A 57,671-nucleotide genomic window follows, 5' to 3' on the forward strand; every position below is an offset into this window, starting at 1 on the left:
GTGTTTCTTCTGCACCAGGTATTGGGTTTCCGTTTGGATCCGTCGGTATGATATTACCTGTTACTTTGCTACTGTACCAGACTGTTATAGTACCTTCATTCTGAGATATTGTATCTGATATAACATTATTGACAGAGCGTTCATTATAAGTCATTTCAGACTTGGGTTTTCCATTCAACGTATTAGGAGCCGCAGCAAATGAATATAACCATTTATCTCCTAAAGTCATATCCTTTCCGATATATTGATTTTGTTTTAATATTTCTAATGAATCTTTGTCTTTATATTCAACAGTAACTGGTTTTCCAGTTATTGATACGCGGGACACACCAGAACCAATTCTTTTTTCAGCAGGCATGGAAGGTGGAAATGTGCTTGAATCTACATTGTCGCTATTGTAATCATTGTCCTTCGGAAAATCAAAAGTAGCTTTAAGATAATCTTGATCAGAGAGTTTAATTGTTGATAATAGTTCTCCATCAATACTAATTTTATCTGTCATCACAACTAATTCCTGAGACGGAATTCCACCAAAGTACGAATCTAAATTAACGTAAAACTGATCTTTATTTAATGAAATTTTGCCAATCTTATCTCCAATTTTATAGTCAAGATTCGCACTAACTTGTGAACTATCCAAAACGGGACCCTTACCATCCCTATCTTTAAAATATGAAAGAGCAATATATTTGTCTACCAGTAAATAAGATCCCTTTACAGCTCCCTCGTTCTTTCCAACTAACACTTCAACAAAACTTCCGTCTTTTCCTGTCTCCACATAACCAATAGTTTTTTCTTCTGTAGGTTTTTCATCCGATAAGGTACTAGGAGCTAAATCACCAGTTGAATCATCTGATACTTGTTCTGTTGCTACAGGTTCTTTATCAGAGGCCGCAACAGGCTGTCCACTTATTATGATTGCCCCACTAATTCCTAGAAATAGTAATGACCCATAAACCCATTCTTTTTTCGATTTAACATGCTGTTTAGGTTCACTCTTTACTAAATCATGTTGTTGTTTTTTCATTATGATCCTCCTCTTAGAATGGTAACAATTTTATAAGATGTTTAAATCTTTGTTACACTAGTTAAACTTTACTGGATTTTTATGTTCGATTTGTTTAAATTTTACTTATTTCCAAACAAACCATCAATTTCAAAAACATATATCACATGATGAAAATACCGTCTAAAACGATCATTGTTCTTTCGGTGTATTCTATTTACAGTAAAGGTATAACATAACAAAAACAAAGTTAATCAAGTCTTTTATCTATAAATAAAAGATTGCATGTAGTAAGGATACGAGGTTATTTTTACTAACCTATCATTGGTCTAGCTTGAAGTTTTATGTTTATCGCTTTTAATTACAGCTTATCCTACTACATTCTAACTACCACTCTTTTTGAATTTAAAACCTTCTTATTCATTCGTACCTCTATTTTTTATAACTAGCTCAAAATCAGCTATAATTACTAAACGGATCATCATTTTCTTTTTCCCGTAAAAAGAAACAAACAAATTTATTTCTACTTGTCGTTGTTAAAAAATCCGTTGGCAGCAAAGTTAGGACAAAGAATAGCAAGCCGATAGCATAGCCTAGAAATGCAATTAACACGCTTCCTGATTGTGCTTGCTGTGTGTAGACTTGATTATCAAGATTCGATAGCATTGAAATACTCTGGACACCTTGATTTAAGTTCGTATAACTCGATGCCGTTGCTATAATCCAAAATACTAAAAAGCCTCTCCCTCTTAACCCTGCATCTCGATATCTGCGAACTGCTAAAGCAGCACTAGGAATCAGTAATGCTAAGAACAGTAATAAGGTAACAATCAAATATATCAGCAGCCCTCCAATTACTTGCTCTTGATTCGCTCCTGATCTTACAACGGAAAAATAATTATAGGCAGAAGGACAATAAAGCAAATGACCGTTAAAATTGTTAAAATAAGCGTTACCCACCAATATCCCGCTCTAGTTGTTCGCCCTTTAAAGTCAAAATACCCTTTAAAAAAATCTCCTATTGCTTTTCCAAAAGTTACCTGGCCTTGAATTTGATGTATTTTTTTCATCTGCTCACTCCTGTCAAACTAGTTATGGTTGTTATTGTGATTATACTAACAAAATAACAGAATCTTCTTCTGCCCATCAAATCCTTCATACTTCTCATATCGTTAAAATGTGAAACACTCACTCCACCAATTCCGTTGAAAATAATGTACACTTAGGAAGCTCAACATACATAAGAATTATTCTAAATAATACTACATTTCGAAAAACAGAAATTTTGAAATGTTGTGCTTTTTCCCCAGTTTTCTATAATAAACACCACCTTTTTATTTTCAAAAAATAAATTACTATTTGTATACAAAAATATTAACATGATTATGCTAACTGTAACTGTCACTTTTAGTTAAATATTTTCGCCTTTTTTGATAAATAAATAGTCTCCACATCCTCAGGCACGCTTAAGGACGCAGAGACTATTTTGATAAAAGCTAAGAGTTGTTTTAATAATAATTTGCTGAATTCATTCTACTCGATATTAACCATTGTTTGCATCAAAAATCAATGTCCCATTGACGTAAACTTGGCTATCCGTCGTTTGAACAGATTCTGCTTTGCTTGCATCAAAAGATGCCACTTCTTTTCCATTATAGATCACTTTACCATTGCTGACAGCTAAAGAAGTAGTTATACCGTTTGATGTTGACGATGATGAAGAATAATTCTCACTATCACTAGAATAATTATAGTTGATCGTTGTCTGAGTATTTCCCTCTTCATTCTCAACTTCTTTTTCATCCTTCCCATTATCATCTGAGTAAGAACCTGAGTATGAACCTGTGTTAAAGTTATCAAACTTATACTCAGTATAAGTTGGCGTTTCTGATCCTGCTATGGTTGTTTCATAGCCTTGTGTTGGGGCATCCATTGTTGGCTGTTCCGTTGTTTGTACCCCTCCTAAGAAAAATGGTGTTAGTGATGCAAATAGTAAATTGTTCATCATGATAAATACGCTCCTTAATAAAATTTTTTATTGCCTTTCAGCAACAGAAGCTAGTGTATCACTTTTTTTAATAACAAAAAAAACATATAAATAACAAAATATAGTGAAATATTACAAGTGAACCCTTCACTTTTTAGTCATTTAATCATAAAAAAATTATTTATTTCCATTCCTCCATTCTCACTAAATCACTCTTATCCCTTATAAATTCCCTGAATTTATCAATCAAAAATAACTACTAATATATGTACTAGTTTTATATTTCATATAATACAATATCATTTCGCTTCAAGTCAGATCAACTATTTTTTAAACATCAATAACACTATTGTGTGTATTTTTAATACAAAAGATGATCAGTGAGTCGAACTTACAAAAAGAAAAATTCCATTTAGATAATATAAAACGTATTAAATAGTAGAACAGAGTACTTTTTAACGTCTAAACTTGTCGCTTATCTCCATTCTCATATCTTACTATTAATTTGCGTTATGTTTACCAAAAATAACTAACTTCCAGAGACTTTTCAGTTTTGAATATAGAAAAAAGTACCTTCTTTCGAAGATACTTTCGTATACTTTAATCATAACAACTATTCAGTAACTGTGCTCATTATTTGTTATAACATCATTTACTACAACAACCGTTATAGAACAGACACTCCACTTATTATAAAGCAATTAAGCCTGTTCATACATTAAGCATTCATTTCTTAAATTGCTACTTCTTCGGTTCGTCCTCATCCATTTTCAGAACAGCCATGAAGGCTTCTTGCGGAACTTCAACAGAACCAACTTGTTTCATCCGTTTTTTACCATCTTTTTGCTTTTCTAATAACTTACGTTTACGTGAGATATCCCCACCATAACACTTAGCCAAAACATTTTTGCGCAATGCTTTGATGGTTGAACGTGCTGTAATCTTTTGGCCAATCGCAGCTTGGACTGGTACTTCAAATTGTTGTCGAGGAATTAATTTTTTCAACTTCTCAACAATCACTTTTCCACGTTCAAAAGCAAAATCTTTATGCACGATAAAGCTCAATGCATCGACTTTTTCTGAATTTAACAGAATATCCATCTTAGACAGATTGCTCTTACGATAGCCGATCATTTCATAGTCCAATGACGCATAGCCTTTAGTACCAGACTTCAAACGGTCAAAGAAATCATAAACAATCTCTGATAACGGCATATCATAAATAACATTTACTCGGTATTCATCCAAATAATCCATCGTGACAAATTCACCACGTTTACGTTGTGAGATTTCCATAACAGCTCCAACATATTCATTTGGCACCATAATCGTTGCTTTAACGTATGGTTCTTCCACAAAGTCAACAGAGCTTTGGTCTGGGAATTCAGCTGGATTATCAACCACAATTTTCGTACCATCGGTCTTTGTTACATGATAAATTACGGAAGGAGCCGTCGTGATCAAGTCAAGATTAAATTCTCGTTCTAAACGTTCTTGGATAACATCCATATGCAACAAACCTAAAAATCCACAACGATAACCAAAACCTAATGCTTGAGATGATTCCGCTTCAAACTGTAATGCCGCATCATTCAGCTGTAATTTTTCCAATGCTTCACGCAACTCAACATAACGTGAATTGTCGATTGGATACAGTCCACAGTATACCATTGGATTCATTTTACGATAGCCAGCTAATGCTTCTTTAGCAGGATTATTCGCTAATGTGACAGTATCCCCTACTTGCGTATCACGAACTGTCTTGATAGCAGCTGTAATGTAGCCCACATCGCCGACCATTAAAAAGTCACGACTGATCGGCTTTGGTGAGAAGATCCCAACATCTGTCACTTCAAAGGTTTTATTATTATTCATCATCATGATCTTATCACCAGGCTTGACAACACCATCCATGATCCGTACATTCAAAATAACCCCACGATAACTGTCATAAACAGAATCAAAAATCAACGCTTTCAAAGGTGCTTCAAGATCACCTGTCGGCGCTGGAACCAAATCAACGATTTGTTCTAAAATGTCTTCGATTCCGATCCCCGCTTTAGCACTTGCTAAAACAGCATCACTAGCATCAATCCCGATTACATCCTCGATTTCTGTGCGGACACGCTCTGGATCTGCTGCAGGTAAATCGATTTTATTGATCACTGGAATAATTTCCAAATCATTATCTAACGCTAAATAAACATTCGCCAAGGTTTGTGCTTCGATCCCTTGAGCCGCATCAACAACTAAAATAGCCCCTTCACAAGCCGCTAAGCTTCTTGATACTTCATAAGTAAAATCGACATGTCCAGGCGTATCGATCAAATGAAAAATATAATCTTCGCCATCTTTTGCTGTATACGTTAATTCAACAGCATTCAGTTTGATTGTAATCCCACGTTCACGCTCTAAATCCATGGCATCAAGTAACTGGTCTTGCATTTCACGGTCAGAAACGGTTTCAGTCTTTTGTAAAATACGGTCAGCTAATGTAGATTTTCCGTGGTCAATATGAGCAATAATGGAAAAATTGCGAATTTTCTCTTGTCTTTGCTTCATTTCATTTATATTCATTAATAGTCCTCATTTCTTTTATGAAACGCTGAATGAGCTTGTGATTTCATCAAATCAACTAGTGTTGGCTCATCGCTCAGATCATTTTCAATCAGCACTTTCCATTATAGCAATTTTTTCGCCAGAATTAAAGAACTTTCCCATGTTTCATTCCCTATTAGCAGAATCGCTCTCCCGTTTAGATCAACTCATAGTCATTTGTAATATACTCAAGTCCGCTTTCTTGAACAATAAAAAAACCAGTTTGTGGAACATCAAGTTGAATTGTTTTTTCATAGGGTAATTTTAGTATACTACCTCGTAACACTCGCCCTAATAAACCATGGGACATAACGATAATATGTTGCTGCTTGACCGTTTTAATTTCTTCTAACCACTTGGTGCAGCGCAGCTGGACATCTTTATAGGTTTCGCCATTTGGTGATTTAAAATACCAGTTGAATTCGTTATACCCTTTGTCTTTCGTTTCTGCTATGATAGCTTGCCTATTTTTGCCGTTCCACGAGCCAATATTCACCTCTTTTAACTGCTCGTCTTTGATGAGGTTAATCACTTGTCGATCTAATGTTTCATAAATTATTTGAGCACTTTGCTTGGTTCGTCCGAGTGGGCTGTAGAAAAAGGCAATTTCTTGATCGTCAAACGTCCTTAATTTTTGCTTTAAAAGTAGTCCGTTTTCTTTTACCTGCCTTTTCCCAAGAGGAGTTAATGGTGAATCCAGAGTTCCCTGATAAATCCCCTGTCGATTATATTCTGTTTCTCCATGCCTAAGTAAATAAATTTTTTTCTTCAAAAAAACACCTCCAAAAAAAGCATACCATAAGCTTGTCTCAGCAAATATGCCTCTTTACCTTTTCTTAGAGAGATTTATTCCGTTTATTCCTATTTTTTTGATATACTGAGTATAGAAAAAATAATTGGAGATGGAAAAATGGACCAAAAAGAGTTCAGAGAAAGTTTAGAACTGAAAGCCGTTGATGAACAATACGTTGATCAGTTCAATGAATTATTGAGTTATGTGTTTCAATTTACAGAAGCTGATTTAGAAGAAAGCGGCTATGAAAGCAAAAAGGAATTAATCAAATCCAAACAGCCTATTTTAGAACAATCTAAAGTGTTCGGCTGGTTTCATGAAGATAAACTAATTTCACAAATTGCGATTTATCCATGTGAAGTGAATATTCACGGGACATTATTTAAAATGGGTGGCGTGACCGGTGTCGGTACCTATCCTGAATATGCCAATCATGGCTTAATGCAAGACTTGATTCATCTGGCCTTAAAAAATATGCGTCAAGATCGACAATGGATTTCTTATCTATATCCATACAGTATTCCCTACTATCGCAGAAAAGGCTGGGAGATCATGTCCGACAAGCTTTCTTTCAAAATCAGAGATACTCAACTGCCTAAACAAGTTGATGTCCCTGGTATGGTGGAACGAGTAAGTGTAGATCACGAAGATGTCTTTACAGTCTATGCAAAATTTGCTCGCCAAAATCATGGGGCTTTGATTCGCAGTGAATTTAACTGGGAAGAATATTGGCGCTTTGAAAATGAAGAGGAACGAACTGCTGCGGTTTATTATGGAGCAAATCAAGAACCTTTAGGTGTCCTTTTTTATTGGGTAGCGGAAGAAGTTTTTCATATCAAAGAAATGTTTTATATCAATCAGGAAGCTAGAAATGGCTTATGGAATTTCATTTCCGCACATTTTTCAATGGTTTATTGGGTTAAAGGGGACATTTACAAGAACGAACCATTAGCCTTTTTATTGGATGACAGCCAAATCAAAGAAACCATCGAACCTTACTTTATGGCGCGAATCGTGGATGTAAAAGAGTTGTTGCTGACGTATCCGTATGCCAGTACAGCCAAACCATTTCACTTTGTCGTAACGGATCCTGTCGCCGAATGGAACAATGGTGTGTTTAGTTTATTATGGGATGAAGATGATCAAGTATCTGTAACGGACGAACCGCTAGGACAGCCTGTGCATATTGATATTCAGACCTTAACTTGTTTGTTGATGAATTATCGTCGGCCAACTTATCTGCACCGAATCGAGCGTTTAGATACGGATAAGGAAACGTTGAATTCATTGGAACGAATTTTCCCTGATCAAGAAGCATACTTTAGCGATTACTTTTAATTAAATTACAAATGAATTACCTGTAATCGGCTTTTTTGTAAAAAATAAACATTATGATACTAACTTAGAGGTGAAAACATGAAACTATACTTTGCAGGACCAATGTTTGCAAAATCAGACTTACTTTACAATGAATTCTTAGTGAAAAAAATTCGTGAATTAGATCGTTCTCTTGAGGTTTATTTACCACAAGAAAATGGTGCAATCAATGATAAGGCCGCTTATGCGGATAGCAAGATGATTGCATTAGCAGATACCGAAAAAGTGCTTGAAAGTGATTTATTAGTGGCTGTTCTAGACGGTATTACGATTGATGCCGGTGTAGCCTCTGAAATTGGGGTTGCTTATGCTAAAAATATTCCAATAATCGGCTTATATACTGACACTCGCCAACAAGGTGCAGATAATCAAAAAAAATTAGCTGCTTTAGGTGATACGGCTGAAAATCAATTCCATTATCTTAACTTATATACAGTTGGTTTAGTAAAATTAAATGGATCAGTTGTAACAAATGAACAAGATTTCTTAGCCTTAATTAAGGAACAATTGAACAAATAAGTAAATTGCTCTTTATAATATATAAACATTGGAGGCTTTTATATGAAGTTAGAATTTGAGGATAAACAGGAAAAAGGTGCTTTTTACTTTTTACTCGTATTTGGTTTCATTACACTACTCGTAAATATCGTTAAAACCTTTGTCGTTCAACCAACAGAACAATATGTATTATTGACGTTTGAAATGATTGCAGGAATTGCTGTGATCTTCGTCCCATTTGTCTTTACTAAATTTACAGGATTAGTTTTTCCAAAAATGGTCCGACTGTATTATTGGTTTTTCATTTGGATTGCCGTGTTTCTTGGAACTGGTCTGCGCTTGATTATCGTGATACCATTCTGGGATAAAATTCTTCATGCTGTTAGCCCGATTTTATTGGTAGCTGTTGGCTATGCAATCATTGGGTATTGTTTGCGAGAATCGGATTTTTCTAAAATCAGTCCTTGGTTATTTATTATTATGGGCTTTGCGTTTGCAGGACTTTGCGGCGTTTTTTGGGAGTTCTGGGAATTCATTTGTGATTCTCTCGGTGATATGAATCTACAACGTTATATGACAGAAGCTGGACAGCCTTATGTTGGTCGTGAAGCATTGATGGATACGATGGGTGATTTATTTACAAATACGATTGGTGCACTAATTTTGACCGTTTATAGCTTTACTCAACGACATAAACCTGAGTATTTTAAGGCGTATGCATTTAGAAAAATAAATAAATAAAATAGAAAAACGACAACTTTTGACTCACTAAAGTTGCCGTTTTTCTATTTTTTATTCTACTTCTAACTCAACTGAAATATTCCCTCTTGTCGCTTTTGAATAAGGACATACTTCATGGGCTGCCTTTACTAATTCTTCTGCTGTTTTGCGATCAACGTCATCAATTTTTACAGACAAAACAACGCCCACTTGAAAACCAGACTGTTCACCACTGAATAATGACACCGTTGCTTTTACCGTGCTTTTTGATGTGATTTTTTGTTTCGCCATCACAAGTTCTAAAGCACTATTGAAACAAGAGCTGTAAGCTGCCGCAAATAATTGTTCTGGATTTGTTTTATTTTCTTGATGAGGACCAGGAGAGGTTACTTGATAACTAAATGATTTATCTGGTGAAAAAACTTCCCCTTCTCTTCCGCCTGTATTAATGATTGTTGTTGAATAGATTTTTTTCATGATTCATTCCTCCATTTCTTATTTTCACACTATATCGTACAATTAAATTGTACACAATATTTATTCGAATGTACAATACTATGCTTCATAAACTTTACTATGCTTCATAAACTTTATAAAAAAGACTTTGAAAATCGAATCATTTTCAAAGTCTAGTTTCTATATATTAATTGTTGATTTCACTAATTTGTTTGCTTAATGAGTTAATTTGTTCGATTAAAGAAAAATAATCTTTTTCATTAAAATCCAGTTGAGTTAAGCAGCCTTCTACTTGATCATAAATTTCAGTTTCCAACTGAATTGCTTTTTCTGAAAGTGAAATGATCACGATTCGTTCATCTTCTGGCAATCGATTGCGATGAATATAGCCATTTTTTTCCATTCTTTTCAGCATAGGCGTTAATGTTCCCGTATCCAATGCAAGCTTTTCTCCAATATCTGAAATCCTCTGATTTGAGTATTCCCATAAAACCAGCAATACTAAATATTGAGGATAGGTTAAATGAAATGGTTTTAACGCCTTAGTGTACATTCTACTAAACTGTTTTGAGGCCGTTTGTAAAGAAAAACAAAGCTGTTCTTCTAATCTTCTGCTTTTTTTATCCACTAAATCCCTCTTTTAACTTGTTGATATACTAGTTAGATTCTACACAAAATCGTTTTTAAAATCAATTTTTTATACTTACAAAAAATTGAGACAGCTTCGTAAAAAGCCATCTCAATCAATTTCGTTCTTATTCTTTTATTGGTTTATTTTCAAACACTAGCTGCCCATCTAACAAACTAATCGTCACTTTTGTTTTTGGCAATACTTTACCTGATACGATTTCTTTTGCCAAAGGTGTTTCCACTTCTTTTGTAATGAAGCGTTTCAATGGACGTGCACCATATGCCGGATCATATCCACTTTCTGCGATCCACGTTTTTGCTTCGTCAGAAATCACTAATTCGATTTCTTGATGCTCTAAACGTTTTGCTAATTGAGCAGTCATTTTTTCAATAATCCCTTTGACGTTTTCCAAGCTCAATGGAGTGAAAAGAATGGTGTCGTCGATTCTATTTAAGAACTCTGGTTTGAAATTGCCTCGTAAAATCGTCATCACTTGTTCTTCTATTTCGTCTGGAATCGTTCCTTCTGAGGTTACACCTTCAAGTAATAATTGAGAACCAATATTACTTGTCATGATCAACACAGTATTTTTGAAATCGACTACGCGTCCTTTAGAATCGGTCAATCGACCATCATCCAAGACTTGGAGTAAAATGTTGAATACGTCTGGATGTGCTTTTTCAATTTCATCTAATAAAACGATTGTATATGGATTACGGCGCACAGCCTCAGTTAATTGACCACCTTCTTCATAACCGATATAGCCTGGAGGTGCTCCAACTAAACGAGAGACGCTGTGTTTTTCCATATACTCACTCATATCGATCCGCACCATTTGATCTTCTGAATCGAATAAATCTTCTGCTAAGGCTTTAGCAAGTTCTGTCTTACCAACACCAGTTGGTCCTAAGAATAAGAATGACCCTAATGGACGATTTGGATCTTGTAAACCAGCACGTGAACGAATCACAGCGTCACTAACAGCATCCACGGCTTCATCTTGCCCAATAACACGTTTGTGAAGGGTTTCGTTTAATTTCATGAGTTTTTCACGTTCGCCTTCAACTAGTTTCGTTACAGGAATCCCTGTTAGACGACCAACCACTTGCGCGATTTCGTTTTCTGTCACTGCTTCTTGAACCATTCTTACATTATCCTTGGCGTTTTTAGCTTCAAGTTGTTTCAATTCTTCTTCTAATTGTGGAATCGTACCATGACGGAGAACAGCTGCTCTTTCTAGATCATAATTATTTTCAGCATCTTCTAGCTCATGTTTGGCCTTGTCGATTTCGCCACGTTTATTGCTAACTGCATTAACTTCCTCTTTTTCTGTTTCCCATTGCATTTTCATAGCATTGGCTTCTTCACGTAGATCTGCTAATTCTTCTTGCAATGCATTTAGACGTTTTTTGCTGGCATCATCTGATTCCTTTTTCAAGGCTGCTTCTTCGATTTCTAATTGCATCAAACGACGTGTTACTTGATCAAGTTCTGTCGGCATTGAATTCATTTCAACACGAATCGTTGCACTCGCTTCGTCGACTAAATCGATGGCTTTATCCGGTAAGAAACGATCTGTGATGTATCGATCGGATAAAGTTGCTGCAGCGACTAATGCATTATCGTGGATATTCACGCTATGATGAATTTCAAAACGTTCTTTTAGTCCACGTAAAATACTGATCGTATCTTCAACAGTTGGTTCTTTGACTAAGACTTTTTGGAAACGACGTTCTAGTGCTTTATCTTTTTCCATGTATTGGCGATATTCATCTAGCGTTGTAGCACCAATCAAATGTAATTCACCACGAGCCAACATTGGTTTTAACAAGTTACCCGCATCCATGCTGCCTTCTGTTTTTCCTGCGCCAACGATATTGTGAATTTCGTCGATGAATAGAATGATACGGCCTTCACTCTTTTTCACTTCTTTTAAAACAGCTTTTAAACGTTCTTCAAATTCACCACGGAATTTAGCACCTGCAATCAATGCACCCATATCCAAAGAAAAAATTGTTTTATCTTTTAAGTTTTCTGGTACATCTTTACGCACGATTCGTTGCGCTAAGCCTTCAACGATTGCCGTTTTACCAACACCTGGTTCACCGATCAAAACAGGATTATTTTTTGTTTTACGAGAAAGAATCCGAATTACATCACGGATTTCTTCATCACGGCCGATAATAGGATCTTGATTGCCGCTTTTCACTTGTTGTACTAAATCTACCCCATATTTTTCTAAAGCTTTGTATTGTTCTTCTTGATTTTGAGAAGTCACACGATCTCCCCCTCTCATGTCTTCGATATTTTTACGTAGTTCTTTTTCGGTGATTCCCTGACTTGTTAAATATTTTGTTAAACGATAATTTTTCAATTTCATCAACGCTAAAATCACGATTTCAGTTGCTAGAAACTCATCTTGAAAGGATTCTCTAAGTTTGTCTGCTTCACCTAGCAAGTTAAACAGATTTTGACTCATACTTTGACCATATTGAATATTGCTACCTTGAATACTTGGGTACTCGTCGATTGCCTTATCAATTTCACGTTCAAAAGCTTCTACATCGACCCCTGCATCTGTATAAAAATTACGGCCAAAATGATTTGGTTGTAAAAAAATCTTCCATAAGTGAGCAATATCAATTTCCTGATGATGACGAGTAACAGCCACCTGTTGCGCCTCTGCAATTGCCTCTTGTAATGTCGTTGTCATTTTCTCAATGTTCATAGAATTACCTCCTAAATTTAAAAGCGGAACAAATCGGTTAATCCTGTAGAAAATTAGGAAATGAACATTGAAGCGCTCTTTGCTTCACTGTTCATTTGTCTATTTTCATAAGGATTGATTTGTGTAGCTAGATAATGTTAAAAACGGAACAAATCGGCTACTCCTGTAGAAAATTAGGAAATGAACATTGAAGCGCTCTTTGCTTCACTGTTCATTTGTCTATTTTCATAAGGATTGATTTGTGTAGCTAGATAATGTTAAAAACGGAACAAATCGGCTACTCCTGTAGAAAATTAGGAAATGAACATTGAAGCGCTCTTTGCTTCACTGTTCATTTGTCTATTTTCATAAGGATTGATTTGTGCAGCTAGATAATATTAAAGCGTAGCAGGCTCGCTCAGCTTCGACTGAAAAATAGGAAATTATGAATGAGGTGCTTTTTGTCTCAATCATAATTTATCTTTTTTCCGAGAAGCTAGCCCATAGCTAGATAATGTTAAAGTGCATTACACAAAGTTCTAGCTCATAAAAAAGCTACTATATAAATAGTATCCTTACTTTATCAAAAAGACATTAGGTCTTTTGTACTATTTTTTCAAGGTCTAAAGTCTGATTAATTCTGACCTTATGAATTAATTATACAGATTTGGTCAGTATTGGTCAAACAAAAAGCATCGATTTTTTTGACCAATTTAACCTACCTGTTTTTATCATACAACTTATTCATTTTTTCGCAAATATTATTGCCATTAAACTAAAAAATAGAGAAGAAACAACGCGCAGAAACGCATTATTTCTTCTCCACAATTTGCTGTAAAGTTTTCTATTTAATGAAAAAACCTTCTAATTTTTCATTATCATTAATCGTAATTGTAAAAACTCTTTTATCCTTTTCATATTTAGCAACTAAGACCACTACATAAAAATCATCCTTCTTTTCAACTGTACTCTTATCAAATTTTTCAAAGGCTCCTGATTTTTTGAGAACCGGCGCAACAGCTTTTTCAAAATCGGTTTTATTTAATTGATTGAGCAATTGATCTGAAAAAGAGTCGCTCGCTTTTTCATAGTTCCCATCATTGATCAGTGTAACAATTTCCTCAGCCTTAGCTGTCATTTTGCTTGATGTTTCTTGATCGACTTTTTCTCCACAAGCAGTCAACATTGTCATTCCAATAACTATAGTGATAATTGATGATATTACTTTTTTCATTTTGTTACACTCCACTCTTTTTTTAATTTCATACTATAAAAACCTAAACAAAGTACACTAATGCCAAAAAGACTTTCCGTTAAAAGAAGTGATTGTTCCCCAAAGAATTGCACGATTGTAATCATTGAATCAACCATTCCGTGTAAAATTATCGCTAACCACAGATATTTAATATTTTTTTCTTTTACACCTTTCATCACAATTATCGATAATTCTACATGAAGGATCATCGCGATGATTCTTTCCAGACTTCCCCATAAAAAATCGCTATTCAAACTATCTGGACTGGTCGTAAAAAAATAGATCATTGCGTTTATCCCTAGAAACAAAAAGGCTTCAATTCCTCCATGACCTAAGCCAAAAAATACCGCAGTTTGAAAAGAATCGTTCTTTTTCAAGCAATACTTCATAATGAGATATCTACCTACTTCCTCAAAAATTCCTGCAGTAATAGCCAAAAATAGCATGTAAAGAAATGGATGCAACGATTGAAAGAGATTAAATCCAATACTATTTTTTGATAAAAGCTGTAATAATGGCATTCTCAACATTAGTTGAAAAATAATGAATGTCAAACAACCTAAAAGAAACGCTTTAACATACCTCTTTTTTACTAAACAATACAAAAAAAGAGCTACTGGAAAAATACCACCCACACTTAACGCTATCAAAGCACTAAACAATTTACTCACCTCGTTTCATCTGTCAACTTCAAGGTAAGTATACATTGTCTCAGCTACTCTGTAACGCTCCTGTTCATAAGTGGTATCGTTTCATTCATAATTGGTTCACACTAACTTTGTTGATTTTGAAAATTTGGGTAAAATAATCTTGTTCCACGATTGTTTCCAACATTAAATTTGCTGAATGATTTACTATTTGCTCCAAAGAGAATAAACCGTAGCCTCTTTGATTTAGCTTATTTTCTTTAGTTGATGCGGACTTTTGAAACATTTTATCAACGGGCATTATCTTTTCAGAGCAACTATTTTTTACGACGAAAAATAGTTCATTATCCACTTCGAAAAAAGCAATCACTAATACTTTTTCTTTGGATGCAGCAGCTTCTTCAATTGCATTATCAATCACGATCGATACACCTCTAATAAAATCCACCAGATCCAGATATATTTGATTTATTTCCCTTGGGATATCGACAGTAACATTTAAATCTTGCTGGCAAGCATCTATAACTTTTACACTCAGAACACTTTTGATTTCAAGAATTTTTATCTTAGTTAATTTAGTCAGTTCAAGCTCTTTATTTGAGATGATTTTTGACGTTGGTTTAATGATCTCATTATATACTTGCTGAATCTGTTTTAAATCTTTAGATCGAATACTTTCATCCAAAGAAAGAAGCACGTTTAGATAGTCATGCCTAAAAGTCGCCAACTCTTCATGCAATATTTCTAACTTCTCTGTATAACGTTGCATTTCATAATATTCGGATTCTTTTTGTTTGACTAATCGTTTCTTATTTGACAGTTTAAAGCTATAGTAAAAGAAAAAAAGAGCTAATCCAAAAGCCAGAAATAACAATGGATATGCAATGAATTCAAACTGCCAAAAATAATGCTGATAAGAAAATGATTCTGGATTAAAGGCCATAAAAAGAAAGAAGTTGCAAACTAAAATAAATAAGATACTTAAATACAACAGCGGACTTTCAACCAAATAAGCAAAGACTTGGCCAACTTTTTTTCGTAACATTATTAATAAACCTAATAAAATCAGCGCCACAGCCAAAGGTAACACAATGAACGTTGAAAAATAAACTGGAAATGCTGAATGAATCAACAACCAATTAAGAATTTTATTCAATTCACTTTGCAAAAATGTTATTAAAAAAACGGTTAACCCAGAAAAATAAATATTTTCCACTAGTGATAATTTCTGCTGTTTTTGACTTAAACCTAAATAAAACAACAGCAGAAAAATAGTAACTACAGAATAAATGTTGTACCCATTACTATTAAAAAATCCTGTAACGATTGTCAAAACAGCATTCATTATAAAAAGCCTAATCCAGGTTACTTTACTATTTATCAGCTCCAAATAAAAAATGAAGTAAACGAATCCAATGACTAAACTTGTACTTATAGTAATTATTCCCGTGTTCACTGACCAACCATCCCTTTTTTTAAAATACTTTTTTTATCTTTCTCTCCAACAGTCAGTCACTGATTTCAATAGTCGTCTTGATACTGGAATTTTCATTCCATTTAATAAAATCAACTCGCGGTTATGGTGATCGATTTCACAAATTTTATCCAAATTAACAACATATGATTGGTGACAACGTATGAATTGGTTCTTTGTACGTTCAACTTCTTTTAATTCACCATAGAAACGTAGCGATCGATTTTGAGTAAACAGTGCTAAGCGATGTGCCTCTGTTGTCATTGCATAATAAAAATCTGAAATAGGGACTTTAATTGTTGAATGACTATTATTAATAAATAAATAGTCATTCATCTCTTGTTTTTGATTCAACTGTCGATATTTAACCAGACACTTTTCAATTTCTAGCTTTAATTTTTCTGGCTCCGTCATTTTATCGATAAATGTTAAAGCTGAGACCATATATTGATAGGATATCGGAGCAAACTCGGAATGTGTCGTTATAAAAACAATTAAACCGGTATCGTCAATTGTACGAATCTTTTTAGCAACTTCAAAGCCGTTATATGTTGATTTTTTGATTTCTATATCAAGAAAATACAGATTTTGCGTGAATGATTTTGAAATCTGCTCTATAATCTGCTTCCCTTTATTTGTAACATGGATCTCTTCATAGTTGATACTATTTTCCTGGCAAATTTCTTCTACTAATCTTTTTAAGGCTTGCGCTTGAATAATATCGTCTTCTAAAATAAAAATACTCATCCAGTCTCAGTCCTCGATTAATTTTATATTTTTTTAAACTAACTCAATTATACAAGCTTTTTTATAAAAAAACACATCAAGTTCAATAAAATAAAAGCAAAGTCAGAACACACAATCAAGAATGTTCAACTCTGCTTTTATTGGGGTAAAATCCTCATACATAAATTCTAGTTATTTTACAATAGTTCACCAAAACGATTTACATAGAATTTTTTGACGATCATCACTAGCACCAAGTAACTGACTATCGTTACAGCTAACCATGCAAAATAGTTTAGTGGTAATTCAGCTAAGCCCAAAGTTTGACCAAATCCTGTAAATGGTAAAATCGTTCCTACCGCAATTCCTAATGAAGTAATTGTTGTTAGAATAAACGATGCTCGACTTTGTAAAAATGGTATTTTGGGTGTCCGCAATGTGTGGATCACCAATGTTTGCGACCAAAGTGATTCAACAAACCAACCCGCATGGAAAATTGCAATAAAAGTCGCTTGTTGTGCTGGAGCTAGGTCATGATAATTGCCACCAACTAATTGCGGGCAAATAACAAAGTACATTAACAAATACGTCGTAATATCAAAAACTGAGCTAGTGGGTCCTAACCATGTCATGAAGGAACCGATTTTTGACGCATCCCATTTTTTAGGTTGTTCCAAGTACTGATCATCAACATGATCCCACGGTATCGACATGCAAGAAATATCATAAATCAAATTCAAAAACAGCAATTGTAGTGGTAGCATTGGTAAAAATGGTAAGAAGATACTTGCAACAACGACTGAAAACATATTGCCAAAATTAGAACTCGCTGTCATTTTGACATATTTCATGATATTTCCAAAAGTCGTTCTACCTGCTAATAAGCCACGTTCAAGAATCATCAAGTCTTTTTCCAGCAAGATGACATCTGCCGATTCTTTTGCAATATCTACTGCAGTATCAACAGAAATTCCTACATCTGCTTCCTTCATTGCAGGGGCATCATTAATTCCGTCACCCATGAAACCAATTGTATGCCCAGCTTCTCTTAATACCTGAACGATTCTTGTTTTTTGCTGCGGTGTTAATTTTACGAAAATGTTATATTTTTCCGCGATCGTTTTTAATTCAAAATCGTTCATTCGTGTGATTTCGTTGCCAGTGATTAATTCTTCATTGGCTAATCCTACTTGCTTACATACCGACTTTGTCACTAATGCATTATCACCAGTTAATACTTTCACACCAACCCCATGATTTTTTAGGGCTTCTAAAGCAGCTTTCGTTGTTTCTTTTGGTGGATCAAGAAAGGCAAGATAGCCGATCAATACCATTTCATTTTCATCAGAAACAGAGAACTCATCAATTGTCGCAGGGTTTGTCTTTTGAGAAACCGCCAATACACGTAAGCCATCTTCATTTAACGCTTCAACTGTTTTTAAAATTTCACTTTTAAGTTCTTCAGTTAATGGAGTGACTGCTCCTTGATAATCAACGAAGCTTGAAATGTCCAACATTTCTTCTACAGCACCTTTCGTGATCATTTGCGTTTTTCCAGCGGCATCTTCGATCACGACGCTCATCCGACGACGTTTAAAATCAAAGGGAATTTCGTCTACTTTTCGATAATCAGAAGGATCGATCGATAATTCTGATTTCGCTGCATCAATGATGGCAACATCCATTAAATTTTTCAATCCTGTTTGATAATAACTATTGAAAAAAGCATGGCGTAATACGCGACTATCTTCTTTTCCATCACAGTCTAAATGATACTCTAAGATAATTTTATCTTGAGTCAGTGTACCTGTTTTGTCTGTGCATAAAATATCGATTGCACCGAAGTTCTGAATTGCATTTAAGTTTTTAATAATAGTTCCCTTTTTCGCCATACTTGACGCACCTTTTACAAGATTGGTCGTGACGATCATCGGCAACATTTCTGGTGTTAAACCAACCGCGACAGACAAACCAAAAAGAAAGGCTTCAAACCAATCACCTTTTGTTAAGCCATTGATCAAAAATACTGCAGGTGCCATCACTAACATAAACCGAATCAATAACCACGATGTTCTGCTAATCCCTACTTCAAAATTTGTTTGAGGATTTTTATCAGAAACATCTCGCGCTACTTTCCCGAAAAGTGTACCTTCTCCCACTGAAACTACAATTCCTTCGGCGCTACCACTGATGACATTACTGCCCATAAATACAATGTTTTCATATTCTGTTTCAACACTGTTCACCTTTAGTTTATAGTCTGCTCTTTTTTCTACTGGATAACTTTCACCTGTCATAGCTGATTGAGAAACAAATAAATCTTTGGTTTTCATTAATCGTATATCTGCCGGAATCATATCTCCTGCTGACAATTTTACGATATCTCCGCAAACAATTTCTTCTATGGGAAGTTCTACTGTTTTTTTTCTGCGAACGACAGTTGCTGTAACTTTTACTAAATTATTCAATTTTTCTGCTGCTTGATTTGATTTAACCGATTGAATCAGGGTCATTGTTCCACTGATCAAGACCATCGCTAAAATAATCAAAACACCAACAAGATCACGATCCTCAGGCGCTGCAATCACATAATCAGTGATGAACGAAATGATTGCTAATGTAAGGAGGACAATCGTAAAAGGGGTAAAATATGCTTTGATTATCTCAACAATCAATGGTGTTTTTTTACCATGTGTAATGATATTTTCTCCGTACTTTTCTCTTGATAGGATGGCTTGCTGATGCGTTAGTCCTCCTTTAGAAGATTTAAAATACGTTATGATATTTTCAATTGAGTTTCTTGCAAAATATTCATACGATTGATTGCTCTTTTTTGATACTAATTCTCTTTTCTCCATTTGTTTCTCCTTCTTTCTAAAACTCTGATTATTGAAATCAAAAACGATTGTCAGAACACAATCATTCATTTGATTTCAATGATATTGTATTTTTTAGGGAACGGACTCATGGAAAAAGAGAGGCTGTTATCGGAGGAAGTTACTTGACTATACTAGAAACAAATAGACAATAGTATTCACATATCTTTAACAACGGTTTCTTTTTACATAAGTCCTTGATCATCTGACTACTGTCATCCATTTGTTTCCATCTCCTTTAGCGTTATATGTTTAATAATTCCAAGCTTGCCTATATTATTTTTAGCGTAAAACCTTTTCTCGAATTTTTTTAAAATCACTTGTCCATCTGAATACGCACACCCGACACTTTGATACCCAAAATGATCATAAAAACCCCAAGCTTGCTTACGTCCAGTTAAAAATACAGATTGAAAGTTCATCAGCTCTGCAATTCTTTCAGCAGATTCAAGCAATTTTTTTCCTAGGCCAAACCCTTGATAGCTTTCATCGATAGCCACTTGTTTGATTTGAGCTGCTGTTTGAGTTTTCATTGAAAGAAGTAATGTTCCCACCACTCTTCCATCAATCATCGCTGCCATATGGATGTCCTTTTTTTCATTTAAGGGTAAGTCATTAATCCAAGCTTTACCTGCACTTGTTTTTAGCAACTGGTTTCTTAACTTTATTCCTGCCCAATATTCTTCACTATTCCAATTTACGATTTTCACCATCGCTGCTTTACCATGTTGATTCCTCCATTCTTTTAGTTATTCATTTGATTAATCTCGATGATTTCTGAAAGCTGAGATAATTCTGAAATGATCGTATTGACAGCAAGTGTGCCATTTCTTGTCGCTTCGATTTCCAAAAATAGTCGGACTTTTTTTCCTGCTAGGTCTGTACAAGAAAACTTAGTAAATGTTAAACAATATTTATCTAACAATTGGATGATTTCTGTTCTAAGCATGACCTCACAAGTATTACTCGCAATCACTGAAAGATAATGGATCGACTCTATTTGTTTGTCTTCTCTTTGAACCGTGTAATCATCTATTTTGAGAGATAAATTTCTTAACAGGATATTGACTAACATTAAAACAACCGCACAAAGGACTCCTTCAATCACAAACCCAGCTCCAATCATGCTACCAACTGCTGCTGAACACCATAAAGTTGCCGCTGTATTGATACCTGTCACACTAAACCCTTCTCTTAAAATCACTCCCCCAGCAAGAAAACCGATCCCACTAACTACTTGTGCTGCTATTCTTGTCGGACTACTATCGTCTTGGATCAATGTAGACAATGAGACAAATTGACACGAACCAAATGTCACTAAAGTCATCGTTCTCATACCAGCTAATTTTTTCCGCCATTGTCTTTCTGCTCCAATAATCATTCCGGCAAAAATACTAGCAATAATACTGATTAAAAATGCATAAGTTTGCTCCTTTCTTAGATTTGCTTGTTGGATGTTAGGCTTTTTGGTCTTATCTTTCGTGGCTTACTAAGGAATGCTCACTATCTGCTTCATCATTTTGGAGAAATTTGTTGTTTCTTTTAATGGATTACTTCTCTCCCTTTGGTCGCCAAATACTGTTCATCATCTACTCTGGTCCTTGTTTAATCATAGTGGGTCTATTCTTAAAGCTTTTAGAATTTGATACAGTCGTAACGAATTATGGTGATTCAGGACTAAGGTTACTTCTCTCCCTTTGGTCGCCAAGTACTGTTCATCATCTACTCTGGCCCTTGTTTAATCATAGTGGGTCTATTCTTAAAGCTTTTAGAATTTGATACAGTCGTAACGAATTATGGTGATTCAGGACTAAGGTTACTTCTCTCCCTTTGGTCGCCAAGTACTGTTCATCATCTACTCTGGCGAAGCCAATCGTAGTGATTCACAGCAAAAACCTTCCGCCAAAACTCAGCGGAAGGTCATAAATAGGCGCACAAAAAAAAGCCTGCATGATCTAGTCGTTGAGTTTTGGCACTATACAACGTAAAAAGCAGAGCTTTTAGCTACCTTATGAAAAGCCTTGTAATCGACAATCCCTGTTCTACCCATTGGCATCTCTCGATGTTTTTGGGCAGTAGCCTGTGTTTGTATAGGAGCCTCACCTAACAAATCTATTTAGTTATCTTACAGGTGAAACTATACCATCATTTTAAAATGACTGTCAACACTTTTATTTAAATTTTATTTTTTAATCATTTCAAATATCAAAAAAACAGACACTAAAAACGTATGTTTTTTTACGTTTTCAGTCATCTGTTTTTTTAAATTTTTTATTAAATTTTTTCTACTTTCACAACTGAATTACCAGCAACTTGTGGTGGGATCGACATCGTCATAGCAGGTAAATCAACCAAAGTAAATTGGACCTTATCCCCTGCTTTCAAATTTTCTTCTGTAACATCATCAGCTAATTGGTTTGTTGAGACATTTAAAATAACTCCCTCATTTTTCATCATACCAAGGATTTTTTCGGGATCTTCAATTGCTTTGACCTCATTTAAAACCAAGCGAATCGATTGATCCACCGTTTCGTTTTTCTTCGCATCTTCAACTAAGACAGCCGTAAAAACTGCTTGCGACCTTTCTTTGTCTAAACTGCTAGATGTAGGTTCAGTTGATTGTTCTTTGTTACTAGTCAATATAGTTTCACTGCTTCCTTTCGATGTATCTTTTTTATTTTCAGCACAGGCTCCTAAAGAAATTAATGTCAAAATCGACAATAATGATACTACGATTTTTTTCATAAACTCGCCCTCCAATAGTGATACTTTATTATAAACGATCGCATTCATATCAGTCCATTCCTAGAATTGTAAGATTATTGGATACAAAAAAACTGTCTAGCGACTAGACAGTTTAACCATTTCTTCGATCATTGCCAGACATCGTGATCTCTTTTGCCAAGTATCGAATACGTTCCATGATTCTACGAGCTTTCAAAGGTTCTTGTTCTCCGCGTTGCGTCACGGATAAATGTTTCTCTAACTCTTTCAAATCAAGATTTGATGAAAAGAACGTCACTAATTGCTCTTGCATTCGATATTGTAAAATAACGCTCAATACATCATCACGAATCCAAGAAGTCATTGATTCCGCACCTAAATCGTCAATCATCAAAACTGGTGATTTCTTGACCGCATCTAGCTTTGGTCCAACCATGTCTTTACCAATTGCTTGCTTCATCTCTACTGTAAATGTTGGAAAATGAACGATCGTCGTAACAAAACCACGCTCAGCTAAACTATTAGCTATTGCACCCAACAAGAACGATTTTCCGACACCAAACGTTCCTTGAAGATAAAGCCCTTTATGAAATTCTTTTGGTTTTGACGTGTATTCATTTAAAAATTTCATTGTCTCAGCCATCGCTTGAGCGCGACCTTGGGATGCTGTATCGAATCTACTTAAACTAGCTTCACGAACATCTTTTGGCATATCCATTGCACGCACTCGCTTACGAATTTCGTCTTCTTTTTGCTTAGCGATAAGCGCTTCTGTCGGTACATAGGTGACATCAATATAATGGAAATTCAAGGTCAATTTAGGCTCGTATCCAGGAGCAATCATGGTTGGATCATTCAGCTGATATTTACGTTTTTCTTGAACAAATTCATAAAGTTTTGAATAGCTTTTGCGAACATCATCGTCCGTCAATCGCTCGCGATTTTCCTGAATAAACTGTTGCACATCTGTATCTTTTAAGACAACTTCAACAAGCTCATTGTACCGTTCGTTCATATCTCTATTTTGAATGATTTTTGACATTTCTTTGCCTACATCTTCCATTATTTGTCGCCTCCTTTACTCAAGAAATCTTGAATTTCTTTATCCAATCTTGCTTGCTCTTCTTTAGATAACTTTTGTTCCTCAACTGGATTTTCTACCCAGTCAGGCAACGTTTCTTGACGAATCGGTCGATTATTTTGACCATATCGTTGTCTTGTTTGCTTTTGTTCCTTGCCTTTTTTAGCAATTTCACGCACATGCTCAATGGCCTTTTCTGGTGAAAAAATACCACTTTGTGCCCACTCATTAGCAATTCGATTGATATAGTCCGCTTTTAGTGTGGGTTGTTTTTGGATATTATAAACATAATTGATCAATACATTAATCACACTATTAGGCAAACCAGATTTACTCACCAAATACTTGACCAACGAACGTTCTTGAGGAGTTGTATACCCACCACGTTCATTTTTTAAAGCTTCCAAATAATTTAGTGGAAAATTCTTTTCACTATCCATGATCATTTGGATATCTTGAGTTGAAAAGCCGTTCATTTTTAATGAGTTATAGCGATACGTTTGTTGATCCTCAGCAGATAAATCCACCGAATCATTCTGTTGAAACTCACTAAGTCTTTGTTTTTTATCAGGATCATAGGTTCTATAAATTGCTCGTTCAAAGTCTTTGACATCAATCTTACTCGTATAATAATCAAATGATTTAGAACAAAAATCGATCATTTCCAATTCTGTAATGCCAAATAAATTATGAAAGACAAACACTTCTTCTTTAAATCCAGTATTATTGTCTGGAAGCTTGATTCCAAGTTTCTCGATTCCTTGAACAAAATAGGACCAATCAAAGCTTTCGTTGACGGCACTTGGTTTTCCGGCAGGCCTTGGATCATCAAAAGCTTGCTCCATTTGACTTAGCTGTTTGCTTTGAGACACGATTTGCTCTTCTTTGAAGACATAGATGTCCTTAAATCCTACTGATACCTCTTCAAAGCCAGTTAAATTAAGATATTTCGGCTTAAAGTGATCAAATAACTTATCTAGCTTTCTTTGCCCTACGCTATTTAACAGTGTTAATGACAATACTTCATCTTTAAAAAAACGCTCAGCAGTTTCAGGATGATTTAAACGATAGATGAAATGGATGCCTAATTCGGAATCCTCTTTGGCAAAGGTCGACAATAAGCCAATACCTTCTAATTTCATTCTAGCTGCTTCAATTTGTTTCATGCTGATATCCATCATCGTGATCAGATCGGCATGAAACAGAGATTCACTCATTCCCGACTCATCAATCTCTGATAAAAGTGTTAAATATAAGCTGAATGCTTGCGCACCAATTATTGGCTGATATAAAAGCGTCAATACCGCTTGTTCTTGATCCGCTAAGGGAGAAGCAATCGCTGTTTTAAATATACTTTTAGGACGGATTTCTTTCCAATTGTCTTTCAAGGAAAGACCTCCTTATTCATTCGTTGTATCTGAATTTGAAGATTTTGCTTTATCAACGATTCCCTGCAGTTCTTTTAAGAACACACTCATATCTTTAAATTGACGGTAGACACTGGCAAATCGGATATAGGCGATTTCATCCAAATTAACTAAATCTTCCATTACATATTCTCCGACCAAAGTAGTCGAAATCTCATTTTCACCTAAGCTACGTACACGGTTTTCGACATTGTCAACGATTTGCTCCATTTGTTCCATGGCAACTGGACGTTTTTCAGCCGAACGGATCAATCCACGCAAAATTTTCTCTCTATTAAACTCTTCCCGGTCGCCATTTTTCTTGATGACTAACAAAGGGGCTGCTTCAATTCGTTCGAATGTTGTAAAACGGTAATTGCAATTTTCACATTCTCTTCGACGACGAATCGCACGACCATCATCAGCTTGGCGACTATCGATTACACGGGAGTTATTATGATGACATCTTGGACAACGCATAGTGTTCACCTCATTTTATCTAATAATATCTATTTTTAAAGTTTCGTTTTAGTTTACTTTCTATATTATAACATGAAATGCCTGAGAAACCAGTCATTAACGATTACTTCTTAAGCATTTTTTTCTTATTGTAGGTCTCTTATTTAATAACAAATTTTGATTGTTTAAAAAAAAATAATCGAGTGAGACAACGTTCCAACCGTTCAATCTGACCCAATTATTATCGTCTTACAGTTCTATTTTGTCTCGCGTGCCCCAACCTGTATTCTTATGAGTAATATATCCCCAAATTCGAACAGGTGACAATACAAAAATTGCCCATAGTACAGTAAATGGAAAAGCTAAAAAAACAATCCATTTATCCCGATTTGCCAAATCATTCCTGGGAATTGAAAGATAGGCTAAGGAATAAACTGCACTAAATGCTAACGGAGCAACTAAAATTAATGGAAAATCGGTCATTACAAAAAATACCCAGTAAATCAATTGATACTTAATAACATTCATAGCCGCAAACATTGCCCAGCCAAATGCCTGTCTAAAAAAAACAAAACTATTAACAGGGAACAGCGCTAACCGCCAAAAACCTCTAATAAAACTGCCTCTGTTCCAACGTAGATGTTGTCGCACATGATGACTCAATTTATTCGGCAAATCTGTATAAGAAACTGCTGTCATTTGAGCAACGGTTCTCCCTAAAAGCATTGCCGCCATTGTTAAGAAACTATCATCTGAAAATTCTACTCTAACACGACCAAACGTTTCATTTTCATATCCTAATTTTTGCGCTAAGTATAACACTTCAGCCCGATAAAAGGCAATGGGGCCGCTATTAACAGCTACACTGCCAAACATAGAGTTCATCGATCGTTCTATCAATACCATGTGTCCGATCACTAATAAATCTGTAATTACAGTCAAAAGATTATCTGTAACATTTCTTGTCACGATCACACCCGCAACGGAATAAACACGCTCATCTTCAAACGGAATAATGCCTTGTTCTATCGCGTGCTCTTCAAAAACAGTATCACTATCGATCGTCAAAATAATCTCATTATGAAAATCAGAAATTTCTAAATGCTTATACGCATTTAGTTGTGCTGCCCGTTTTCCACTATTTTTCTGCTTAATAAATTGAAAGGAGATTCCTTTTTCCGCAAAAATCTCTTGGTATTCTTTTGCAATCTCTGAATAATCAACAAGCGAGCTGCCATCATCAACTGCTACTAATTCAGCCGGCAGAAGTGTTTGATTTAGAATAGATTGAAATGTATTTTTAACGTTTTCAATTGGTTCATTATACATAGGCATCAGTATATATACATTTCGATTACTGACTTTTTCATAGGCATATGGCGTATATAGAGTACTTAAAATAAGGGTGGCTAATGCCATACCACCGCTCATTGTAAAAAAAGGTGCAATCCCACTCAAAGAATGGCGATAACCACTTGGCAACCTAAATTGAAACCATACAATCGCTAAAGAAAGAATCGAAACAATCGTAAATACTAACAAAAAACCATTTTTATTATACAGTGTATGCTTAATATTCTGACTTCGAATATTTGCCCAAAAGCCTATTTTATAGCGCCTAATTTTAGGCTTGATTCCTAACTTACGTAATATTTTTTTCTGTTGAGGTTTAAATGTACAATGAATAATGATTTCTAACATAAAAATGATCAACATGACTAGTAATGGGAGTTTTCCAGATAAAATAAAACTTTCGATTGACGGGTGAAAAAAATGAATCAACTCATAAACTGAGATATACAGTATGGAGACGATGGGGATCATATACAGAAAAATTATACCTAAGAATTCTAATAAAAAGAAAAATCCTTTTTTCATCAAAACATCCTTTCAAAAAAGTTTTGCAGTGAATCTAATCTATTTTGCTTAATAATGATAACTCCTTATCAACGTTACCTCTTTGAATTCAAGCTCCACTCCCTTGGGAAGGTCTAGTTCTACATTGCCCAAATTAATGCTTTGTTGTTCACCACTGACCAAAACTTTTCGACTAAGATTTCGTTTGATTAGACTTACCTTGAGTATTGTTTGTTTTTGCTCTTTTTTTAAGGTATCATCGTAACGAAAAATCTTCTCTTCACGGACTTTTATCAACTGATTTAGCGCCAATTTATTTTGAGATTGAGGAAATTTAATGTCTCTTTTGAGATTAATTTCAGTCAATTCCTTATTTGAAATTGCTGCCACTAACTCTTCCCATGAATAGATATCTACGTATTTCTTTTCCTTAACAATCAGCAAATCCTCTTGTTTTTTGGATGTATCAAATAAAAATTTATCTCTTCCGTAAATTAGGAAAATCACCGCAAGAAGAAGGAACAATGGTAATAGAACTATTTTTAATAGCTGGCATGAGCGATTTTGTTCAACGTGTTGTTTTTCTTTGCGTCTGTTTTTTCTCGAACTATCATTCATTATTTTTTCCACCTCCTACTTGAATAATCTATAATCAACGGGGGCATTAAACGGTCGTTAAATCATAAAACAATTGACTCTTATCCATAATAAGTTTTTTCTTGTCCTCATACACATCATGATCAACAGCATATATTACTAGATCATATTGCATCAGTTGTTGATAATCTTGTTCTAAACCGATTACTGTTTCATCGGTTGATGCACTGTATGGGTGCATCACATCATCATATGCAACAACGCTTATATTTTTCGCTTTTAATTTTTTTATCAGTGAAATAACTGAAGACATTCTGACATCAGCAATATTTTTTTTATATGTTACACCAATAACAGCAATACTCATCTCTGCAAACTCTTTTTTGCTCTGCGCCGAAAGATCTTTGATTTTTTCTAAATAATAATCAAGCATTGAATCGTTGATTTTTCCTGCTATATCGATCAGTGGTGTTTCTACTCCTCGGTCCGCCATCAGCCAAGTAAGATAATAAGGATCTACAGGGATACAGTGACCGCCAATGCCTAAATTTGGTGTAAATTTCATAAATCCAAAAGGTTTTGTTGCCGCTGCTTCTAACACTTCGCCTACTTCGATGTCTAAATTATCCGAAATTTTTTGAAGTTCATCTGCTAAAGCGATATTGACCAAACGGAAAGTATTTTCATATATTTTAGCTAATTCAGCCGTTTTCAAATTGGAAACGGAAGAAACATGGCTTCCAAAAAAATCTTCCACTTTTGATAGGCATTTGTTTGTATGTCCTGCAACGATTCTTGGGATTTTAGCACTGAGAGATTGTGTATTTCCTGGATCAATTCTTTCTGGGGAATAAGCGATGAAAAGATCAATTCCGATATGATAACCAAGTTTAGAAAACTCAGCTACAAGATATTCTTCCGTTGTTCCAGGATACGTTGTACTTTCTAAAATAATCAACGAGCCTATTTTCACTTTATTTTTGATCAAATTGACAGCCGATTTGATATAGCTTAGATCAGGAATTTTATTTTTATCGATTGGTGTAGGTACGTCAATAATATAGACATCTTTACCTTTGATTAATTGCCCATCATAGGTAAATACAGTCCTTTTTTCTTTCAACATTTGAACTGTTTCATCCAATACTGTGTCAAGAGGACTGATTCCTTTATTCAATATATCCACTTTTCGTTTATCAATATCAAATCCAATTACTTTATGACCATTTTTCACATGATTTATTATACTTGGTAGCCCAACATAGCCCAAACCAATTACCACTACTTCTTTTTTCATTTCACATTCCACTACCTTTTATTTTTTTTGCAATCCTTTTGCTCACAAAAGATAACACAGGTTTGACGGAATTGTCTATGTTTTCCGAACGAAAAACGTTATTTTAAAACGTTTATATAAATAACCATATTACGGTTCTATATGTATTAAAAAAACAAGAAAGCCACGTAAAAGCAATGCTCAATACGTGGTTACCCATATTCATTTTCATTATTTTTAAATTATCACAAAAAAATATAAACAACAATCATGTTATGTTATTCAAAAATATTTTTGGATACCCATTTTTGTACTATTTTTTCTGTCTCTTGAATACTTTTTTGATTATCAAATACGATATCTGCCTTTTGTTTTTTCTCCTCTATAGACAATTGACTATTGATCCGTCGTTGCGCCTCGTCTTGGGTTAAATTATCTCGTTTCATCAAACGGACTAGTTGCGTCGCTTCTGGAACGTAAACAACTGCTACTTTATCAACAAACTGATCATATCCGCCTTCAAATAATAAGGGGATGTCAACTACAACTAGTGATGATTCATTCTTTTTCTGATCAATCTGAGATAAAATCTCATCTCTTAAAAAAGGCGATAATACTTCGTTAAGCATCTTTCTTTTTTTCTCATCAGAAAAAACAATACTGCCTAATTTTTTGCGATTTAGTGATCCATCTTGGTTTAAAACCTCTAAACCAAAAACAGCAACGATTTTTTCCAATGCTGGAGTCCCCACTTCAACGATTTCCCGAGCAATTACATCAGCATCGACGATAGGAAAATTCAGACTCTTAAATACAGAAACGACTGTACTTTTCCCAGTCGCAATACCGCCTGTCAGCCCTAATATCATACCCATCGATCAATTCCTCACTTTCAAGGTTTGACATTTAGGACAAAAATGTGTACCACGTTGCGCCACTTTAATTTTTTTGATCGGCGTTGCGCATCTTGGACAAGGTTTCTCAGTCTGACCATAAACATTTAATGAAATTTGAAACGTTCCAGCTTCTCCTAAAGCGTTTAGATAACTACGGATCGTCGTTCCTCCTGCTTCAACCGCACGACCAAGAACATCAATGATTGCATAATATAACTGTTCAACTTCTTTTGGCTTTAATGTGTCTGCTGGTTGTTCAGGATGGATCTTTGCTTCCCATAAAGCTTCATCTACATAAATATTGCCTAAGCCTGTTACTAAACGCTGATCCAATAATAACGGCTTGATTGCTTTGTGATGCTTTTTCAAGCCTGTACGAAATTCCGACAACTTAAATTCAGTGGGAATCGGTTCAGGACCTAGAGCTAAAATCCCTTTGTAATTTTCCCCTTGATTCTTAGGTACTAAAACCATACGACCAAATTTCCGAACATCAAGATAGCGTAATTCAGTTCCATCAGTAAAGGTAAAAACCACATGCGTGTGCTTAGTTCGCTCCTCTTTCGGATCATGGGTTTCATATTTCCCTTCCATTCGTAAATGGGAAATCATATCATAATTCGTTAATTTGAAAATTAAAAACTTGCCCCGACGTTCCATTTTTTCAATTGTTTGACCGATCAACTGCTGTGCAAAAATTTCTGATTCTGGTGATTCGATGATTCTCGGCCATAATATTGTAACTTCTTCAATCGTCTTGCCAACCACTAATTTTTCTAACCCTTTCCTGACTGTTTCAACTTCTGGTAATTCAGGCAATTTCCATCTCTCCTTAGAAGAAAAAGACCGCAACGAACGCATGAAAGTTTCAATAACTTTTTCGTTTGGTCAGTCTTTTCTTAAATTATTTTAGTTCACTATTTTGCTTCGTACCATGTTTTACCCCAACTGCTGTCAGTCAATAACGGTACATGTAAAGCAACAGCGTTTTCCATTACATCTTTCACTAATGCATTTAGTTTTTCTAGTTCAGATTCTGGTGCTTCAAAAACAAGTTCATCATGCACTTGTAGTAACATCGTCGCCTGCATATTTTCTTCTTTTAGTCGTTCTTGCATGTTGATCATTGCAATTTTCAAAATATCCGCAGCACTTCCTTGGATCGGTGTATTGATCGCAGTCCGTTCTGCAAAAGAACGTAAATTGAAATTGCGTGAATTGATGTCTGGTAAATAACGGCGGCGATTATAAAGTGTTTCTACAAAGCCTTTATCTTTCGCATCACGAACGATATCTTCCATGTATTTTTTAACCCCTGGGTATTTTTCAAAATAAGTATCAATATATTCTTGCGCTTGTTTTCTCGTAATACCTAGATTTTGTGACAAACCATAATCACTGATGCCATAGACAATCCCAAAATTTACAGCTTTCGCTTGACGACGCATATTTGACGTAACATCCTCTGGTTTTTCGATACCAAATACTCGCATTGCTGTACTTGAGTGAATATCTTGTCCTTCAATAAATGCTTCTTTCAAATGTTGATCGTCTGAAATATGCGCTAAAACACGTAATTCAATTTGAGAATAATCGGATGAAAAAATCAACCAGTCTTTTTCTCTTGGTATAAAAGCCTCCCGAATTTTCCGTCCTTCTTCTAAGCGGATTGGAATGTTTTGCAAGTTAGGATCAACTGAGCTTAAACGACCAGTTTGGGTTAATGTTTGAACGTAACGTGTATGGATTTTATCATCTGACTGAATCACTTTCAATAGCCCTTCAACATAAGTTGATTGAATTTTAGCAATCTGACGGTAAATTAAAATGTCTTCTACAATTGGCGCTTGTTCTTTCAATTGTTCTAATACATCTACCGCGGTTGAATAGCCAGTCTTTGTTTTTTTAATAACAGGCAAACCCATTTTTTCAAATAAAATCACCCCTAATTGTTTAGGTGAATTCAAGTTGAACTCTTCGCCTGCTTCTGCATATATTTTTTGTTCGATTTCACGTAGTCGATCTGAAAATTCGATCCGCATTTCTTTCAATCGATTAGCATCCACACGAATTCCTGTGATCTCCATATCGCCTAAAATTTTTGAAAGCGGTAATTCCATTTTATAGAATAAATCTGCTTGATTTTTCTCCACTAATTCTGCATCTAGTTTTTCAGAAAGAAAATGGATTGCTTTCACTTTTCTGGCAAGATGACTAAAGAAAGCCTCATCATCTTCTGGTAAGCCTTTTTTTGCACCTTTTCCATAAACTGATTCGTCCGAATGGATATCCGTATAGCCATAATGTTGCGCTACGCCTTCAATATCCGCACTATTATCATTAGTATCTAATAGATATGCTGCTAATAAGACATCAAACGTAATCCCTTGAGGCTTACCAACATAACGGTTAAGCGAAACGTACGTGCGTTTTGCATCATACACTATTTTTTTGTATTTTTCCGATAACAACCAATCAATAAATGGTTTGCTTTCAAATAGTTCCAAGCTATTCGTCGTATACACTTTGTTCTTCGTTCCCCACGCAACTCCTACAATTGGTGAAGTGTGGTAATTATCTTCCAGCATTTCAACATACAAGGCCATATCGTCAGTAAACATCTCTTGCGTGAATGCATCTACAACATCAAAATGAACATCTTCTAACTCGACTATTTCTTCTTCAACATTTAATTTGCTTAGCATTTGCTTGAATTCCATTTCTTTATAGAATGGAATCAATTTTTCTAAGTCTTTTCCTTCATATTTAAGTTCATCGATATTGATTTTGACTGGAGAATCTACATTGATCGTTGCTAAGCGCTTAGACATAAATGCCTGTTCTTTGTCGTTGATCAAATTCTCTTTCATTTTGCTTTGCTTCAAGCTATCGATATTTTCGTAAACACCTTCAACTGAACCAAATTCTTTCAATAATTTAATAGCGGTTTTTTCACCGATTTTTGTTACCCCAGGGATATTATCGGATGTATCTCCTGCTAAACCTTTCATATCAATGATTTGATTTGGTGTTAAACCATCGTATTTTTCAGCTACGTGTTCTGGTGTATAGGATTCTAAATCACTAACCCCTTTGATCGTAATATCAACTTTTACTGAGTCTGTCGCTAGTTGCGTTAAATCTCGATCGCCAGACAATACAACAACATCAAATTCGTCTTTTGGTACTTTAGTCGCTAGTGTTCCAATGATATCATCTGCTTCATAATTATCTAACTCATAATATTTCACACCTAAACCAGTTAGCAATTCTCGAATGTAAGGCATTTGTTCTTTAAATTCTCCTGGTGTTTTTGAACGGCCTGCTTTATATTCTGGATAAAATTCGGTTCTAAAGGTTGTTTTTCCTGCATCAAATGCGACTAGCACATGTGTCGGATTTTCTTTTGCCATCACGTTTTCAAACATATTGTTAAACGCATAAACAGCATTTGTATGTAACCCATTTTTATTTTTAAAACGTTCTAGGGAATTGTGCAAAGCAAAAAATGCTCGAAATGCTACACTGTTTCCATCAACTAATAATAACTTATTTTTTGTCATCTTTTTTCTCCTCATCTTCAGCAAACTGGTTTCCTTCTTATTCTAACAAAAATCTGTCAACTTTGCAGTAGGAAGGAACTAAAGTTCGTAAAGCTTAATCGAAAACAAAATAAGACCCGCTCTGCACACTCAGAGCGGGTCAATTAGGAGTTCACACAAATGAAATGAATTGCTTGTAACTATTGTCTTTCTTCTATGTCTTTATATTACAAGTAATTTGTGAATATTATATGAACGAAACATTTCTAAAATGTAACTTTTTTGGACAGAAAAGTTCTTTGTTTTTCATTAAATTAAGAAACAATCACTCAATCCAATTATTTAGAAAGCAAAATGATTTTATTCACTCTTCTTTATACTATCAAAATAAGGAATGCCGATTTTTAGAATTTTGGCTTATAGAATATTTCTTATTTTTTTAGATATGGCAGATGATCGCAATAACCTTTTAACTTGACCTCTATGATAAGCCTTTGCAAGAGTTCTCTATTTGTTCACTTTGGGAAAGAGTAATAATTTTAATAGATTTTCTACAAATCCAAATAAACAGTGAAAACAGAAACAACGCCTTCGGAAATAAGCTGAAATTGCTGTAAAATACAGCGAGATACGAGCTGATATAAAATAGTACCTACTTGGTCACAAAAATTTAAGGAGCACTTCTCGTGAATTCCAACTTATTACTCAGAGATAGGCAATTCTGTCCAACACCGGCTCTTTTATTCATAAATAATATAAAAACGATTTTTTTACAACTTATGGTAAGATATTTCCAGCTGCACGGTAAATTTCATACCATTCTTCTCTGCTTAATACAATATCCGCTGCTTTAGCGATTTCCTTAATGCGTTCTTTATTCATACTTCCAGCAATAACTTGCATTTTGGCAGGATGTCTTAAGATCCACGCAGTGGCTAGCCCAGTGGCTGTGCAGTTATGATTTTCAGCAATTTTATCTAAAGTTGCATTCAGTTCTGAGAATTTTTCGTTTCCGATAAAAACACCTTCAAAGAAACCATATTGATAAGGTGACCATGCTTGTATCGTCATCTCATTCAAGCGAGAATAATCTAAAATACTACCATCTCTATCAACACTCGCCTCATCAGTCATATTCACATGGATCCCTTGATCGACCATCCCTGTATGTTTGATACCAAACTGTAATTGATTTACAAGTAGGGGTTGTTTCACTGTCTTTTTTAAAAGGTCGATTTGCATCGGTTTTTGGTTACTAACACCGAAATACTTTACTTTCCCTTGAGTTTCTAATTGATCAAAAGCTGCTGCTACTTCTTCTGGCTCAACCAATGTGTCTGGGCGATGAAGTAACAGGGCATCCACATAATCTACACCTAGGCGCTTTAAACTCCCCTCTACAGAGGAAATAATGTGGTCTTTAGAAAAATCGAACATCCCTTTACGAATTCCACATTTTGTTTGAATAATGATATCTTCTCTTTTAATCGACGATTCTTTCAATGCTTGGCCAAAAATCGTTTCACATTCACCACCGCCGTAGATATCTGCATGATCAAAAAAATCAATGCCATGATCATAGGCTGTCTCAATGATCTCCGTCGGGTTTTCAGCCCCATTCATCCTCATACAACCAAGTATAACTGATGCTACTTGTAAATCACTGGTTCCAAATTGAATCTTTTTCACGAAAAAAACCTCCTAATAATTTATTCACTAATCTATTTTAACACATTTAGTTGAAAGGGCTTCATTTTCCAACTTCTTTGATTAATTTTTCAATTTGGATAAATAATTCTTCAGAAAAAATGGGTTCTATGAGTAATACGTGCTGGATATGTTGCTGTTCTAAAGCTTGATAAATAACCGTTGTCAAAATAATATCCGCATATGAAATGGAACTTGACGTTCTCGCATAGATCACCATTAAATTGAATTTATACTCGAAATAGTTAGTGATTCTTTTCCCCAGCTCTTTTTCTTTTTCAAGTGACAAATCAGTCATCAAACAAATCAATACTCTTTTTTCATTGTATAGTGGCGGAATAAGTGAACTTAAAATTATAAAATAACGAGAATATAACGCTTCTTTTGGTATCCTTTGATAACTTCTATTTTCTTCAATCATTTCACCTATTCCTTTTTCCAACTTCCTCATAAAACTGGGATAATTTTTTTCTAAGTCTGCGATTGTTGTATTCCTTTCAAACGGAAAACTAGCAATCAGTTCATAATACAGGTGAAAGCTCAAAAAAGAGACGATACTTCCATTTGACTGATTAAAATTTTTATCCCAAAATACTTGTTTAAATTTTTGTGTAGCTAGGTGCGTTTTTCTATAACAAGTTGTTTTCTTCGAGTAATGTTCTTCAATAATGAATGTCTGCACACTTGGATCAAAATAAGCTAAAAAATTTGCTTGAACGGTCAAATAAAGATAGGATAATTCTTCATGATCCCAGTTATCAACCAGATTTTGACTCCCCATAGCTACTATAAATCGTGTGAAGATATCACTATTTTCAATATACTGCCTCCATTCTTTCTTGATCAAAACTTTCCTTCCATGTCTAGAACGCCAAGCAGCAATTTGGACTATTCGAAAAAGTGATTCTTTTTGCAGACCATTAATTTTCATTTGAAAAAAGTGAACCAGTTGATCGGTTACGCACTGACTTCTGACTTTTTCTTGCAATAAAAAATCATTTTCTGTACCTTGATAAACAAACCAATAAAAACCCAAGATCAAGGCTCGGATCTGTTCTTCTTCTCCGATCAATTCATAAGTTCCCCACTTTAAACGGATAGTCATTTTTTTCAGTACCTGATTGATTTTTTTTACTCGTCTTCTCATGCTAGACTCACTGATCAACAACTTTTTAGCTAGTTGCTTTGTTTGAATCGTCTTCTCTTCAATAATTGCTTTTAAAAAAATAATTTCAGGTAAGTCATTTAAATACCTGACTATAAAAAGTGCCACGTATAAATCATTCGTTCTTTTTAGATAGAAATGATTTTTTGAACGGCAACAAATTTCTAAGTGCTCCTCTAACTGGTAATGCTTAATTAAGTTCTTTATTTTTTTAAGCGACCTTGCTATTGTTTTTGAATGGACTCCAAGTTTAACTGAAAGTTCTTCTAATGAACTGGGCTCATTTCTGACACTAAGCAACTTAAAAATTTTAAGTAATTTGCTGGATTCAAAATCAAGTATTTCTGTATATTCCATCCCAAACCTCCACTCTAAAAATGAACACTGATTCTATTCATCAGATTCACAAAAAAGTAATGAACATGCATAATAAATATACGCATTATCCATTACTTTTCATTTTTTTAATTGTGGATACGCAATGTCATTGCATTTGCTGCAACAATGACCGTACTCAAAGACATTAACACCGCACCTACAGCTGGATTTAATAAGATCCCCCACGGTGCAAGGATTCCAGCAGCAAGTGGAATAGCAACAATATTATAGCCTGCTCCCCACCAAAGGTTTTGAATCATTTTACGTCGCGTTTGTTTTGCCAGATCTAAAAAGCGAAGAATATCTTTTGGATCACTATCTGTTAAAACAATATCTGCAGAGTCAATTGCTACATCTGTGCCAGCACCAATGGCAACGCCAATCGTTGCTCTAACTAAACTTGGTGCATCATTGATACCATCACCAACCATCATGACTTTTTTGCCTTCGTTTGTATAAGTTTGAACTATTTTTTCTTTATCTTCCGGCAATAACTCGCCATGAAATTCATCAATGCCTAAATAGTGGGCAACTGATTCAGCCGCTACTTTATTATCACCTGTCAGCATCACAGGGATGATACTTTGAGCTTTTAAATCTGTTATAAATTGTTTTGCTTCTCGTTTTATGACATCGCCTAATGCAATCATGGCCATCAGTTGATCATCAATGATTAAGTAACTTAATGTATTTCCTTGTTCTTGATAACGTTCTTTTAACGATTGATCAAACGGGAGATTTAAACGTTCAACTTCTTTTTCATTAACAATTTTAATTGCTTGCCCATTGACCGTTCCTGTTAGACCTACACCAGAGATACTTTGAAGATTTTCTACCTTATCGGGGGAAATTTTTTGTTCCTTCAAATAATTCATAATTCCAATCGCTAAAGGATGATTGGCGTTGTTTTCTAAAGCACCAATCACTTCCAAGGCTTCTTTTTGCTTCATCTGATTATTTATTATTTCGACACCAGTTACTGTAAACCGGCCTTCTGTCAGTGTGCCTGTTTTATCCAACATAACATATTGAATATCGTTTGCTTGCTCTAGTGCATTGCGGTTTTTTAATAGCAAACCATGCTTGGCTGCAATCGAAGTAGAACGAGCGATCACTAAAGGAATAGCCAATCCTAAAGCATGTGGACAAGCTATAATGAAAACTGTTACCATACGTTCAAATGCTGTACTCAAATTTCGATCTACAATCAACCATACAATGAAAGCTAAAAGTCCAGCTCCAAGTGCTATATAAAATAGCCATTTTGCTACTCGATCAGAGAGCGATTCCAGTTTTGATTTTTCAGTTTGTGCTTTTTTAACCATGTCCATTACTTTTGAAAGATAACCAGTTTCACCAGTACCTGTAACGACTATTTCGATAGTTCCGGCACCATTTACAGCGCCACCGATCACTTTATCCTGTTCATTTTTTGTGACTGCTTTTGATTCCCCTGTCACCATAGATTCATCCACTGAAGTTGTTCCCTTCGTAATGATTCCATCAGCAGGTATCTTATCCCCAGCTCGAACAACTAAGTGATCATTTTGTTGCACTTTTTGCAAGGATACTTCTTCTTCACTGCCATCTTTATTCACTCTTTTAACTGTGTCTGGCAAAAGCTCCGCCATTTTTTGTAAGGCATCGCTTGCATTTGAAATTGCATTCATTTCAATCCAATGACCCAAGAGCATAATAACGATCAATGTCGCTAACTCCCAGAAAAAATCCATCACATGATTCTGCGGCATCATTTTGTTCATAATAAACGCATAAACACTGTAAAAATAGGATACTGAAATCCCCATTGCGATAAGCGTCATCATCGCTGGACTTTTCTGTTTCAGCTCCATTTTAGCGCCGCTTAAGAAAGGTTCTCCTCCATAAAAAAATAGAATTGAAGCTAAAATCAAGACCAACCAGTCTGAACCTGGAAAGGTGAACTGAAAAGGCAAATCGACGCCCATCATGGGTGAAAGAAAAATAATCGGTATTGCGAGTATGAGAGAAAGCCAAAATTTTTTCTTGAAATTTCCCATGTGCATGGAATGATCCATGCCAGCCATTTCGTTATGCTCATGTGTAGTCATTGCCTCATGATTCATAGTTTCCATAGAATGAGCCTTATGATCCATATGCTTGTCTTCTTTGTTATTCACTTAAATGCCTTCTTTCTCTATTAAAGTTTTTATCTGGATAACATGCTTACTTACCAGTATCGTATTTAAAGATCAGTAAGCTCTCATATCAAGCATAGCACAACATGTCTTTTTCAAAAAATAAAGTCTCTTTCTCACATAAATGCCTATTTTTTGCGTATATTAACTGTAAGAAATGACTTAATGCCAAGTATAGCTTTTTAATAACCAAAGTGCGTATGCCCTTTTCTCTTTAATCTTGCTTCGCTTTCTACTAAATGAATCTTTGATGTACCTAGACACACTTTTTTCTGACTCTAATTTGATTACTTCATACATCTGTTTGATCGCATTTCGATTCGCCTTGTATTTTTTACGGTTTCCTCCTGTAAATCCATAAAATATATCGATCCCTTCTGACTCTTTTGTCATCGGAGAATGTAAAAGTAATTCATTTTGAGCTTTTTTCATTTTTTTTAATAGCTCTTCTTTTATTACTTTATCAAAATCTTGTTTTATGATCATTTTACATAACCGAGTGTATTCAATTTTCACTACATGATTGTATAGATGCCTTGCATAATCTAACCCTTTATGTAAGATATTCGCACTAAAAGACATGTTCACCAACAGTTTGTATTGATGGACACAGTATGCTTCGATTTTTTGCTTATTTTCTTGATAGGGAATCTCCTTGTTGAGTTTTTCTAAGAATTGATAGAGCTGCTGATTTTTTAGTTCCTCGATCCTTGCTATTTTTTTCATTTTAGCTTCCTCCTTTTAATGAACGTTTTTCGGTATTTCCATTTCAAATAACTAGTAAATAAAATTAAAAGCTGTCTGAGCATCATCCCACAAATAAAGCGACGCTTAAAAAACATAAACTTCGGCTTCAATCTATTCATCCATACTGAAAAATAAACAAAATGAATAATTTTCGGTACAAACACTATATCATTTCAAACAAGCAATTTCAAGTACAAAATGAAAAAAAAACGGTACACCTATTATTGAAATAGTGATATAGTAGGAGAAAGAGTATTCTAGGAGGTAATTCATTTGGAAATCGATTTAAAAGCAGCTGGTAAAAGAATCAAGGAGATCAGAGAACAACATAAATATTCAATGGCTCGTTTTTCAAAATTAGTTGGAAATTCTAGTGCCAGTACAGTAAATAATTGGGAAAAAGGAAATAATTTGCCCAACCAAGAACGCTTGGAAAAACTAGCACTCTTCGGTAATACAACAGTTGATTGGATTCGTTATGGGGATTTTGAAACGTATGTCAAGCAATTATTATCTGAAGCAGAATTGAAGCAAGAGTTAGATAAACAACAGCTAAAACAACTTACTGAAGTATTGAAAAAGCAAAAGATCACTTATTCTCAAGATTTGAAGATCTTACTTGCAGCCAATGATTTGTTTCCAGATTTATTTGAGATGAGTTATCAGCTAGAACTTTCAGAACAAAATGTTTCCCTTATTTCAGAAGATTTTACAACGTATCGAATTGAACAAAATGATCGCTACAGAACTGATTTTCTGCCGATGATTGAAGAATTATTACATGATTCCAATAAAAAGGAAATCAATGCGACAGTCTTATATATTGTATTCGATTTATTAAATCGTACTGAAACAACCCAAAATTATCTATCAATCACTCAAATTTTTACTATCTTATCAGAAATCATCACCAATGATGTCACTTACAGAAAAAAGCCTACATCAAAAGTGATTGATTACACTAAGCTCCTCAAAAAGCACAATAAAGGAAAACCTTTGGCTAAGAAAAATGCATTGAATAAATACGACCAAACAAAAGAAGAGTTAATCCGCTTATTAGATGAATTCTATTCTGAGTACAATGCCTAATCATTTCCCACTATTACAAAAATACTTTCTTATTAATTGTAAGTGTCAGATATTACATTTAGATGATACCTTTATTGCAAGATTTTAAATTTCGCCATATTTTATTAATTCGCTCGTTAATTCTGATTATTTTTTAATCATTATGGTATACTTTAGCTTGTGTTATTAAAGACTCCTAACGGTTACTTTGAAAAAAGTGATACGATTAAAAATGATAAATACAAAGCGAGGAACGTCACTTGAAGAAAAAACTACTGATTACACTTTCATTTATTTTATTAGTAAATACGGCACCAATGAGCGTATTAGCGGATGATATCGACCAAAAAATCGAAAATCAAACAAAGAAAATCGAAGATATCGTAAAAAATGAACAAGATGCTAAGGACTACTTAGCAACGTTAGAAAATGAAATCACAACGATTGAAACTGAATACCAAACGGTCCTTTCTGAAAAGCAAAAACATGAAACAGAAATGAATAAACTAAATGCTGATATTTCTAATTTAGAAACGAAGATTGAAAAGAGAAATGATCAATTAAAAGCCCAAGCAAGAGTTACCCAAACAAATCATGAACAAGAATCAATGCTTTCAGTTATACTAAGTGCTGAATCACTTTCTGATGCAATTTCAAAAGCCTTGGCTGTCAACACATTGATCACTGCAAATAACGATATTTTGACTGCTCAAAAAGACGATAAAAAAGAACTTGAGACATTGAAAGTATCTTTAACAGAAACAATAACAGCTCTTGAGAAAAAAACGGAAGAGCTTGAAGAAAAAGAAGCAGCATTAGCTGAAGCAAAACTAGAGCAAAATGTGAAAATCAACGAAATAGCCGCTAATCTTGCAACTGAAAAAGCTGAAAAAGATAAGTTCGTTAAGCAAAAAGAAGAAGCTGTAAAACTAAAAGAAGCTCAATTGAAGGCAATTGCTGAGGAAAAGAAAAAAGAAGCACAAGCGAAAGCCGCTGCTGAAAAGCAAGCGAAAGAACAAGCGAAGGCCAAACAAGTAGCAACACCAGCCCCTGCTCAAGCCGCAGAACAAGAGCAGCCTCAAAAAGCTGCTCCTGATTTAACTAACAATTCTACTGCAAGTGATAGCTCTAACACTGAACAACAAGCACCTACGCCACCAGCATCTTCTGGTGGGTGGTCTGCTCCTGTTGCGAGCCTAACGATTACTAGTGGATTTGGTGGTCGTGAAGATCCTACTGGTATTTCTGGATCGTTCCACGATGGAATTGATTTTGGTGGAGCAAGCGGAACCCCTATTATGGCCGCGCGTTCTGGTGAAGTTGTTAGCGCAAATTATAGCGGAATGGCAGGAAATCACGTTGTAATCAAACATGATAACGGGTATTATTCCTATTATCTGCACATGAGCAGCTTAAGTGTATCAGCAGGACAAAATGTTACCGCAGGACAAATGTTAGGCGGTATGGGAACAACTGGTAATTCTACAGGTGTTCATTTGCACTTTAGCATCTCAACTAGCTTATGGGGTGGGTTTGTTAACCCAGCACCATTCCTTGGCTTGTAAGTACTTAAACAACATGTTTAAGTTGAAATAGCTACTTTCGTTTCGGCTGTTATATCATTACATGTAATGGAGGCATGACTCTTCGAGTTATTCCTCCATCACTTTTTTATTATCAGCTCTTCTATCAATTCATTTAACCTACTGTGATGAACATGCTATAATGAAGATAGATAAAGGAAGGTGCTGATTAAAATGATCAATAACTACTCAAATATCTTAGTTGCACTTGATGGATCAAAAAATGCTGAGTTAGCTCTACAGCATGGTGTCGCTATTGCAAAAGAAAAAAATGCCACTTTATATTTATTATCTGTTGTTGACGAAAATGCAATCAGACACAGCTCTTACGCCTATTCAAAAGTACTTGCTGAAGAAAAAGAAGCAATTGAAAAAGAGTTATTAAAAAATATTTATTATGCTACTGAGCAGGGATTGAATGATGTGATACCTTTAGTAGAAATCGGTAATCCCAAAGAAATGATCTCAGCAGTTATTCCTACAAATCAAGCAATTGATTTGATTATTGTCGGAGCAACTGGTAAAGGGATGATTCAATCAAATCAGCTTGGTACTACAACGAGTTATGTTGTACAGTATGCACCTTGTAATGTTCTTGTCGTCAAATAATAGTATAGAGAAAAGCGTATAGTCAAACTTAAAGTAGTTAACTATACGCTTTTTTCTATACTATTTGCTTAACTTTCCAACTAATACGAAGCGATGCTGTTGGTTATGAACAACCCCTTTAGCCAAAAGTTCATTTTGCAACATCAGCAATTGCTCAAAATGAGTTTCCACACAAAAATCAGGATATTCCCAAGGAATTCTTCTCATATAATAAATCAATCCTTCCATATCATAAAAGTCTTGATAGGGAAAATATTCTTCAGCAAAAAGAATTTCGAATTTTTCTTTTAACAAGTTTTTTTTCGCAGCTTTCAGCGACCACTCAGCTTTTTCGGGAAGCGGCGTCATAAGCAGTTTCTCTGCAAGAACACGTCCATTTCGATCCCCCACTTGTTGGGTAATAAAGACCCCACCCGGCTTTAATACTCTACATACTTCACTTGGATCATAGGACTCATGACTATTTAAAACCAAGTCAAAAGAATCATCTTGAAAGCTTAATCGGTCACTCTCATCAACAAAAGCGACCGTCACACCTAATGATTGAAGCGTTTGTTTTAGCAAAAGATAATTAGGCGCCCATCCTTCTGTTACAGCTGTTTTAGTATATGGATGTCCAAACGTCAGGAGCAATTCTCCCCCACCAGTGCCCATATCTAAGAGGCTCATTTCCTTAGATAAATAATCGCGTACAAGCTTTGAATAACTCCAAGGTAAATTCTCTTGCCGCCATCTATTGTCCATATATGAAAAATCCCAGCCCTGACATTCAATTTGTTCAATCATTTGCCAAGATTTTTTTAACTCTTTCTTTTTCATAACGAAAACTCCCTTACATTAAATTGTTTCTTCGTGTAAGTTCGATACAGTTATGCTCAATTCTGATAGAAATTCTTAACTCAATACAGCCTCTATCAGAGCTATAACTGTATCAAGTCGTTACTTCGTTTCCTCACCAATATTTCCATGTTCATTTTCTCCTATATTTTTTAGCAAGTTTTAGCCCTATAAAAACCCATAAATAGCTCATGATCACACAAAAAAGTAATACATACACTAAAAATGCTGTACTATCATAAAATGCGGATGATACAATTTTTTCTCCTAGAAGAACAACTAAACAAAATAATCCAATCCCAAATAAAAACCCAGTAACATAGATAACCCCCGTTAAAAAATAATAGTTGGAAATTCTCGATTCTTCTCGATCAGTCGGAAGGACCTCTTTTCCTTGACCACTAGAATAACGAGTTTGGTTTGTATTTAGCACATCAAATGTACTATTATTGATAGTAGATTGTTCAGCAAATTTTTTTTGTTGTTCCCTATTATTCATCCCTATTTCTCCATTTCACTTACAAAGGTATGCTTCTTTTCATAAGTATAGCATCAAAAAGAGCATAGCAAAAGCGGTTTTAGGAGAACGCTTTATTTTTGTCAATTATCCATATTTAAAACACAGACCAACGTTCATCCTTCGTTTTGGTCTGCACTTTTTAGTTTAAACAATTTCCTCACTACTTCGATTCTGACTTTATAACAAGCCATTACGATCGATCAGTTCTTTAAACCAGATACCACTTTTCTTTAATGTTCGTTGATCGTTTTCTAAATCCAGGCGATAAAAGCCATAGCGATTGTTATATCCATTTAACCAAGACCAGCAATCAACAAATGTCCATGTATGATAGCCAAAACAATTACTCCCAGCTTCAATTCCTTTATGCAGTTGTTGTAAATGTTCAATCATGAATTCGATACGGTAATCATCTTGAATCATGCCAGTTTGATCCATAAATCGTTCTTCATCCGCTACCCCCATTCCGTTTTCAGAAACGAACCAAGGAATATTGTTGTATTGATCTTTAATCATCATCGCAACATCATACAAAGCTTCTGGATAAATTTCCCATCCCCGATAAGGATTGATCTTCTTGTCCGGCCAATCGTAATGCTCATAAAAATCTGCTGGAGAAACCGCTGGATGATTGACAGTAGCTGGCGCCTGAACACGACGAGGTTGATAATAATTCATACCAATAAAATCGACCGGATTCATTTGGATCAAATGTAGATCTTGTACTTCTACTTTAGGTAACAATTGATTATCGGCTAAACATTCGATTAGTTTTTGAGGGAATATTCCTAAAACAGCTGGGTCTAAAAAACTCTTTGTATTTAATAAATCAGCAAGTTCTGCCGCACGCAAATCTTCTGTGGAATGACTTTTTGGATAACATGGAGAGACATTTAAAATAATTCCAATTTTTCCAGAGTATTTTCCAGCTTTAAATGCTTTAACGGCCATAGTATGTGCCATTATGGTGTGAAAAGCGACCTGAACGGCCTTTTTCAAATCATGAATAGCCGGATAATGATAACCATACAAATAACCACATTCTACGTGAACCATCGGCTCATTAAAAGTAGTCCAATACTCAACCAAGTCGCCAAACAATTCAAAACAGGTCTCAGCATAAAAGGCAAATGCATCGACTGATTCCCGTGATTCCCAACCACCTTTTTCCATCAACCACCAAGGCATATCAAAGTGAAACAGATTAATGATTGGTTTTACACCATTTGAATGTAGCTCATGAAAATAATTGCGATAAAAAGTGACAGCTTCCGGATTGATTGTTTTGCCATCCGGTAATAACCGTGTCCACGCAATAGATGTTCTAAAAGAATTCATATGGATATCGTTCATTCTTTTGGCATCTTCAATGTAGTTTTCATACATATTTGAGGTGTGCTCGGGACCTTGATTTTTTTGGAATTTCTCTGGATTTATTTCATACCATTTATCCCATGTAGAAGGCGATTTTCCATTCAACGAACCATGCCCTTCTGATTGCGGAGCTGATGTAGCAGCCCCCCATAAAAAATGCTCTGGAAATTTTTTCATTTGCTTTTTCTCCTATTTGTTAATTTTTAAGTAATCTAAAAGTAATTCGCAAAACATCATATTCGCCCATGAAAACCATTCACGAGTATACTGCATCGGATCATTGACATTGATCCCTTCATGCATATGGTTAGTGCCTGCGTCTGTTTGAACCAGTGTATTTAAAAGCTCTGCTTTTTCTGACTGATCTTTTGTTGTTAGTCCTTGAATACATAAGGCAATCGGCCAAACATAGTTTTTAGGCGTATGCTCACTACCAATTCCTTTTAACTTGGTTCCTTCATAGTAATAAGGATTGTCGGCAGATAAAATCAGCGCCCGCGTGTTTTGATAGACAGTATCATCAACTGAACAATAACCTAAGTAAGGAGCCGCAAGTAAACTAGGTACATTCGCATCATCCATTAAAAGATAATTACCTAGACCATCAACTTCATAAGCATAAACTTTTTTGCCAAGATGTTCAACAATTCCCCATTTGGAAATGCCCTGATCGATTGTATTTTTCAGCTGTTTTGCTTTTTTAGCCAACACATTATCTTCATAAATCACTTCAGCTATCTCTTCCAGATACCTTAATATAACGACAGCAAACATATTAGCTGGAATTAAATAATTATATGTACAACTATCGTCACTTGGCCGAAAACCGGACCAGATCATCCCAGTGTAACTACACGGCTCACCTAGTCCACCATTAGAAAGCGTGTCTTCAGGCCGTTCGCCAACACGTTCAAAACGATAGGGAGAATTTTCATGATGCTGTTCTGTTTCAAAAACTTCGACGATCACTTGTGCTGCTTGTTTGAACGCTTCCGTAAACTGTTTTGTCTCACCAGTTTTTTTCCATAATAAATAAGCTAATTCAATTGGATAGCACAACGAATCGACCTCATATTTTCGTTCCCAGATCCAACCGTTCATCTCTGTGATGTCTTGGTGGTAACAATGTCCGTTCTCAGTTTCATTAAAAGCATTTGCATAGGGATCGATCAATATACATTTAATTTGACGGGCGACTAAGCCGCAAATAAGTTGCTTGATTGTCTTATCTTCATTTGCAACGGCTAAATAAGGTTTTATTTGAGCAGATGAGTCCCGCAACCACATTGCTGGAATATCACCAGTGATTACAAATGTATCTCCATATTCTGTAGATTTAACGGTTGTTTCCAGTGTATTATCGAAACAATTAGAAAATACTTCACTCCATCTAGGATTACTGGAGCGCTCTGCGACTTGTTTTTTTAAATTGTCAATTACTGATTTTGAATAGTTTACGGTCATTAAATACTCCCCTTTTATTTTCCTTTTAAAATTACTTCTGATTTTATCCATGATCTTATTGTATCCTCGTGATACATTGCCAAAATTTCTGTATACAGTATATCGATTACTGTTAGCACAGGAATTTGAGGCGATATTCCCCCCATATCTTTTTTACCCATCGAACTTGTCAGACAGAAGGCCTCAGAAAACTCTTTATACGGGCTTTTTTCATTTGCAGTAATCACAATCACTTTAGCATTTTTCTCAGAGACAATTCTTACTGCTTCCTGAACGGCTTCATTATCACCAGAAATCGAAGACAAAACAACAAGATCTCCTTGTTGAACCCCATGAGCCATCATCACAATTGAATGCTCATCCTTGATTACATTCACAATTTTTCCAAGTCGTGAAAATTTAAACTGAAAGTCTTCGCCACAAAATGCATTGTACCCCGTTCCCCAATAGTGAATAAGACGGCCCCCATCAATCATCAGAGCTGCTTTTTTGACTTCATCTTTATCCAATTTTTCAATAATATCATTGAGTAATAAAGAGTAGTTCAAATTCACATAGCCAATACTGGAATCCGCTTGTTTCTTGCTTCCTTTACTTGAGTATTTATAGAGGTAGATTAGTTCTTTATAATTAGCCAACCCAATTTTTTTACAAAAACGAGTAATCGAAGAATTAGAAACACTTAGCTCCTTAGCTAGTTCCTGAATCCCTAGCTCTTTATTTCCAGCCAGAAAGTACTGCGCAATAACTCTTTCTACATCAGTAAATTTCTTTTCATTTGCTTGGATAATCAACTCTATATAACTTTCCATTTTACGACCCCTTTCTCTATAGTGAAGAAAACAAGAGACAAGGTTATTTTAAACGACGCTTGTCTCTTGTTATTTTTGACATACTAGTTTTGTGCGTTAAGTAATTGGCTTTCATCAAATTTCATATTCATACGTACGAATGGTGCATAAATGAAAATATCTAAAACAACTAAAACAGCTGTCAAGATTACTGGACTTAGATGAAAAGCTCCTAAAATCCAAGTACTTATAAATATCGGTTCATTTCCTGAATTTAACACGACCAACGGAACGACCCAACCGATTTTAGTCACAATATATGCAACAATCGCATTAAAGACCGGTACAAAGACAAACGGGATAAACATCAATGGATTTAATACAATCGGAAAGCCAAAAATGATTGGTTCATTGATCCCAAATAATCCTGGAATAAATGAAAGTTTCGCAACTTCACGACCACTATAGGTTTTAGGGGTAAAAATCAAGATTGCAAGAATTAAGCCAAATGTTGCACCAGATCCTCCGATCATTGCATACACATTTGTCATTGTATTTGGTGCCACTGAAATATCAGCAAAGCTTTTAGTTTCAGCAAATTTAGCCACGTTTTCTAAGAAAATCGGCAGCCATAGAGCAGAAACAACCCCCCAAACAATATTAAAGCCATGCAGACCTAAGAACCACAAAATTTGTTCTAATAAAATAACGACGATAATTGCAGGTAACCCTGTTCCAACAGAAGTCAGCGGTTGCACAAATAATTGACTGACCAGATCCATAAACGAATTAAAATCAAAAGCTTCGATCACGACTTTCATTATAGAACAAGCCAGCAACACAATTGAAATTGGAATTAATGCAAAGAATGAATCAAATACATTTGGCGGCACATTACCTGGCAATTTGATTGCAATTTTATGCTTCGCCAAAATTGAATAGAAGAATACTGCAAGTAAACCCACAATCAAGGCTGTAAACATTCCTTCATAACTAAAGAAATTATTCGCATAACCTTGAATAGCTTCAGCAGAATTATCAGCAAAATTCACATTATTAGGCACCATAACAAAGTATGCCGCAAAAGCTAACAAGGTTGCTAACAATGGATTGATATTCGCCTCAGGATGTTTTTTCATCAACTCTTTAGCATAATTATAAGCAGTAGAAAATACGATCAATAACGCTACGATACCCAAAGTTCCTAAATAGACATTGCCAAAAATTGCTGATGCCGTTTGGCCGATGGCCGTCTCTCCAAAAAATGCATCGATCTGCATTTTGATTAAATTGGAAAATGACCCCACAACCGTAAAGGGAATACTGCTAATAAAAGCATTTTTAATTGCTTGTAAAACACTGTTGTTATCAACTTTATTGGCGATCTTTAGTAATGGATCTTGAATTTTTTCGATATTTATTTTCATTTTAACTCACCCTTCCTATGTTATCTTTCTATTGAGATTGATTTAATTTGTCCTGGCTTAAACTCACCTAATAAAATTTCTTTTACCTTAGCCAAAGATTCAAGTATATTACCATTTAAATCGACAAAACGAACAGTGCTTTCAGTTGGTAAAGTGATTTTTTCATCCAGAACCGCCTCAGTTAAAGATGGATTGTATAAACGAAGATTAATCCATTGCTCATCACGGCTTAATTCTAATGCACTAAAGACCAGTTTTGAGTCATTTAAATTTATGAATTTTTTTAAATCATGTAAATGGTCTACTTTATTACTTTGAAAATATTGAATAGGGTTAGTAAAACGATTCAAGGTTTGCATTTGATAATACGGGCATGTCACTGAATAGACTTGATACTCTTTTTGACTGATTACTGGATCAAAAACATCAGCAATTAATAATGACAATTCCATCTCTAGAGTACCTAATACTTGGCTATCAGGTGTTGGGATATAACGATATTGGTTGCCAGAAGCATCTCCAGGTCTTCTCAACAATTCGGGTCTACCTAAAAATCCTACTCCTCTAAACAATGTAATAAACAGGTTGTTGTCGACCACTTGATACTCCTTGATTCCTTTACTCATCACAGTCCAGCTTGTTGCCGAATCATGAATATTTGAATAATGAATCATCGGATAGATTTCTGTAGGTTCTTCTTTCCAGCCTAATTTTTTCCAATCGTGAATATGAGGATCTTGATTCTCTCTTTCCACAATTCCGAACAAAGTATCTGCGTAGCTGACTTTAGTCTCAACGGGTGTTTTTACAACTAAGCGCATACGATGATCCAGCGCTTGATTATTGATTTTTAATTTCATATCAATTCGCTTAGAATCATTCTTTAATGACAAGGTAAAGGTATAGTCGATGACAGCATTCGTCTGTTGTGCTTTTCTGGCCTCTAAATCTTTTGGAACTTGCCACTTGCCTGTTACTATCATTTCAGAAAGTAGCGGTCCATTTTCAACGGAAACATCAGGTGTATCAAATAATAACTGATGGACTTGATCATGATAAGCAGGAGAATAATCATATGTGTCACCTTCATCACCTGACTCTTCAATAAATAGACAGTTTTCGTAAGTCTTTCCCTGCTCTTTTGCCGTAATCGAGAAATTTCCCTTTGAAAAAATAATTTTATAATTTGCATTTTCAATCATAGTCTCTTTAAAATCGACTGTTTCTACATTTTCATTGACTTCAATTTGCTCTTTTACAGTAACGATCAAATAAGAAAGTGCTGGGATTTCCTTGACTAAACTTATCTTGTGAATATAGTAGTACTTCGATTCATCATAATCACTTTCTGATCTTCTGACTTCACCAGCATATACTTTTTCTGTTGATAAAATTTGTACCTCTAATTCTTTGTCCCTTTCATCAAACAGCTTGATTTTTTCAAGTTTGGTACTGACTTCTACTATCTGGGTATCTGTTCTAGTATATGGTAGAGTATTAAATAGCACTAAGTCATTCTCTTGAATTCCTTTTATTGATTCCGAAATTTTTCTTACAAGATAATCAATCGTGGAGTATGATAATTGATCTGCTTCTTTATACCTCGCTAAGATCATCTCATTCGTCTTGTCTGTATTACAACCACCGATGCTATCGTGAGCATGATTTTTCAACAGTAATTTCCAAATATAATCCAAAAGCTCTCGTTTAAATGGAATCCCTAAATCATCAGCTAGTAGCATTAAAGGTTCTAATTGAAAAATCAAACGATTTTCAATCGTATCGTTCAATTTTTTTAGATCGTATCTTGATGAATAAATCGAACGATGAATTTTTGAAACGCTACCACTCATAAATTCACCCTGAACAGTTGGCAACTCTGTTGTTTTTTCTCTTAATAAAGTAAAAATATGTGGATAATTGCTCTCTTCAATCTGATATTCAGCGCCAAATTGTTCATTGATTTCTTGAATAATTTCTTTCAAATTTCGATCAACTGCTCGCTGATCGCCACCCACTGGTAAAGTAACGATATCTGTAGCATTATCCTGAGACACAAGATCTAACATAGCTTTTTTCTGATAAACTTCACCTTCAACTAGAGCCACTCCAGCATAATAGCCATTACGGATATTGATCGTTAAAACTTTTGACCCATCTTCGGCCGTCCAATAAAATTCCCGGCTCTTTGTGACTTCATTTGGCATCCCCCGCCAAAACACAGCGTCTTCGATCCCAAAGCCATTATAAATTTTCGGCATATCTTTACCTTGACCAAACGAATCAGGTAAATAGCCTAATGATGTATGACCACCTAGACGTTTTGACATATCAATTCCAATTTGTAAGTTTTTAACAACTGATTCTCCCGCAACCACAAATTCGTCCATCTGTGTATACCAAGGTCCAATAAATAGTTTATTTCCTTCAACAAGTTCTCTGATCTTCGTTTCTTTTTCTGGATATACTTTCAAATAATCATCTAAAATACTCAATTGTCCATCCAAATAATAATAATCCAGTTCGTTATTTTCTAATGCATAAATCACCTCATCCATATGATAAGAAAATTGAATAAATGCTTCATTATCACTAAAGTACCACTCACGATCCCAATGAGTATGGGCGACTACATGTATTCTCTTCATTTAATCTTCTCCCTCCCGCTCTTTTCTTAATCAATATACTCTGGATTTCATAAAAAGAAAACGATTTCGGTAATATTTTCAAGTATTTTCTTTCGAAAGCTTATACAATGAAAATATTTTCATCAAAAGAGGACAAGCTGAAAATAAAAAAGTGCCTAGTATGATAGAAAATAACTCTCTCACTAGACACTAATTTTATTTATCTATTGTTTATCAATTAAAAATATTTTCATCTATTATATTCACTCCAACTATCAATTCTTCTTATTCTAATTGATGATTCATCAACTGATCTATTTTGAAAATTGCTTTTTGTCGACTTTCAAGTACAGAATCTGCATACGTATCTAGAGTCATTTTTGCCGAAGTGTGCCCTAAAAGCTTACTCAAACTGGATATATCTACGCGTTTTTCTATGCATCTGGTTGCAAATGTATGCCGCAAAGAATGAAAATGGATATTTCTAATTCCTGAGGCTTCTACAACTTTTTTAAACCGATATCTGATTACTCTAGGTTCAGTCATTTTATTTTTGCACGATACAACATGACTTGAATGAGACAATGCTTTCTTGGCAAGCAAGTATTTTTTCAAATTTTCGGCTAACGGCACTACCCGTGATGATTGATCTGTTTTAGGAAATCCAATCAGTATTTCTGTTTTGTTCTCTTCGCTATGACTGCTCACTCTAGAAATCGTACGATTAACACCAATAGTTCCGTTCTCAAAATCAATATCTGACCACTTAAGACCACTAATCTCACCAATCCGAAGACCTGAGTACAAGGCTAAAATAATTGCAGAACAGCCTTTTTCTTTGAAAGCAAAATATTCTAATTGTTTTTGCTCATTCATCGTCAGAGCAACTGGCACTTTATTCCTATATTTTTTTCTAGTCAATTTGATATTTCGACAAGGATTAGAAGAAATTATGTTTTGATTTTCTGCTTCTTCTAAAATTTTTTTAAGTAAAATAAAAATATTATTGGTTGTTCCATGTGATAGCCCAAGTTTTTCTAACGTTTCAATATAGCTTCTGATATCTTCATTCGTCAGATCACCTATTCTTTTTTCACCAATATAAGGAAGAATATATTTTTTTATTAGCCACTTGTAGTTAAAGAATGTGGATTGTTTGATAGTGGATTTTTTATAATGATATAGCCAATAAACACTCCATTCTTCAAGATCACCGTTAAAAATCCTAAGAGCGTTTGGCTCATAATATTGCGCTTTTAATATAATTAATTTTGACTTCACCTCTATATATCGTTTTCCATAAGTGTATCCATAAATAATTCTACCTTCACTGTCTCTTTTTTTTATATATCGGCCTTCCCATCTTCCATCTTTCCGTTTATAAATATTTTCTCCTTTTCTAGTCATCTCTATACCCCTTCCAACAAACAAATCTTACTCCAAAATCATTTCAAAACAAATAATTAAAATAAATAGGATGAATTTAATATACCTTATATCATTATAAATATACACTACTATTTAATATTTTTTTGTTTCGTTTGGTATATAACTGATATTTTTCACTCGATTATATGAAATTATTTTAAAACGACACCAAGAAAACGCTTTCCAATTGATTTAAAGAACAAAAAAACCAAACAAAAAATAAAGTCTTTTTGTTTGGTTTTGTATATAATAATAGTTTTTAAAGAAGTCACTCAATTTACTTAATTATTTATTTTACTTTGCAGCCACAGAATTTGTAAACATGGAAATATCTTCCTGTTTCAAGACCTTTAGAATCGTATTCTGGTGTTGTAGAAATTAATTTTGCACAGCTGTCATAAAATTTTCTATTGTTATAGACTGTGTAAATTTTGGCATATTTAGTTGTAGTTTCTGATTCAGTAGTAACTGTAACCTCTCCTTTTAAAACTAATCTAGGGTTACTTGATTTTGCACTAGTTACCTCTGTTTGAGCTTCAAAATATGTGTTTTTTGCAGTCGTTGCTTCGGCTTGTTGCCCTCCGAAGCTTACTAAAATGAATAGCCCCATTGCTAGTGAAAACATAACTAATAATTTCTTTTTCATTTATAACATCTCCTCGAAATATATTTTTAAGTGACCCTTTAAAAAAACCAAAATTATCAAATAGATTTGAAAGAAATATCGAATCACTCTTCATTAGCAGTTGATCCGTTCATCCTTTCGTAAATATGTGGCTATTTCTTATGATAAAAATAAACCAACATATGTAATAAACTCTGATTTTTTAGATTTCCTATGTTTTTTATATCATCTAAAATAGCTTGTATAAGCTATTTATCGATTTAAACTTTCTATCATGTGTATGGGTAAAATTCTCATTTTGACAACTCCGATAATATTTTTCTTAGGAACAAAACCATAATATCGACTGTCAGTAGAATAGGGTCGATTGTCACCCAATACTAAGTATGAGTCTTTGGGAATGATTAGCTGACCATTTTTGATAGCTTTTACTTCAAAGTCTTCTGTAAAGAAAGTATTCATACTTTGCATTTTTGTTACTTCTTTATGATCAATAAATGGCTCTGTCAATTCTTCATTGTTCACAAATAGCTTATCATTCTTGTATTGCACAGATTCGCCAGGCAAACCAATTATGCGTCGAATCGTATTTCCATGTTGATCAGGAGTCTTAAAATAAGCTATACTGAAGCGAGTAATCCTCGCACGACGATTGATGTACACAAAATCATTTTCAGAGAGTGTCGGCAGCATGCTATATCCTTCTACTTTAGCAAAGGTAAATAAGAATAAAGAAAGCCCCCAAATAAAAATGCATGTAATCAAGATTGAACTACTGATTTCAATACTAAATCGAACAAGCTTTTTTTGTTTTTTTCTTTTGTAATGCGTTGAATTTCTTTTTTTCTTTGTTTTTTGATTTGTCTGCTTTTTTCTTTTAGTAAGTTCATTTTGGTCTCGCATCACTGGAGCCTTATTTTTATTCTTTAGGCGTTTTTTTACATCACTTTTATTTGAAGGCTTGCGTAACTTATTTTTGGTTTTTGATGGATGCCTTGTATGTGCCATAAACATTTAACTCCGCTATTTTTTTTCTGCCAATGATTTTTCATTTATCTTAAATTGTTTGATCACAGCCTGCTCATTTCTCTTCACACGTTCAATATCCCCTTTAAAAGATTCTAGCAAAGATGGATCACTATAAAAGCCTTTTTCTTGCGAAGATAGATTGATCCCCAGCTCCTTCATTGAAGAATAATAACGATTGATACGAATTTGTCCATCACCATTAATACGATAGTCTGCTCTATTCAAGGCAAATGCAGCTAGTCGTAAAGAGAGGTTTTTTAAATTTTGCTCAGCCCGCTCCCCTTCACCAGATTCAGCTAAGAGTAATTGATCCTCAATATCCCGAAGATTATAATATCCGGAAACAATTGCCTTTTTATCTTCTTCCCCTAAATTCGTTGATTGATAATAAACCGCAAACATGGAAGTAGCAATGCCTATCAGCATGACAATAAAACATAAGAAACTAGCAATGACGCTTTTTTTCTTTTTCTTCTGTAGTTGTCTCCTTTTTCTGGCAATTACTTTTCTTTTACGTTTATTTTTTGTTCGGATCAAAAGAATTTTTTTTTGTTCTTTTCCGGTCTTTATAATCCCAACTAAGAACAAGAAAATAAAAAGAAGAAAGATAATTGCTATCGCTAAACTTATGACTGCAATCCAATCTAATAATGTCATTTTATCTCTTCCAACTTTCCGTCCTACCTTTTTTTAGAGGGGCGTTTCTTTTTCTTGGTCTTTTTATTTGTCGCAAAATGAATAGCAAAGAAAATAATCAAGATAAGCCCTAAAATGCCTCCTATGATCATAGCGACTAATTTAAAATCAATTCCGCGTTCTTGATCGAGACCAATGTCTTCACGGTTAAACTTATCAGCTTCTTCTTTGGTAATTTCAAACGTTTCAGTCCATTCCCAGGTTTTATCTTCGGATGCTGCTTTGACATGTGCACGATATTTTCCTGGAATCATCGCTTGACCTTCCATACTGACTGGATAGTTTAAAACCGTATTTGGTGCCATTCTCATTTTTGTCTTTTTCGATTCATATAGTACTTCATCATTTTTCTCAGGCATGATTTGAACTTCAACAGTCAAATCATCCAGCAAATCAGACGTTTCGTTTGCCAAATCGACAACAATCGTGTTGCGTCCATTCGGCTGAGTTCCATAAGTTTTAAGATACCCCATTTTAGGTTCAACTTTTGTATCACTTTCTCTAAGCAACATTGCAATCGTATAAGCATATTCGTTAATGATTGTTGTACCAGTATTTTTTTTCTTTTGATCTTCTTTTGCTACTTTTTGTAGTTGAATCCCGCCTAAAATAATGCCCTCGTAGCTAGTTTCTGGCATATTGATTTCTAACTCTAGCTCCTTATCCGATTCTGGAGGAAGCGTTACTGTTTTAGGTGCCTTTACAATATCAGTAAAATCAAACTTCATAGAAGCATCTTTATCAAGTTTTGTTTTTCCATATTCAAGAACACCATTTGAATTGGTTCTAGCACTATTCAATCCGACGTTGACGGTGACTTCTTCTTTGCTGAGGTTTGATAATGTAATTGATACTTTCTGCTTTTGCCCAGGTGTCATTCTCAAATTAAAATAGCCTGACTCATCAATTTGATTTTCTGGATGGTTGGTTTTATATAAAAAACCAACTGCTCCTGAAGGATCTGCGGAAGCCTCACTTATTTGGACATGAACAAAAGAAATTGAAATGATCAAAAAGAAAGTCATAGTTAGCTGCTGAAAATTTTTTTTCATAAACGTAAAACAAATCCTCTCATTCAAAGACAAGCCCCCAATTACTAAAACTCGTAATAATTAGTGAGCTTGCCTTCTAAAACATTCTCGGTTTATTTATTCAGTTATTAATTTTAAAGTACTTCTGCAAGTTCCCATAAAACAACCGCAGTGTGCGCTTCTTTCGTTTTCACAGTTTTACCTGGAACGAAGAGTGATACTGAACCACTTTCAATTTTGTTAGCATTTGTTGCATTTGGTACACCAGTTGTATCTTCAGCTGTACCTTTTCCAGTAGCAGTATGATAAGCAGGAGTATTACCAAAAGCAACTGTATACGTACCAAAACCATCTTTAGCATCTTTTGTTTCTAATACGTCAATTACATTCCCTGATTGTTTTAATTCAAATGCTGACCCAGTCGATGCTAAAACGGCATGAGGGCTAACAGCAGCATCTGTTGCTGTCTCAACGATTGGATTTTTAAAACTAATTGTAGCATTGTCTAAAAGATTTCCAGATGTCGCTTTAAATTGTTGAGTCATTGAAGCTCTTAAAGCCCATTTTCCGCGTTTATCAATACGTTTATCTGTTAATTGTAAATAAACACCACGCTTTTCTTTTGTTCCGTTTTTATCAATTTCCACTTGTTGAGCAAAATAATTTTCGTCAGTTAAGACAGCACTTTGTTGTTTGAAATCCATGCTTGAAACACCATCGATTTTCAATGGACCATTATCTGGATTTGGAGTGTATGGTGGTGTAACTTCATCTGTAGGGATTTCTGGATCCTTATCTG

The 57,671-nt window shown here is 34.8% G+C and carries 49 protein-coding genes and 1 riboswitch (1 of these 50 running past the window's edge); of the genes, 6 read left to right on the forward strand and 43 right to left on the reverse strand.

The genetic code is table 11. The features are described from left to right. The 6 genes from RV15_RS13295 to RV15_RS13315 form a co-directional block, all read right to left on the reverse strand. Nucleotides 1-1,027 (reverse strand): hypothetical protein (locus RV15_RS13295; RefSeq protein WP_139243037.1); only part of this gene is annotated, 1,027 nt, incomplete at its 3' end. A gap of 435 nt (nt 1,028-1,462) precedes the next feature. Next, on the reverse strand, nt 1,463-1,840 hold the full coding sequence (locus RV15_RS18990; protein ID WP_245791373.1) for a hypothetical protein: 378 nt from the start codon (nt 1,838-1,840) through the stop codon (nt 1,463-1,465). A gap of 47 nt (nt 1,841-1,887) precedes the next feature. Next, complete coding sequence (locus tag RV15_RS18995) at nt 1,888-2,076, reverse strand: DUF805 domain-containing protein (RefSeq protein ID WP_245791375.1); 189 nt, start codon at nt 2,074-2,076, stop codon at nt 1,888-1,890. A gap of 473 nt (nt 2,077-2,549) precedes the next feature. Beyond that, the gene (locus tag RV15_RS13305; protein WP_071878512.1) at nt 2,550-3,014 is read right to left on the reverse strand and encodes a hypothetical protein; all 465 of its coding nucleotides are present in this window, start codon (nt 3,012-3,014) and stop codon (nt 2,550-2,552) included. Nucleotides 3,015-3,734: 720 nt separating this feature from the next. Then, a complete protein-coding gene (lepA, locus tag RV15_RS13310; protein WP_069639994.1) occupies nt 3,735-5,570 on the reverse strand; it encodes a translation elongation factor 4 in 1,836 nt (611 codons plus the stop codon). 178 nt (nt 5,571-5,748) lie between these two features. Then, on the reverse strand, nt 5,749-6,363 hold the full coding sequence (locus tag RV15_RS13315; protein WP_071878513.1) for a histidine phosphatase family protein: 615 nt from the start codon (nt 6,361-6,363) through the stop codon (nt 5,749-5,751). A gap of 138 nt (nt 6,364-6,501) precedes the next feature. Between RV15_RS13315 and RV15_RS13320 the strand changes: the two genes are divergently transcribed. The 3 genes from RV15_RS13320 (at nt 6,502) to RV15_RS13330 (ending at nt 9,000) form a co-directional block, all read left to right on the forward strand. Then, nucleotides 6,502-7,722: a GNAT family N-acetyltransferase gene (locus RV15_RS13320; RefSeq protein ID WP_071878514.1), complete on the forward strand. Its 1,221-nt coding sequence runs from the start codon at nt 6,502-6,504 to the stop codon at nt 7,720-7,722. Nucleotides 7,723-7,800: 78 nt separating this feature from the next. Beyond that, nucleotides 7,801-8,280, forward strand: a complete 480-nt coding sequence (locus tag RV15_RS13325; RefSeq protein ID WP_071878515.1) for a nucleoside 2-deoxyribosyltransferase — start codon at nt 7,801-7,803, stop codon at nt 8,278-8,280. A gap of 42 nt (nt 8,281-8,322) precedes the next feature. Continuing rightward, nucleotides 8,323-9,000: a DUF2238 domain-containing protein gene (locus RV15_RS13330; RefSeq protein ID WP_071878516.1), complete on the forward strand. Its 678-nt coding sequence runs from the start codon at nt 8,323-8,325 to the stop codon at nt 8,998-9,000. Between the two features lie 51 nt (nt 9,001-9,051). Here the strand turns inward: RV15_RS13330 and RV15_RS13335 are convergent, their stop codons facing one another. The 24 genes from RV15_RS13335 to RV15_RS13450 all read right to left on the reverse strand — a co-directional run bounded on the left by RV15_RS13335 (nt 9,052) and on the right by RV15_RS13450 (nt 39,742). Continuing rightward, entirely contained in the window at nt 9,052-9,456 is a 405-nt protein-coding gene (locus tag RV15_RS13335; RefSeq protein ID WP_071878517.1) for an organic hydroperoxide resistance protein, read from the reverse strand. 166 nt (nt 9,457-9,622) lie between these two features. Then, nucleotides 9,623-10,063, reverse strand: coding sequence for a MarR family winged helix-turn-helix transcriptional regulator (locus RV15_RS13340; RefSeq protein ID WP_071878518.1), 441 nt, complete (start codon nt 10,061-10,063; stop codon nt 9,623-9,625). Between the two features lie 127 nt (nt 10,064-10,190). Next, on the reverse strand, nt 10,191-12,794 hold the full coding sequence (gene clpB / locus RV15_RS13345; RefSeq protein WP_071878519.1) for an ATP-dependent chaperone ClpB: 2,604 nt from the start codon (nt 12,792-12,794) through the stop codon (nt 10,191-10,193). An 823-nt stretch (nt 12,795-13,617) separates the two neighbouring features. Further along, on the reverse strand, nt 13,618-14,007 hold the full coding sequence (locus RV15_RS13350; protein ID WP_071878520.1) for a DUF3887 domain-containing protein: 390 nt from the start codon (nt 14,005-14,007) through the stop codon (nt 13,618-13,620). Continuing rightward, nucleotides 14,004-14,699: a YhfC family glutamic-type intramembrane protease gene (locus RV15_RS13355; RefSeq protein ID WP_083429186.1), complete on the reverse strand. Its 696-nt coding sequence runs from the start codon at nt 14,697-14,699 to the stop codon at nt 14,004-14,006. The genes RV15_RS13350 and RV15_RS13355 overlap by 4 nt, the downstream gene beginning before the upstream one ends. Before the next feature lie 85 nt (nt 14,700-14,784). Continuing rightward, nucleotides 14,785-16,020, reverse strand: a complete 1,236-nt coding sequence (locus RV15_RS13360; RefSeq protein ID WP_071878522.1) for a GHKL domain-containing protein — start codon at nt 16,018-16,020, stop codon at nt 14,785-14,787. 144 nt (nt 16,021-16,164) lie between these two features. Further along, nucleotides 16,165-16,896 carry a LytR/AlgR family response regulator transcription factor gene (locus tag RV15_RS13365; RefSeq protein WP_071878523.1) on the reverse strand — a complete coding sequence of 244 codons (732 nt, stop codon included), beginning with the start codon at nt 16,894-16,896 and terminating at the stop codon, nt 16,165-16,167. A 176-nt stretch (nt 16,897-17,072) separates the two neighbouring features. Beyond that, nucleotides 17,073-19,802: a magnesium-translocating P-type ATPase gene (mgtA, locus tag RV15_RS13370; protein ID WP_281246841.1), complete on the reverse strand. Its 2,730-nt coding sequence runs from the start codon at nt 19,800-19,802 to the stop codon at nt 17,073-17,075. A gap of 164 nt (nt 19,803-19,966) precedes the next feature. Then, complete coding sequence (locus tag RV15_RS13375) at nt 19,967-20,464, reverse strand: GNAT family N-acetyltransferase (protein ID WP_071878525.1); 498 nt, start codon at nt 20,462-20,464, stop codon at nt 19,967-19,969. Nucleotides 20,465-20,496: 32 nt separating this feature from the next. Continuing rightward, entirely contained in the window at nt 20,497-21,207 is a 711-nt protein-coding gene (locus RV15_RS13380) for an MgtC/SapB family protein (protein ID WP_342715579.1), read from the reverse strand. A gap of 491 nt (nt 21,208-21,698) precedes the next feature. Then, nucleotides 21,699-21,869: riboswitch (M-box (ykoK) riboswitch) on the reverse strand. Nucleotides 21,870-22,025: 156 nt separating this feature from the next. Next, nucleotides 22,026-22,496 (reverse strand): hypothetical protein, encoded by a 471-nt coding sequence (locus tag RV15_RS13385; protein ID WP_071878527.1) that lies wholly within the window; start codon nt 22,494-22,496, stop codon nt 22,026-22,028. Nucleotides 22,497-22,608: 112 nt separating this feature from the next. Beyond that, nucleotides 22,609-23,538 carry a primosomal protein DnaI gene (gene dnaI / locus RV15_RS13390; protein WP_071878528.1) on the reverse strand — a complete coding sequence of 310 codons (930 nt, stop codon included), beginning with the start codon at nt 23,536-23,538 and terminating at the stop codon, nt 22,609-22,611. Further along, nucleotides 23,538-24,944 carry a replication initiation and membrane attachment family protein gene (locus tag RV15_RS13395; protein ID WP_071878529.1) on the reverse strand — a complete coding sequence of 469 codons (1,407 nt, stop codon included), beginning with the start codon at nt 24,942-24,944 and terminating at the stop codon, nt 23,538-23,540. Before RV15_RS13395 ends, dnaI begins: the two co-directional genes overlap by 1 nt. 12 nt (nt 24,945-24,956) lie before the next feature. Further along, nucleotides 24,957-25,442, reverse strand: a complete 486-nt coding sequence (gene nrdR, locus RV15_RS13400) for a transcriptional regulator NrdR (protein WP_010761066.1) — start codon at nt 25,440-25,442, stop codon at nt 24,957-24,959. 228 nt (nt 25,443-25,670) lie between these two features. After that, complete coding sequence (locus tag RV15_RS13405; RefSeq protein WP_071878530.1) at nt 25,671-27,299, reverse strand: glycosyltransferase; 1,629 nt, start codon at nt 27,297-27,299, stop codon at nt 25,671-25,673. A 48-nt stretch (nt 27,300-27,347) separates the two neighbouring features. Then, nucleotides 27,348-27,896 carry a pectate lyase-like adhesive domain-containing protein gene (locus RV15_RS13410; protein ID WP_071878531.1) on the reverse strand — a complete coding sequence of 183 codons (549 nt, stop codon included), beginning with the start codon at nt 27,894-27,896 and terminating at the stop codon, nt 27,348-27,350. A gap of 46 nt (nt 27,897-27,942) precedes the next feature. Beyond that, a complete protein-coding gene (locus RV15_RS13415) occupies nt 27,943-29,172 on the reverse strand; it encodes a nucleotide sugar dehydrogenase (protein ID WP_071878532.1) in 1,230 nt (409 codons plus the stop codon). A 257-nt stretch (nt 29,173-29,429) separates the two neighbouring features. After that, nucleotides 29,430-30,026, reverse strand: coding sequence for a dephospho-CoA kinase (gene coaE, locus RV15_RS13420; protein WP_174549280.1), 597 nt, complete (start codon nt 30,024-30,026; stop codon nt 29,430-29,432). A gap of 3 nt (nt 30,027-30,029) precedes the next feature. After that, entirely contained in the window at nt 30,030-30,866 is an 837-nt protein-coding gene (gene mutM / locus RV15_RS13425; protein WP_071878533.1) for a DNA-formamidopyrimidine glycosylase, read from the reverse strand. A gap of 98 nt (nt 30,867-30,964) precedes the next feature. Next, nucleotides 30,965-33,610, reverse strand: a complete 2,646-nt coding sequence (gene polA, locus RV15_RS13430) for a DNA polymerase I (protein ID WP_071878534.1) — start codon at nt 33,608-33,610, stop codon at nt 30,965-30,967. Between the two features lie 756 nt (nt 33,611-34,366). Beyond that, nucleotides 34,367-35,278 carry an aldo/keto reductase gene (locus RV15_RS13435; RefSeq protein ID WP_071878535.1) on the reverse strand — a complete coding sequence of 304 codons (912 nt, stop codon included), beginning with the start codon at nt 35,276-35,278 and terminating at the stop codon, nt 34,367-34,369. A 61-nt stretch (nt 35,279-35,339) separates the two neighbouring features. Next, the gene (locus RV15_RS13440) at nt 35,340-36,818 is read right to left on the reverse strand and encodes a helix-turn-helix domain-containing protein (RefSeq protein ID WP_071878536.1); all 1,479 of its coding nucleotides are present in this window, start codon (nt 36,816-36,818) and stop codon (nt 35,340-35,342) included. A 107-nt stretch (nt 36,819-36,925) separates the two neighbouring features. Further along, nucleotides 36,926-38,974, reverse strand: coding sequence for a heavy metal translocating P-type ATPase (locus tag RV15_RS13445; protein WP_083429189.1), 2,049 nt, complete (start codon nt 38,972-38,974; stop codon nt 36,926-36,928). A gap of 204 nt (nt 38,975-39,178) precedes the next feature. After that, a complete protein-coding gene (locus tag RV15_RS13450) occupies nt 39,179-39,742 on the reverse strand; it encodes a hypothetical protein (RefSeq protein ID WP_071878538.1) in 564 nt (187 codons plus the stop codon). 294 nt (nt 39,743-40,036) lie between these two features. Between RV15_RS13450 and RV15_RS13455 the strand changes: the two genes are divergently transcribed. The 3 genes from RV15_RS13455 to RV15_RS13465 all read left to right on the forward strand — a co-directional run bounded on the left by RV15_RS13455 (nt 40,037) and on the right by RV15_RS13465 (nt 43,023). After that, on the forward strand, nt 40,037-40,852 hold the full coding sequence (locus tag RV15_RS13455) for a helix-turn-helix domain-containing protein (RefSeq protein ID WP_071878539.1): 816 nt from the start codon (nt 40,037-40,039) through the stop codon (nt 40,850-40,852). Nucleotides 40,853-41,091: 239 nt separating this feature from the next. Further along, complete coding sequence (locus RV15_RS13460) at nt 41,092-42,396, forward strand: peptidoglycan DD-metalloendopeptidase family protein (RefSeq protein WP_083429187.1); 1,305 nt, start codon at nt 41,092-41,094, stop codon at nt 42,394-42,396. A 192-nt stretch (nt 42,397-42,588) separates the two neighbouring features. Continuing rightward, complete coding sequence (locus tag RV15_RS13465) at nt 42,589-43,023, forward strand: universal stress protein (protein WP_071878540.1); 435 nt, start codon at nt 42,589-42,591, stop codon at nt 43,021-43,023. Nucleotides 43,024-43,083: 60 nt separating this feature from the next. Here RV15_RS13465 and RV15_RS13470 read toward each other — a convergent pair whose 3' ends face one another. The 13 genes from RV15_RS13470 to RV15_RS13530 all read right to left on the reverse strand — a co-directional run. Then, on the reverse strand, nt 43,084-43,842 hold the full coding sequence (locus RV15_RS13470; protein ID WP_071878541.1) for a class I SAM-dependent methyltransferase: 759 nt from the start codon (nt 43,840-43,842) through the stop codon (nt 43,084-43,086). Between the two features lie 151 nt (nt 43,843-43,993). Further along, nucleotides 43,994-44,359 (reverse strand): hypothetical protein, encoded by a 366-nt coding sequence (locus tag RV15_RS13475; RefSeq protein WP_071878542.1) that lies wholly within the window; start codon nt 44,357-44,359, stop codon nt 43,994-43,996. 198 nt (nt 44,360-44,557) lie between these two features. Next, nucleotides 44,558-45,931, reverse strand: coding sequence for a glycoside hydrolase family 1 protein (locus RV15_RS13480; protein WP_071878543.1), 1,374 nt, complete (start codon nt 45,929-45,931; stop codon nt 44,558-44,560). 12 nt (nt 45,932-45,943) lie between these two features. After that, the gene (locus RV15_RS13485) at nt 45,944-47,218 is read right to left on the reverse strand and encodes a glycoside hydrolase family 125 protein (protein ID WP_071878564.1); all 1,275 of its coding nucleotides are present in this window, start codon (nt 47,216-47,218) and stop codon (nt 45,944-45,946) included. A gap of 14 nt (nt 47,219-47,232) precedes the next feature. Then, nucleotides 47,233-48,030, reverse strand: a complete 798-nt coding sequence (locus RV15_RS13490; RefSeq protein ID WP_071878544.1) for a MurR/RpiR family transcriptional regulator — start codon at nt 48,028-48,030, stop codon at nt 47,233-47,235. A gap of 83 nt (nt 48,031-48,113) precedes the next feature. After that, nucleotides 48,114-49,436, reverse strand: coding sequence for a PTS sugar transporter subunit IIC (locus RV15_RS13495; protein ID WP_071878545.1), 1,323 nt, complete (start codon nt 49,434-49,436; stop codon nt 48,114-48,116). Between the two features lie 20 nt (nt 49,437-49,456). Then, nucleotides 49,457-52,084, reverse strand: coding sequence for a glycoside hydrolase family 38 N-terminal domain-containing protein (locus RV15_RS13500; RefSeq protein ID WP_071878546.1), 2,628 nt, complete (start codon nt 52,082-52,084; stop codon nt 49,457-49,459). Nucleotides 52,085-52,348: 264 nt separating this feature from the next. Beyond that, entirely contained in the window at nt 52,349-53,470 is a 1,122-nt protein-coding gene (locus RV15_RS13505; RefSeq protein ID WP_071878547.1) for a tyrosine-type recombinase/integrase, read from the reverse strand. A 310-nt stretch (nt 53,471-53,780) separates the two neighbouring features. After that, the gene (locus RV15_RS13510; RefSeq protein WP_071878548.1) at nt 53,781-54,137 is read right to left on the reverse strand and encodes a hypothetical protein; all 357 of its coding nucleotides are present in this window, start codon (nt 54,135-54,137) and stop codon (nt 53,781-53,783) included. Nucleotides 54,138-54,368: 231 nt separating this feature from the next. After that, the gene (gene lepB / locus RV15_RS13515) at nt 54,369-55,130 is read right to left on the reverse strand and encodes a signal peptidase I (protein WP_245791379.1); all 762 of its coding nucleotides are present in this window, start codon (nt 55,128-55,130) and stop codon (nt 54,369-54,371) included. A 9-nt stretch (nt 55,131-55,139) separates the two neighbouring features. Next, nucleotides 55,140-55,802, reverse strand: coding sequence for a hypothetical protein (locus RV15_RS13520; protein ID WP_071878549.1), 663 nt, complete (start codon nt 55,800-55,802; stop codon nt 55,140-55,142). A 23-nt stretch (nt 55,803-55,825) separates the two neighbouring features. Next, nucleotides 55,826-56,893, reverse strand: a complete 1,068-nt coding sequence (locus RV15_RS13525; RefSeq protein WP_071878550.1) for a WxLIP family cell surface protein — start codon at nt 56,891-56,893, stop codon at nt 55,826-55,828. A gap of 113 nt (nt 56,894-57,006) precedes the next feature. Beyond that, nucleotides 57,007-57,671 carry the 3' portion of a WxL domain-containing protein gene (locus RV15_RS13530; protein WP_071878551.1) on the reverse strand. It continues 151 nt past the right edge of the window, so 665 of the gene's 816 nt are visible here — the last part of the coding sequence; its start codon lies off the right edge, out of view — the gene reads right to left on this strand; the stop codon is at nt 57,007-57,009.

It is taken from the genome of Enterococcus silesiacus, assembly GCF_001886225.1.
Lineage (GTDB): Bacteria > Bacillota > Bacilli > Lactobacillales > Enterococcaceae > Enterococcus_L > Enterococcus_L silesiacus.

What these genes read in the sequence shown, in the direction of transcription:
- RV15_RS13440 (WP_071878536.1), bottom strand. Translation starts at nt 36,818, where the DNA reads ATGGAATATACAGAAATACTTGATTTTGAATCCAGCAAATTACTTAAA.
- RV15_RS13415 (WP_071878532.1), bottom strand. Translation starts at nt 29,172, where the DNA reads ATGAAAAAAGAAGTAGTGGTAATTGGTTTGGGCTATGTTGGGCTACCA.
- nrdR (WP_010761066.1), bottom strand. Translation starts at nt 25,442, where the DNA reads ATGCGTTGTCCAAGATGTCATCATAATAACTCCCGTGTAATCGATAGT.
- RV15_RS13490 (WP_071878544.1), bottom strand. Translation starts at nt 48,030, where the DNA reads ATGGAAAGTTATATAGAGTTGATTATCCAAGCAAATGAAAAGAAATTT.
- RV15_RS13525 (WP_071878550.1), bottom strand. Translation starts at nt 56,893, where the DNA reads ATGAAAAAAAATTTTCAGCAGCTAACTATGACTTTCTTTTTGATCATT.
- RV15_RS13520 (WP_071878549.1), bottom strand. Translation starts at nt 55,802, where the DNA reads ATGACATTATTAGATTGGATTGCAGTCATAAGTTTAGCGATAGCAATT.
- RV15_RS13510 (WP_071878548.1), bottom strand. Translation starts at nt 54,137, where the DNA reads ATGAAAAAGAAATTATTAGTTATGTTTTCACTAGCAATGGGGCTATTC.
- RV15_RS13505 (WP_071878547.1), bottom strand. Translation starts at nt 53,470, where the DNA reads ATGACTAGAAAAGGAGAAAATATTTATAAACGGAAAGATGGAAGATGG.
- RV15_RS13365 (WP_071878523.1), bottom strand. Translation starts at nt 16,896, where the DNA reads ATGAGTATTTTTATTTTAGAAGACGATATTATTCAAGCGCAAGCCTTA.
- RV15_RS13495 (WP_071878545.1), bottom strand. Translation starts at nt 49,436, where the DNA reads ATGAAAATAAATATCGAAAAAATTCAAGATCCATTACTAAAGATCGCC.
- mgtA (WP_281246841.1), bottom strand. Translation starts at nt 19,802, where the DNA reads ATGAATGATTGTGTTCTGACAATCGTTTTTGATTTCAATAATCAGAGT.
- dnaI (WP_071878528.1), bottom strand. Translation starts at nt 23,538, where the DNA reads ATGGAAGATGTAGGCAAAGAAATGTCAAAAATCATTCAAAATAGAGAT.
- RV15_RS13350 (WP_071878520.1), bottom strand. Translation starts at nt 14,007, where the DNA reads ATGAAAAAAGTAATATCATCAATTATCACTATAGTTATTGGAATGACA.
- RV15_RS13405 (WP_071878530.1), bottom strand. Translation starts at nt 27,299, where the DNA reads ATGAAAAAAGGATTTTTCTTTTTATTAGAATTCTTAGGTATAATTTTT.
- coaE (WP_174549280.1), bottom strand. Translation starts at nt 30,026, where the DNA reads ATGGGTATGATATTAGGGCTGACAGGCGGTATTGCGACTGGGAAAAGT.
- RV15_RS13470 (WP_071878541.1), bottom strand. Translation starts at nt 43,842, where the DNA reads ATGAAAAAGAAAGAGTTAAAAAAATCTTGGCAAATGATTGAACAAATT.
- clpB (WP_071878519.1), bottom strand. Translation starts at nt 12,794, where the DNA reads ATGAACATTGAGAAAATGACAACGACATTACAAGAGGCAATTGCAGAG.
- RV15_RS18995 (WP_245791375.1), bottom strand. Translation starts at nt 2,076, where the DNA reads ATGAAAAAAATACATCAAATTCAAGGCCAGGTAACTTTTGGAAAAGCA.
- RV15_RS13335 (WP_071878517.1), bottom strand. Translation starts at nt 9,456, where the DNA reads ATGAAAAAAATCTATTCAACAACAATCATTAATACAGGCGGAAGAGAA.
- RV15_RS13465 (WP_071878540.1), top strand. Translation starts at nt 42,589, where the DNA reads ATGATCAATAACTACTCAAATATCTTAGTTGCACTTGATGGATCAAAA.
- lepA (WP_069639994.1), bottom strand. Translation starts at nt 5,570, where the DNA reads ATGAATATAAATGAAATGAAGCAAAGACAAGAGAAAATTCGCAATTTT.
- RV15_RS13320 (WP_071878514.1), top strand. Translation starts at nt 6,502, where the DNA reads ATGGACCAAAAAGAGTTCAGAGAAAGTTTAGAACTGAAAGCCGTTGAT.
- RV15_RS13305 (WP_071878512.1), bottom strand. Translation starts at nt 3,014, where the DNA reads ATGATGAACAATTTACTATTTGCATCACTAACACCATTTTTCTTAGGA.
- RV15_RS13500 (WP_071878546.1), bottom strand. Translation starts at nt 52,084, where the DNA reads ATGAAGAGAATACATGTAGTCGCCCATACTCATTGGGATCGTGAGTGG.
- RV15_RS13330 (WP_071878516.1), top strand. Translation starts at nt 8,323, where the DNA reads ATGAAGTTAGAATTTGAGGATAAACAGGAAAAAGGTGCTTTTTACTTT.
- RV15_RS13410 (WP_071878531.1), bottom strand. Translation starts at nt 27,896, where the DNA reads ATGAATGATAGTTCGAGAAAAAACAGACGCAAAGAAAAACAACACGTT.
- RV15_RS13450 (WP_071878538.1), bottom strand. Translation starts at nt 39,742, where the DNA reads ATGAAAAAAATAGCAAGGATCGAGGAACTAAAAAATCAGCAGCTCTAT.
- RV15_RS13375 (WP_071878525.1), bottom strand. Translation starts at nt 20,464, where the DNA reads ATGGTGAAAATCGTAAATTGGAATAGTGAAGAATATTGGGCAGGAATA.
- RV15_RS13445 (WP_083429189.1), bottom strand. Translation starts at nt 38,974, where the DNA reads ATGGATCATAAGGCTCATTCTATGGAAACTATGAATCATGAGGCAATG.
- RV15_RS13385 (WP_071878527.1), bottom strand. Translation starts at nt 22,496, where the DNA reads ATGAAAAAAATCGTAGTATCATTATTGTCGATTTTGACATTAATTTCT.
- RV15_RS13325 (WP_071878515.1), top strand. Translation starts at nt 7,801, where the DNA reads ATGAAACTATACTTTGCAGGACCAATGTTTGCAAAATCAGACTTACTT.
- RV15_RS13480 (WP_071878543.1), bottom strand. Translation starts at nt 45,931, where the DNA reads ATGAAAAAATTTCCAGAGCATTTTTTATGGGGGGCTGCTACATCAGCT.
- lepB (WP_245791379.1), bottom strand. Translation starts at nt 55,130, where the DNA reads ATGTTTATGGCACATACAAGGCATCCATCAAAAACCAAAAATAAGTTA.
- RV15_RS13485 (WP_071878564.1), bottom strand. Translation starts at nt 47,218, where the DNA reads ATGACCGTAAACTATTCAAAATCAGTAATTGACAATTTAAAAAAACAA.
- RV15_RS13475 (WP_071878542.1), bottom strand. Translation starts at nt 44,359, where the DNA reads ATGAATAATAGGGAACAACAAAAAAAATTTGCTGAACAATCTACTATC.
- polA (WP_071878534.1), bottom strand. Translation starts at nt 33,610, where the DNA reads ATGACAAAAAATAAGTTATTATTAGTTGATGGAAACAGTGTAGCATTT.
- RV15_RS13360 (WP_071878522.1), bottom strand. Translation starts at nt 16,020, where the DNA reads ATGAATGCTGTTTTGACAATCGTTACAGGATTTTTTAATAGTAATGGG.